At 40.1% G+C, this 57,671-nt stretch carries 52 protein-coding genes and 2 tRNA genes (1 of these 54 running past the window's edge); 40 read left to right on the forward strand and 14 right to left on the reverse strand.

Annotation, left to right across the window (positions count from 1 at the left end; all coding sequences use genetic code 11):
* Positions 1-48: 48 nt before the first annotated feature.
* The gene (locus BM398_RS08705) at positions 49-618 is read left to right on the forward strand and encodes a transposase (RefSeq protein WP_092336557.1); all 570 of its coding nucleotides are present in this window, start codon (positions 49-51) and stop codon (positions 616-618) included.
* A complete protein-coding gene (locus tag BM398_RS08710) occupies positions 582-1,436 on the forward strand; it encodes an IS3 family transposase (protein WP_304528538.1) in 855 nt (284 codons plus the stop codon). Before BM398_RS08705 ends, BM398_RS08710 begins: the two co-directional genes overlap by 37 nt.
* Positions 1,437-1,494: 58 nt before the next feature.
* Here BM398_RS08710 and BM398_RS08715 read toward each other — a convergent pair whose 3' ends face one another.
* From BM398_RS08715 to BM398_RS08725, 3 genes are all read right to left on the reverse strand, one after another.
* On the reverse strand, positions 1,495-2,205 hold the full coding sequence (locus BM398_RS08715; protein ID WP_092337341.1) for an ion transporter: 711 nt from the start codon (positions 2,203-2,205) through the stop codon (positions 1,495-1,497).
* A 22-nt stretch (positions 2,206-2,227) separates the two neighbouring features.
* Positions 2,228-2,881 carry a hypothetical protein gene (locus BM398_RS08720; RefSeq protein ID WP_092337342.1) on the reverse strand — a complete coding sequence of 218 codons (654 nt, stop codon included), beginning with the start codon at positions 2,879-2,881 and terminating at the stop codon, positions 2,228-2,230.
* 103 nt (positions 2,882-2,984) lie between these two features.
* Positions 2,985-3,482, reverse strand: a complete 498-nt coding sequence (locus BM398_RS08725) for a hypothetical protein (RefSeq protein ID WP_092337343.1) — start codon at positions 3,480-3,482, stop codon at positions 2,985-2,987.
* A gap of 312 nt (positions 3,483-3,794) precedes the next feature.
* Between BM398_RS08725 and BM398_RS08730 the strand changes: the two genes are divergently transcribed.
* From BM398_RS08730 to BM398_RS08740, 3 genes are all read left to right on the forward strand, one after another.
* The gene (locus tag BM398_RS08730; protein ID WP_034469015.1) at positions 3,795-4,349 is read left to right on the forward strand and encodes a flavin reductase family protein; all 555 of its coding nucleotides are present in this window, start codon (positions 3,795-3,797) and stop codon (positions 4,347-4,349) included.
* Positions 4,346-4,903, forward strand: a complete 558-nt coding sequence (locus BM398_RS08735) for a VanZ family protein (protein WP_034462180.1) — start codon at positions 4,346-4,348, stop codon at positions 4,901-4,903. The genes BM398_RS08730 and BM398_RS08735 overlap by 4 nt, the downstream gene beginning before the upstream one ends.
* A gap of 88 nt (positions 4,904-4,991) precedes the next feature.
* Positions 4,992-5,063 (forward strand) — tRNA-Trp (locus tag BM398_RS08740).
* A gap of 70 nt (positions 5,064-5,133) precedes the next feature.
* On the opposite strand, the gene BM398_RS08745 is transcribed toward BM398_RS08740, so the two are convergent.
* Positions 5,134-5,787: a TVP38/TMEM64 family protein gene (locus BM398_RS08745; RefSeq protein WP_139233800.1), complete on the reverse strand. Its 654-nt coding sequence runs from the start codon at positions 5,785-5,787 to the stop codon at positions 5,134-5,136.
* Positions 5,788-5,923: 136 nt separating this feature from the next.
* On the opposite strand from BM398_RS08745, the gene BM398_RS08750 reads away from it, so the two are divergent.
* From BM398_RS08750 to BM398_RS08780, 7 genes are all read left to right on the forward strand, one after another.
* The gene (locus BM398_RS08750) at positions 5,924-6,142 is read left to right on the forward strand and encodes a hypothetical protein (RefSeq protein WP_092337345.1); all 219 of its coding nucleotides are present in this window, start codon (positions 5,924-5,926) and stop codon (positions 6,140-6,142) included.
* 208 nt (positions 6,143-6,350) lie between these two features.
* Positions 6,351-6,860, forward strand: coding sequence for a translation initiation factor IF-3 (gene infC / locus BM398_RS08755; RefSeq protein ID WP_026656923.1), 510 nt, complete (start codon positions 6,351-6,353; stop codon positions 6,858-6,860).
* 66 nt (positions 6,861-6,926) lie between these two features.
* Positions 6,927-7,127, forward strand: a complete 201-nt coding sequence (rpmI, locus tag BM398_RS08760) for a 50S ribosomal protein L35 (RefSeq protein WP_013280183.1) — start codon at positions 6,927-6,929, stop codon at positions 7,125-7,127.
* A gap of 55 nt (positions 7,128-7,182) precedes the next feature.
* Entirely contained in the window at positions 7,183-7,539 is a 357-nt protein-coding gene (gene rplT / locus BM398_RS08765) for a 50S ribosomal protein L20 (protein ID WP_026656925.1), read from the forward strand.
* A 95-nt stretch (positions 7,540-7,634) separates the two neighbouring features.
* On the forward strand, positions 7,635-9,074 hold the full coding sequence (locus BM398_RS08770) for an aminoacyl-histidine dipeptidase (protein ID WP_092337346.1): 1,440 nt from the start codon (positions 7,635-7,637) through the stop codon (positions 9,072-9,074).
* Between the two features lie 15 nt (positions 9,075-9,089).
* Positions 9,090-9,650 carry a TetR/AcrR family transcriptional regulator gene (locus BM398_RS08775; protein WP_092337347.1) on the forward strand — a complete coding sequence of 187 codons (561 nt, stop codon included), beginning with the start codon at positions 9,090-9,092 and terminating at the stop codon, positions 9,648-9,650.
* Between the two features lie 134 nt (positions 9,651-9,784).
* Positions 9,785-10,102, forward strand: coding sequence for a DUF1858 domain-containing protein (locus BM398_RS08780; RefSeq protein WP_026656928.1), 318 nt, complete (start codon positions 9,785-9,787; stop codon positions 10,100-10,102).
* A gap of 109 nt (positions 10,103-10,211) precedes the next feature.
* Here BM398_RS08780 and BM398_RS08785 read toward each other — a convergent pair whose 3' ends face one another.
* Positions 10,212-12,149 (reverse strand): methyl-accepting chemotaxis protein, encoded by a 1,938-nt coding sequence (locus BM398_RS08785; RefSeq protein WP_092337348.1) that lies wholly within the window; start codon positions 12,147-12,149, stop codon positions 10,212-10,214.
* 75 nt (positions 12,150-12,224) lie between these two features.
* Positions 12,225-14,939 carry a translation factor GTPase family protein gene (locus BM398_RS08790; protein WP_092337349.1) on the reverse strand — a complete coding sequence of 905 codons (2,715 nt, stop codon included), beginning with the start codon at positions 14,937-14,939 and terminating at the stop codon, positions 12,225-12,227.
* Between the two features lie 160 nt (positions 14,940-15,099).
* Between BM398_RS08790 and BM398_RS08795 the strand changes: the two genes are divergently transcribed.
* The 4 genes from BM398_RS08795 (at position 15,100) to BM398_RS08810 (ending at position 18,007) form a co-directional block, all read left to right on the forward strand.
* Positions 15,100-15,636, forward strand: a complete 537-nt coding sequence (locus tag BM398_RS08795) for a DUF4870 domain-containing protein (protein ID WP_092337350.1) — start codon at positions 15,100-15,102, stop codon at positions 15,634-15,636.
* Positions 15,637-15,708: 72 nt separating this feature from the next.
* Positions 15,709-16,095, forward strand: coding sequence for a C-GCAxxG-C-C family protein (locus BM398_RS08800; protein WP_092337351.1), 387 nt, complete (start codon positions 15,709-15,711; stop codon positions 16,093-16,095).
* A gap of 3 nt (positions 16,096-16,098) precedes the next feature.
* The gene (locus tag BM398_RS08805; RefSeq protein ID WP_092337352.1) at positions 16,099-17,004 is read left to right on the forward strand and encodes a tRNA modification radical SAM protein MnmL/YtqA; all 906 of its coding nucleotides are present in this window, start codon (positions 16,099-16,101) and stop codon (positions 17,002-17,004) included.
* Positions 17,005-17,101: 97 nt separating this feature from the next.
* Complete coding sequence (locus BM398_RS08810; RefSeq protein ID WP_092337353.1) at positions 17,102-18,007, forward strand: ComEC/Rec2 family competence protein; 906 nt, start codon at positions 17,102-17,104, stop codon at positions 18,005-18,007.
* Positions 18,008-18,292: 285 nt separating this feature from the next.
* On the opposite strand, the gene BM398_RS08815 is transcribed toward BM398_RS08810, so the two are convergent.
* Both BM398_RS08815 and BM398_RS08820 read right to left on the reverse strand, forming a co-directional pair.
* A complete protein-coding gene (locus BM398_RS08815; RefSeq protein WP_026656935.1) occupies positions 18,293-18,604 on the reverse strand; it encodes a YbjQ family protein in 312 nt (103 codons plus the stop codon).
* Positions 18,585-19,226: a MerR family transcriptional regulator gene (locus tag BM398_RS08820; protein ID WP_092337354.1), complete on the reverse strand. Its 642-nt coding sequence runs from the start codon at positions 19,224-19,226 to the stop codon at positions 18,585-18,587. The genes BM398_RS08815 and BM398_RS08820 overlap by 20 nt, the downstream gene beginning before the upstream one ends.
* Positions 19,227-19,391: 165 nt before the next feature.
* Here BM398_RS08820 and BM398_RS08825 point away from each other — a divergent pair, with 165 nt between their 5' ends.
* The 5 genes from BM398_RS08825 to BM398_RS08845 all read left to right on the forward strand — a co-directional run bounded on the left by BM398_RS08825 (position 19,392) and on the right by BM398_RS08845 (position 25,087).
* Positions 19,392-20,726 carry a replication-associated recombination protein A gene (locus BM398_RS08825; protein ID WP_092337355.1) on the forward strand — a complete coding sequence of 445 codons (1,335 nt, stop codon included), beginning with the start codon at positions 19,392-19,394 and terminating at the stop codon, positions 20,724-20,726.
* Positions 20,726-22,555 carry a DUF5722 domain-containing protein gene (locus tag BM398_RS08830; protein WP_092337356.1) on the forward strand — a complete coding sequence of 610 codons (1,830 nt, stop codon included), beginning with the start codon at positions 20,726-20,728 and terminating at the stop codon, positions 22,553-22,555. Before BM398_RS08825 ends, BM398_RS08830 begins: the two co-directional genes overlap by 1 nt.
* A gap of 21 nt (positions 22,556-22,576) precedes the next feature.
* Positions 22,577-23,725, forward strand: coding sequence for an NAD(P)-dependent malic enzyme (locus tag BM398_RS08835; protein WP_092337357.1), 1,149 nt, complete (start codon positions 22,577-22,579; stop codon positions 23,723-23,725).
* Positions 23,726-23,804: 79 nt separating this feature from the next.
* Positions 23,805-24,323, forward strand: coding sequence for a DUF4364 family protein (locus tag BM398_RS08840; protein WP_092337358.1), 519 nt, complete (start codon positions 23,805-23,807; stop codon positions 24,321-24,323).
* Between the two features lie 691 nt (positions 24,324-25,014).
* Positions 25,015-25,087, forward strand: a tRNA-Thr gene (locus BM398_RS08845).
* Positions 25,088-25,234: 147 nt separating this feature from the next.
* Here BM398_RS08845 and BM398_RS08850 read toward each other — a convergent pair.
* Positions 25,235-26,185 (reverse strand): SH3 domain-containing protein, encoded by a 951-nt coding sequence (locus BM398_RS08850; RefSeq protein WP_175531892.1) that lies wholly within the window; start codon positions 26,183-26,185, stop codon positions 25,235-25,237.
* A gap of 188 nt (positions 26,186-26,373) precedes the next feature.
* Between BM398_RS08850 and glmS the strand changes: the two genes are divergently transcribed.
* The 14 genes from glmS to BM398_RS08920 all read left to right on the forward strand — a co-directional run bounded on the left by glmS (position 26,374) and on the right by BM398_RS08920 (position 43,662).
* On the forward strand, positions 26,374-28,197 hold the full coding sequence (gene glmS, locus BM398_RS08855; RefSeq protein ID WP_092337360.1) for a glutamine--fructose-6-phosphate transaminase (isomerizing): 1,824 nt from the start codon (positions 26,374-26,376) through the stop codon (positions 28,195-28,197).
* Between the two features lie 131 nt (positions 28,198-28,328).
* Complete coding sequence (locus BM398_RS08860) at positions 28,329-29,729, forward strand: MATE family efflux transporter (protein WP_092337361.1); 1,401 nt, start codon at positions 28,329-28,331, stop codon at positions 29,727-29,729.
* Positions 29,730-29,756: 27 nt separating this feature from the next.
* Positions 29,757-31,484, forward strand: a complete 1,728-nt coding sequence (locus BM398_RS08865) for an ABC transporter ATP-binding protein (protein WP_092337362.1) — start codon at positions 29,757-29,759, stop codon at positions 31,482-31,484.
* Between the two features lie 427 nt (positions 31,485-31,911).
* Entirely contained in the window at positions 31,912-32,634 is a 723-nt protein-coding gene (locus BM398_RS08870) for a LytR/AlgR family response regulator transcription factor (RefSeq protein ID WP_026667762.1), read from the forward strand.
* The gene (locus BM398_RS08875) at positions 32,631-33,932 is read left to right on the forward strand and encodes a sensor histidine kinase (RefSeq protein ID WP_092337363.1); all 1,302 of its coding nucleotides are present in this window, start codon (positions 32,631-32,633) and stop codon (positions 33,930-33,932) included. Before BM398_RS08870 ends, BM398_RS08875 begins: the two co-directional genes overlap by 4 nt.
* Positions 33,933-34,117: 185 nt before the next feature.
* Positions 34,118-36,343 (forward strand): peptidase domain-containing ABC transporter, encoded by a 2,226-nt coding sequence (locus tag BM398_RS08880; protein ID WP_092337364.1) that lies wholly within the window; start codon positions 34,118-34,120, stop codon positions 36,341-36,343.
* Positions 36,344-36,503: 160 nt separating this feature from the next.
* Entirely contained in the window at positions 36,504-36,911 is a 408-nt protein-coding gene (locus BM398_RS08885) for a hypothetical protein (RefSeq protein ID WP_092337365.1), read from the forward strand.
* Positions 36,912-37,044: 133 nt separating this feature from the next.
* Positions 37,045-37,791 carry a hypothetical protein gene (locus BM398_RS08890; RefSeq protein ID WP_139233801.1) on the forward strand — a complete coding sequence of 249 codons (747 nt, stop codon included), beginning with the start codon at positions 37,045-37,047 and terminating at the stop codon, positions 37,789-37,791.
* A 58-nt stretch (positions 37,792-37,849) separates the two neighbouring features.
* Entirely contained in the window at positions 37,850-38,326 is a 477-nt protein-coding gene (locus BM398_RS08895; protein ID WP_092337367.1) for a hypothetical protein, read from the forward strand.
* Positions 38,327-38,340: 14 nt separating this feature from the next.
* Positions 38,341-39,471 carry an HlyD family secretion protein gene (locus BM398_RS08900; RefSeq protein WP_092337368.1) on the forward strand — a complete coding sequence of 377 codons (1,131 nt, stop codon included), beginning with the start codon at positions 38,341-38,343 and terminating at the stop codon, positions 39,469-39,471.
* A 112-nt stretch (positions 39,472-39,583) separates the two neighbouring features.
* Positions 39,584-41,410 carry an Ig-like domain-containing protein gene (locus BM398_RS08905; RefSeq protein WP_175531893.1) on the forward strand — a complete coding sequence of 609 codons (1,827 nt, stop codon included), beginning with the start codon at positions 39,584-39,586 and terminating at the stop codon, positions 41,408-41,410.
* 127 nt (positions 41,411-41,537) lie between these two features.
* Positions 41,538-41,891, forward strand: coding sequence for a hypothetical protein (locus tag BM398_RS08910; RefSeq protein ID WP_092337370.1), 354 nt, complete (start codon positions 41,538-41,540; stop codon positions 41,889-41,891).
* Positions 41,892-42,045: 154 nt separating this feature from the next.
* Complete coding sequence (locus BM398_RS08915) at positions 42,046-42,684, forward strand: hypothetical protein (RefSeq protein WP_092337371.1); 639 nt, start codon at positions 42,046-42,048, stop codon at positions 42,682-42,684.
* Positions 42,685-42,984: 300 nt separating this feature from the next.
* A complete protein-coding gene (locus tag BM398_RS08920; protein ID WP_092337372.1) occupies positions 42,985-43,662 on the forward strand; it encodes a hypothetical protein in 678 nt (225 codons plus the stop codon).
* A gap of 93 nt (positions 43,663-43,755) precedes the next feature.
* On the opposite strand, the gene BM398_RS08925 is transcribed toward BM398_RS08920, so the two are convergent.
* From BM398_RS08925 to BM398_RS08945, 5 genes are all read right to left on the reverse strand, one after another.
* Positions 43,756-46,386 (reverse strand): ABC transporter permease, encoded by a 2,631-nt coding sequence (locus BM398_RS08925; RefSeq protein WP_092337373.1) that lies wholly within the window; start codon positions 46,384-46,386, stop codon positions 43,756-43,758.
* Complete coding sequence (locus tag BM398_RS08930) at positions 46,365-47,063, reverse strand: ABC transporter ATP-binding protein (RefSeq protein WP_026656964.1); 699 nt, start codon at positions 47,061-47,063, stop codon at positions 46,365-46,367. The genes BM398_RS08925 and BM398_RS08930 overlap by 22 nt, the downstream gene beginning before the upstream one ends.
* 55 nt (positions 47,064-47,118) lie before the next feature.
* Entirely contained in the window at positions 47,119-48,273 is a 1,155-nt protein-coding gene (locus BM398_RS08935; RefSeq protein WP_092337374.1) for a hypothetical protein, read from the reverse strand.
* Between the two features lie 284 nt (positions 48,274-48,557).
* Positions 48,558-49,457, reverse strand: coding sequence for a sensor histidine kinase (locus BM398_RS08940; RefSeq protein ID WP_092337375.1), 900 nt, complete (start codon positions 49,455-49,457; stop codon positions 48,558-48,560).
* Positions 49,450-50,127, reverse strand: a complete 678-nt coding sequence (locus tag BM398_RS08945) for a response regulator transcription factor (protein WP_092337376.1) — start codon at positions 50,125-50,127, stop codon at positions 49,450-49,452. The genes BM398_RS08940 and BM398_RS08945 overlap by 8 nt, the downstream gene beginning before the upstream one ends.
* A 665-nt stretch (positions 50,128-50,792) precedes the next feature.
* Here BM398_RS08945 and BM398_RS08950 point away from each other — a divergent pair.
* The 5 genes from BM398_RS08950 to BM398_RS08970 all read left to right on the forward strand — a co-directional run.
* Entirely contained in the window at positions 50,793-51,767 is a 975-nt protein-coding gene (locus BM398_RS08950; protein WP_092337377.1) for a hypothetical protein, read from the forward strand.
* A 307-nt stretch (positions 51,768-52,074) separates the two neighbouring features.
* Positions 52,075-53,340: an O-antigen ligase family protein gene (locus BM398_RS08955; RefSeq protein ID WP_092337378.1), complete on the forward strand. Its 1,266-nt coding sequence runs from the start codon at positions 52,075-52,077 to the stop codon at positions 53,338-53,340.
* A 74-nt stretch (positions 53,341-53,414) separates the two neighbouring features.
* Positions 53,415-54,683 (forward strand): 6-phosphofructokinase, encoded by a 1,269-nt coding sequence (locus tag BM398_RS08960; RefSeq protein WP_092337379.1) that lies wholly within the window; start codon positions 53,415-53,417, stop codon positions 54,681-54,683.
* A gap of 295 nt (positions 54,684-54,978) precedes the next feature.
* Positions 54,979-57,318 carry a hypothetical protein gene (locus BM398_RS08965; RefSeq protein ID WP_092337380.1) on the forward strand — a complete coding sequence of 780 codons (2,340 nt, stop codon included), beginning with the start codon at positions 54,979-54,981 and terminating at the stop codon, positions 57,316-57,318.
* A gap of 16 nt (positions 57,319-57,334) precedes the next feature.
* Positions 57,335-57,671: the 5' end (the start) of a glycogen/starch/alpha-glucan phosphorylase gene (locus BM398_RS08970; protein WP_092337381.1), read on the forward strand. It continues 1,982 nt past the right edge of the window; 337 of the gene's 2,319 nt are visible here — the first part of the coding sequence; its start codon is at positions 57,335-57,337; the stop codon falls past the right edge of the window.

Genomic DNA, 57,671 nt, shown 5'->3' on the forward strand with positions numbered 1-57,671 from the left:
TGATATGTACCCTCTTTACTGGACAAACCAGTAAGGAGGGTATTTTTTATGCGTTATGATTATGATTTTAAGAGAAAATGTGTTGATTTGTTTAGAACAGGTGTCTATCCCAATACTCCCGATGGAATTTCACAAGCCTGCTTCAGGAACAAAGTTCGCGAGTGGGCTAGAATTGAAGATGCTCTAGGGCCAGAGGCATTAAAACCTAGACATATTCAAAAGAAATGGTCGACAGAAGAAAAATATGAATTGGTATGCCAAGTTTTAGCTGGAAGTTCATATCTAGCAGTTGCTCTTTCTAATGGAGTTAAGGATTCAATATTAAGAAATTGGGTTCGCAAATATAAGATTTATGGTTACAATGGTCTTATCCCAAAACAGAAAGGGCGTAAATCAAAGAATTCCAACATGAAAAAAGTAGGAACAAGAAAGCCACCAAAACCTAATGAGTCTGAATATGAAGAACTAATCCGATTAAGAGCTGAAAATGCATACATGAAAGCTGAAATCGAAGTAATAAAAAAAGAGATCGCCTTGAGAGAAGAAAAGGAAGCTGCGCGACTCAAGGCGAAAAAGCAGCAATCATCAAGGAACTCCGAGAAAACGGATTCCAATTAAAATATCTCCTTAAGGCTATGAATATGGCCAAATCAACTTACTATTTTGAGATTAATAAGAAAGATGTTGTTGCTGAACGTAATCAAGAAATACTGAAAGAAATACAAAGTATTTTTGAGTCAAACAAGAACAGGTATGGGGTCAGACGAGTCCATCATGAATTGATAAACCGTGGATATAAGATAAATCATAAGCGAGTTCAGCGTCTTATGCATGAAGCTGGATTAGTTGGGAAACGACCAAAAGAAAAATATCATTCTTATAAGGGTGAAGTGGGAAAAATTGCTGATAACGTGATAGATAGAGATTTCAGTACAACTGCGCCTTTACAAAAATGGACAACGGATGTATCTCAGTTTAATTTTTCATGGGGTAAGTGTTATCTATCGCCAATTTTAGATATGAATACAAATGAAATCATTTCCTATGACTTATCTAAGAGCCCTAATCTTGAGCAGATATCCAGAATGTTAAATAGAGCATTTGATAAATTTCCTAATCTCAGCGGCCTTATATTCCATTCTGATCAAGGCTGGCAGTATCAACATATTTATTATAGAACTGCTTTACAAGAACATGGAATTATTCAATCCATGTCTCGAAAAGGTAACTGTTATGACAATTGTATTATGGAGACTTTTTTTGGTAGATTAAAAAACGAGATGTATTATGGTTTCGAAAAAGACTATTCTTCTTTTGAAGAATTCTCAAAAGCACTTGAAGAATATATAGATTACTACAATAACAAAAGAATTCAGGTCAAAACAAAATGGATGCCACCTGTGCAATACAGGATAGCATCCATGTGTTTGGCTTAGTTCATAAATATGTGTCCAGGATTCTGGGTACATATCATGGAGACTACATCCTCTATTTTTATCTGTTGTTTTCGAGTTCTTCTTGATATCCTGCAATAATTATTCCTGCGGGGAGTGCAACAATTGCAATTCCCAAGATTGCGGATATCATTGTGATTAATTTGCCGATAGGACTTGTAGCATATACATCACCGTAGCCAACGGTAGTTAGTGAAATGGTTGCCCAGTATATTGCATCGTACATGGTTGGGAATGTTTCGGGCTCTGCATTGAATATGACAAGGGCTGAAATGAGGATATAAGCAATAGCAAAGCCACAAACAACAATTAAGCTGTCTTTTTGCTTTTTAAACACATTTATAATCATGATTATGCTTTTTGAATATCTAAAGGCTTTGAAAATTCTGAGAACTTTAAATGTACGCATGAGTCTGAAAATTTTTAGAAGACGAAAACCCTTCTGTAAGACTGTTATAGAGGGGAGTATAGATAACAGATCAATGATTGCCATTGCAGAAAATGGATATAGTACAAAAGAAAGAAATCCCTTTTTTAGCTTTAAATCTGCGGTCGAAAGCCTGAGAATATAGTCGATAATGAAAATGGCGACAGTAACCATATCTATGACAGAGAATAGGTGTGATTCATTATGAGACCATAGCGGAATGATACTTACTATTATAGTGATCATCATAAAGAAATCATATGCTCTGCTAAGTTTATCATCTTCCTTGCCGATTTCGACAATTTGAAAAATGCGTTTTTTCATTGAAGGACTCCTCATTATGTATTTACATAGCGTTCCAGTTGATTCTAAAATGTTCATCCATGATAAATGCTATTACCATTCCAATACAAAAAACCGAGAATGAAACAAATGCGTATATTGCCACATGCTTGACATCCTTTTTCTTCGCTTCCCTAAGCATGACGATCATACAGAGTAGTGTGATTGCCTCAGATATCAACGCCGGAATATATAGTAAAAAGTTATTACCGGTCATTTGGCAAAGTAATTGTCCTGTTTCATATTCGTCTTCTATATGAGGTTTGCCTGTAAAGACAGGTGTAAGTAATACACATGTGCAAGGGATAAAACGTAATAAGCTGTTTACTGCCGCAAGTGCAGCTCCTATGTATTGAACGAGCTTGTTCTTATTCTTTTTAAAAAGCAATGTACCAAGCACGCATAAAAGCAACGTACACGGAACACCGAAATCTAACAAGACTGCCTGTGTAGTGGAATAGTATGATCTGAAATCACTATCCGACGGATATTTGTATATATCACCCACCTTATTGAAACCTGTACTACAAGGTATTCCTGCTATACTGTTAGCAATTCCATGACCGCATTCATGCAGGAAAATACTTACCAAGAAAACTGATAAACTCAAGCCAAACCATTTGATGTACTTCTTCGTAATAATCCCTTCTTTCCGCAAAAATTATCTCCGTTTCAGTTTTTCAATAAGAAAAGCAGCTATCATTATGATAACTGCTTTAGTGCCGTTTGGCTATTCAAAGATTACTATGCAATCTGTTTTATTAGTAAGTAGCTCCTTTAGCTTCGTTGCTCCACTCACCGAAAGTTCTGTTTGCGCCTTCGCCCTTATAAGCTCTTACCTTAATAAGGAAATCGAAATCATCCTGCGCTCCAACAGTATAGAAGTTATCTGTGGTCTCATAGGTTGAAGCATCTTCGGTGTATTCCTGCTCTTCACAGTACTTTGACTTTACAGAAACTTCGTATCCATCGGCTCCGTCAACGGAATTCCACTCAAAATATGCATCCTGTCCTTCAGGTCCGGCTTTCTTCACACCATCCTTTACTGTAGGTGCGGCAAGAGCAGAATCTTTTGCCTCATCCTTAGTTGAATCTTCAGCCTTTTCAGTAGCTGTTTCTGTATTGTCTACAGGTGCGTTGTCTTCAGCGCTTTCTACAACTTCGGGTGTTTCTGCTTCAGGCTCATCAGCCTCCAGGCTACACGCCATAATTGAAGCTGCCATAATTGAAGCAGCTAAAAGTGCATTGATTTTTTTCATACTATACTCCTTTCCTTCACAAAGCGTTTTTTGTGATTTACCCTGTTGTTCTTTGTTTATTTATTTTTAGCATTCTTGATGCTTTTTTTATTATATCAGTTCCGCAAAACAGTAACATTGCAATAGTTGCTAAAACTAGAATTAATATTTTAATTCTGTTGATGCCTATATATTTCGGCTTTTGTCTGTGAGATTCTCAATACAACTGTTACTTATCGCCTGCGATGTGGTATACTTTTAAAATATATTTAAGATAATGAGGTAAATTCATTGGAAAATAAAAACGGAAAAGAATTATGGAAACCTGGGAACATGCTGTATCCCATTCCTGCAGTTATGGTAAGTTGCCAAAGAGAAGGCGAGAAGCCCAATATCATTACTGTTGCATGGGCCGGAAATGTTTGCAGTTCACCTGCAATGTTATCCATATCTGTTCGTAAGGAGCGCTACTCCTATGATATTTTGAAGGAGACGGGCGAGTTTGTGGTTAATCTCACGAACAGAAAACTTGCTTACGCAACCGATTGGTGCGGAGTAAGATCGGGAAAAGACTATGACAAGTTCAAAGAAATGCATCTGACACCGTTAGAATCAAGATTCGTGTCAGCTCCCGGAATCGCAGAGAGCCCCGTAAATATTGAATGTAAGGTAAGAAACGTTCTGGAACTTGGAAGCCATGATATGTTTGTGGCTGAAGTGATGGGCGTTACCGTTGATGAGAAACTATTAGACAACAAAGGAAAATTTGACCTGCGCGCCGCAGATCTGATCTCTTATTCACACGGAGAGTATTTTACGCTTGGTGAAAAGATCGGAAAATTCGGATACAGCGTAGTGAAAAAGAAGACATCGAAAAGGAAAAAATGAAATATTTTTTATTATACATAAAAGAAACACTTAGATTCGTATTAAAACCAATGTCCTTTCTGCCTGCAATAATGATGATGTGCATTATCTTTATGCTTTCATCGCAGGAAGGTACGACCAGCAGCCAGTTAAGTTACAAAGTGGGTGTAAAGATCTTTACTGTTACAAACAAGGTGCTCGATAAAGGCTGGAGCGAAGAACGTATCGATCAGCTTTCCACAAAATATCAGTATTATGTAAGAAAGACAGCACACTTTACGGAATACTTCCTTTTGGGAGTATCTGTTGCTTTTCCGCTGTATGTATATGGCGTAAGAGGAATGAAGCTGATCTTTTTTGCAGGACTATTCTGTGTCGGATACGCAAGTCTTGATGAATTCCATCAGTCTTTTGTCCACGGTAGAGGACCGTCGCCAAAAGATGTAATGATAGACTCCAGCGGAGCGATTACGGGAATAATACTTACAAGAATTGTAGGATGGACGGGAAGAATGACTATTTTCAAACCATTGTCCAATCATAAAGATGAAGATCGCGGCAAAAAACGGAGATAAACTCTTTTATTTTTATTCTTTACAAGCCTAATTTGCTATGATATAATTTCATTCGTTGGTGCGACATGTGCCGACAAACCGTATAAATAGGGGAATCATACAATGGCTAGTATGCCGGTCTCCAAAACCGCTCATGGGGGTTCGAATCCCTCTTCCCCTGTTGCTAAAAGCGCTTAACTCATTGAGTTAAGCGTTTTTTTGTTGATTAGAGAATTCCATGATATATGAAACTAATTCTTTTTCTTAAGTAACATCAAAACAATGGCGTATACAAGCGTTGCAAAGGCTCCGCCCAAGATAAGCACCATATACTTATTGGACATAAGTTGCTCGCCGCCGTAAGTATACAGGAAAATATGCGGGAATCTTGCAATAAATGTGAGCGAAATCCACATAATAAGCGGTTCTTCCGAGTAATAGCCAAGCCAGGCATATGTATCCTTGGGAAGGGGCAGTAGCATGAATAAAATATGAATGATCTTTGGTTTTCCTTTTTTTATGATGTTTTCAACATGCACAAGCTTATCTTCAGGGAAAAGATATAGTAAAAAATCTCTTCCGAATTTCTTACCGATAAGAAAAGCGGCTGTGTTTCCGAGCGTTGCAAACGTATCGCACAGAAGAGCTCCTTTAAATCCGCCGAGAAGATAGCCTGAAGCCAGATAGAAAGGCAGTCCGGGAATGCAACTTGACATTGTCTGTATCAGGACAAAAAAGCCAAAAACTAACAGACCTGCGGTTCCTTTGCTTTGCACAAAAGCATCCAGAGCCTCGGGATCTTTGACAAATCCAATCATGGGTCTGCCGACGAATACATATAAAAGCAGCATGAATATCGCTATTAGGAATAAAGTAACAGTTGTCCTTACAGTTCCTTTTTTCATAAATACATTATACTATTTGTGAGCAGCGACAATAATTGTTTATATTGTTTTTATTTTTACTCCACAAATTAGAAACATTACTCCTGTACTATAGATATATCTACTATTTAAACCACAGAGGGGAGGTACAGGAATCATGGGTGGATTTGAAGCAGAGATCGCAGAATATGTTGGTAATTATACAAGACGTCGTGGTTATCCGCCGACAGTTGAAGAACTTATCAGTGTTTTTGGTCTGATAACCGTATTTTGTGCGATGTTTTATATATTGAATCTTTATAAGATCGGTATGATAAGAAACAGTCTGTTCTTTGGAACAAACGATCTGTTGCTTATTCCGGTAAAGACAAAATAATAATTGAAATAAAAAGTTGACAGAGACTTTTTACTATGATATATTACTTTAGTATTTGATAACAAAGCAGAGTATCCACTCTCACCCTGCGGCACAGCCAGCAGGCGTTAATATCTTTTCAAAAATAATACCTTTAGGTTTTTATTGTGACTAGACAAAGTGGATACATTGCGTATTCACTTTTTTTTATTTTGCGGAGGATAAAGCCATTAGCGAGTTATTTATCAATGAACAGATTAGAGCTAAGGAAGTTCGTGTAATCGGAGTTGAGGGCGAACAGCTCGGTGTTATGTCAATTCAGGATGCCAGAAAGACAGCCGATGATGCAGGTGTTGATCTTGTTATGATCGCTCCAAACGCCAAACCACCTGTTTGCAGAGTTGTTGATTATGGTAAGTTTAAGTATGAACAGCTTCGCAAAGAAAAAGAGGCAAGAAAGAAGCAGAAGACAGTTGAGATCAAGGAGATCAGACTTTCTCCCAATATCGACAAGAACGATCTTAACACAAAGGTCAATGCGGCTAAGAAATTCCTTGAAAAAGGAAATCGTGTAAAGGTAACACTTCGTTTCCGTGGTCGTGAGATGGCTCACATGGGCGCAAGCGTACACATTCTTACAGATTTCGCCGAGGCGCTCAGCGATATCGCTGTTATCGAGAAGCAGCCTAAGGTTGAGGGACGTAGCATGGCAATGTTCCTTACAGAGAAGAAAAACTAAGGTTTTTACCAGTATTTTTGGTTGAACACTATAGAATAAACTTAAGATTCACAGGAGGATTTAGTTATGCAGCAAAAGATGAAAACAAAGAGAGCTGCTGCCAAGAGATTTAAGGTAACTGGCACAGGCAAGCTTATGAGAAACAAAGCGTATAAGCGCCACATCTTGACAAAGAAGTCCACAAAGAGAAAGAGAAACTTGAGACATGCAGGACTTGTTGATGCTACAAATGTAAAGGCAATGAAGAGCATTCTTCCTTACGCTTAAGCAGAGCACGAACAGTTTTAAAATGTTTTTGAAAAATTTTAGGAGGATATTTTAAATGGCAAGAGTTAAAGGCGCATTGAATGCCAAGAAAAAGCACAATAGAGTATTAAAACTTGCAAAAGGATACAGAGGAGCAAGATCAAAGCAGTATAGAGTTGCAAAGCAGTCAGTTATGAGAGCACTTACTTCTGCATTCGCAGGACGTAAGCAGAAGAAGAGAGATATGAGATCTCTTTGGATTACACGTATCAATGCTGCAGCTAGAATCAACGGTCTTTCATACAGCAACATGATGCACGGTCTTAAGCTTGCAGGCGTTGACATCAACAGAAAGATGCTTGCAGATCTCGCAGTTAACGATCCTGAAGGATTCAAGACACTTGCAGAGCTTGCAAAGACAAAGATTGCATAAGTTAAAACATGAGTTGATAAAACAATATTGTTGCGATAGAATAAAGAAGTCTCGACAGAGACTTCTTTTTTTAGTGCAATTCGGAGGTAACACAAATGTCAGTATTAGAGAACTTAGAACCCAAAGAGGTTTTTCATTTTTTTGAGGAGATATGTAAGATTCCGCACGGTTCCAGAAATTTGGAGCAGATAAGTGCTTTCCTTGTAAATTTTGCAAAGGAGAGGAATCTTGAAGTTGTATCTGACGATGCGCTTAATGTCATCATCAAGGCGCCTGCTTCTAAGGGATATGAAGATAGAGAAACGATTATTCTTCAGGGCCACATGGATATGGTTGCTGTAAAAGAAGATGACTGTGATATAGATATGGCAAAAGACAGCCTTAGGGTGAAGACTGATGGAGAATATATCTGGGCAGAGGGTACAAGCCTTGGAGGAGATGACGGAATAGCAGTTGCGTATATTCTTGCGCTCCTTGATTCTAAAGATATACCGCATCCTCCGCTTGAAATTATCATCACAACCAATGAGGAGATAGGAATGCTTGGTGCATCTGCGCTTGATCTGTCTTCACTCAAAGGTAAGAAGATGATCAATATAGACAACGAGATTGAAGGCGAATTTATTACAAGCTGCGCAGGCGGTGCAACATTTATTTCTGAACTCACAGTAAAGAGAGAGAGCGTTTCCGGTGTTGAATGCAAGATAGAAGTGTTTGGTCTTAAGGGCGGACACTCAGGAGAGATGATCAAGTATGAGCGAGGAAATGCCAATATCATATGCGCAAGGACTATGCTTGAGGCAATGGATGTTGCAGAACTTCATGTAAAGGACTTCTGCGGCGGAATGGCCGATAATGCGATTCCTTTTGCGTCAGCTGCAAATATTGTTGTTCCTGAAGGCGATATTGCCAAGATAAAAGAAAGTGTTGAAAAGACGCTTGCAGATGTCAAAGGTGAGCTTGATATCAAGGATCCGGACGTAGCGATAACATTTACTGAGGTCGGTAAGACAACCACAGAATGCATTGATAAAAAGGATGCAGAGAGATTCCTTAAGATGATCATTACATTACCAAACGGCCCTCTTGCAATGAGCGCCGCTGTAGAAGGGCTTGTAGAGACTTCTGTTAATCTTGGTATTGTGGAAACAAGCGGTGATAAGGCAAAGACTGTTCAGCTGCTTAGAAGTAGTGTTGAATCATCCAAGGCATTCCTTGTAAAGAAGCTTAAAACTGTAGCGGAAGCTTTTGGCGGCGAGACATCTATGGAAGGTATCTATCCCGGATGGAAGTATGTATGTGATTCTCAGCTCAGAGACCATATGGTTGACGTTTATAAGAAAATGTATGGAAAAGAGCCTGTTCTTCATGCAATTCATGCAGGACTTGAGTGTGGTATCATCAGCAATAAGATAAAAGATCTTGATTGCATATCGATCGGCCCCGATATGGCAGATATTCATTCCACAAAGGAAAGACTGTCTGTTAAGTCTGCAAAGAACGTGTGGGAGTACTTAAAGGCTGTACTCGCATAAGCGGGGGATGATCACATGGATGATTTAAAGGAAAGAATCATTGACGAGACAATAATGCGCTTTAACAAGGTAGGGCTTAAGTTTACTCTCGATGAACTTGTAGATGGAATGCATATAAGCAAGAAGACGGTCTATAAGCAATTTGGCAATAAGGCCGATCTTTTAAAGGCTGTAATTGATTACGTGTTCGAAGGAATCAGGGAAAAAGAAATTGAGATAATCGACGATGATTCCATCGATCTTGTGCAAAAGATCAGGCTTTCAATAGTATGTCTTCCTGATAAGTACAAAGACATCGATTTCAGAAAGGTTTATCAGCTTAAGACCAAATATCCTGACGTTTACGAGTATTTGATCTATAGGATAGAGAATAGCTGGGATAACGTCGACAGGCTTCTTATCAAGGCTATGGAAAAGAAATTGATCAAGGATATGCCCCTTACTTTCGTCAGACTTATATTTATAGGATCTATTAAACAGCTTATTGCGTCCAGGGAGATGCTTAAGGTGGGACTTAGTTTCAGCGAGATCATGGAAACATCGATAGACGTTATAATGGCCGGAATTCTTATATAAGTATAAAGAGTTCAAAATGATACTTGCTATAAATGAATGTGTGCGCTAAAATGATTTTGCACAATTTATTGAATTATTATCAGCTTTATTAAGTAGGGCGTTTAACGAGATATTGTGTTTGGAACGGAGAATATATGAGTAAGTTAAAAGATCTGTTCTTTGGTAGCGATGAAGAACGTAGCAATAGTGAAAGTGAGGAGATTAAATTGGCAAACGAAGAAGTAAAGAACGAGTCAGGTGCAGAGGCACTTGTTACAGCAGATATGCTTGTCGGAGATCTTTTGGTTAAGCATCCGCTCGCATCACAGTTTTTGATGGAGTGCGGAATGGGATGTATCTATTGTCCCGCATCACAGATGGAGACACTTGCTGAGGCATGTGCAGTACATGGTATTGACGGTGAGGAGATTGTAGATGCGCTCAATGATTATCTTATTGAGCATAACGCATAAGATATTAGCGTAACATCCGTGTGAGCAGAATATGTAAAAAAATAAGGATAAAAACTTTCGGCATATCACCGATAAGTTTTTATCCTTTTTATTTTATTAAAGCGGAAGATTAAAGATCGTCAATATTGTCGAAATCTACAATCTTCATGTCATCATCGTCGGAAGCTTTGACAGGTTTACGTTCCGCTTTGGGCGCTTCTGTTTTGGTAGCTTTTTTTGCTTTTGCTTCCTTCTTGGAAGACGCTTCAGCAGCATTTGTCTTATCTGCAGGAACCTGAATCTTGAAGTACTTAACATTGGCTGTAAGCTCTTCAGCGATCTGTTGGAGGTCTTTTGCCTGATTTACAACAGATTCCATATTGGTGTCAAGTTCCATGAGAGATGCGCTTGTTTCCTGAGTGGAAGCGGCGTTCTCTTCGGAGATACTTGAAAGGGACTCGATAGAGTTAAGGATGTTCTCCTTATCGGAGTTCATTGTCTCTACGAGAGTAGCAATCTGCTTGTTTCCTTCCTCGGTTTCCTGAAGGAGTCTCAGCATTTCATCAAAGGAAATACTCATCTCTTCAAGGGCTGTAGCTTCATTTGTTGTAGCGGCCTTGATGCTCTCTGTAAGTTCTTTGTTAGTGTTTGAGTAGTCGGTGATTGTTGAGAGCATGTTGGTAATCTCACCTGCAAGAGCGTTTGTATCGCCTGCAAGGTTCTTGATATTATCGGCAACGACTGCAAATCCTTTTCCTGCTTCGCCGGCTCTTGCTGCCTCAATTGAAGCATTGAGTGCAAGGAGGTTTGTCTGGCTTGCGATTGAAATGATGGATTCTGCGGCTGTCGAGATCTGTTCAACTACATTTGCAGTTTCGTTAACTGACTCTGCAACACGTCCGGCCATTTCGTCTGTCTTCTGGTCCTGAATCTTAATCTGTTCAAGCTGTTCTTTTACTTTGACAGATTCATTGTAAACAAGGCGACCTTTTTCAAGGTTGGAGTTTGCTGAATCAAGCACGCTGTCAACAGAAGAACCGATGTTGATCGTGATGGTAGAAGTGCTCTGAACATCTTCAGCCATAGCTGTTGCTCCCGATGCAAGATCGTTTACTGCGGAGCTGATATCGGTTGTGGTTTTCTGCGAGCTTGTGATTGAATCTTTTGCAATCTCAGCTTTGCTGTTTACGGTATCGGCATGAGTAATGACTTTAAGGAGTGCGTGTCTGAGTTCGTGTCTCATTCCCTCGAGGGAAGCAGCAATATTGTTAAAGTCTTTTATAATGCTGTTGGGTCTTATCTTGGTAACAAAGTCTCCGGTAGCAACGTTCTTAACCGCAAGAGAGATGCACTTAAGGTTGTTTACGATGTTAAGGAGCATGATGATAGTAAAGATAAAGAGTGCAGCTGCGATCGCACCGAATATTGTTGAGCTTACGATGATGCTTCTGTTTATTGAAGCGTTATTCATCTCTTTTTCATCATTGGCCCATTTCTCGGCAATCTGAGTCATCTCTGTGAGATATCCTCTGGCAACCGCGTAGTCATCCGTGAGCTTCTTGATCTCGCCGGATCCTGCATTGTACTCATCTGAGCCGGATCCGATTGTCTGTCTGTAATCTTCCTGCCATTCTGCGAGAGCGGCAACAAATGAATCATGAGTTGCTGTAAAAGTTGCTCCGGAATCTGAAGTTATAGTGTTATACAAATATGAATTGGTCTGGGCGAGCCCGTTTGCGTTTTCAACTCTGCTTGATGTCTGGTCGATGCAGTTCTGAGTGTTTTCCATATATCCTGTAAGGACACTCATATTTGCATACTTAAATTCTGAAAGGTAGCGACTGATTGAAAGCATTGCCTCGTTCAAGTCTTTGTCTGCATTTACAAGCTCAAAATTTATTGTATATAGCATGTCATAATAAATCTTCTCGTCGGTCTTCTCAATGTTCTTCATCTGCACATTACTGAAAATGATGCTACCGATCAACGCAATTATAAGCGGGATAGTGACCATTAACAGCACAGCAGCCATGCTGGCGTGGAACTTAGGTGTTCGTTTTTCCTTCATAGAAACAATTACCTCCGTGTCAGTCTATTATACAAATATATCGGCAATTTCGTTAAAAAAGTTTATACTTTTTTCCTAATCTTTATGCTTTTTTTCCAAAATCTTATCCAGTATAGATCGACGTGTCACCTCAATTTCTTCCCAGAATTCCGATGCAGACATCCTTATCGCACCGGCACTGAATACTATGATTTGTTCGATTGCGTCTGAAGTGGCAACAGTCACCCTGTATTTCTTACTGAATTCATGAGCAGCCTTTTCAATGTACTGATCGGCTGTCTCAGCTTCTTTTGTGTATATCACTGTAAGGTTATTTAGTTTTTCAATGTGCTCTTTTCCTCCGGGTACCTTATAGGCGTCAAATATAAGCAGGACTTCTTCACGCCTGTATCCTTGGAAATTGGACAGCGTATCTATGAGTGAGTCTCTCGCGGCCTTGAGATCGTGTTTTGCAAGATCTTTTAATTCTTTTGATGCGTGGATCACGTTGTAGCCATCGACCAGAAGATAGTGCTTTGATGCTTCGATTGCTGCCTTTTCTGCTGCGGTGGCGTTTCTGTGCTTATCGCGTTTTTCTTGTTCGATATCAAGGTCTCTGTTATTTTCGGTTATTATGCTGTCTGCTGAAGCAAGTACGGATCGGTCCTCAGTGTAGCGAGGCTTTATGGTTCCGTAGGTTCTTTCAAATATGGACTTTAGTTCGTCTTCAGCGGCGAAATAGTCTTTTTGTTTTTCTGCAAAAGAGCGTGTATCTTCAGCGCTTCTGCGCGTATTCATCTTCTTCAGGGCTTCAGGGTCGATGCCGTTTGTAAGATCTGTTACTGTATCGCTTTTTGCTAAGTCGGGTTTTTTTGCATCCAAATGCATATAACCCGGAACTTCTTCCCATGAGATCAAGGTTGCCGCACCATGCATACAAAATACGGAAGAAGAGGGATTGTCCGGATCAAGGTCGGGATCGTAACCTGATGAAGCAATAACTTCTTCTGCGTTGTGGCATGGGCCGTAGCCGCTAAGCGTGGTGAAGATATGTCCTTCGCCTTTCGTATATGCAGATAGTTCCTGCGCGTAATTACCGAGACATGCTGCGGGGACAGTTCCCGTAAGAATTGATTTGCCGTCTTCAATATCGGGCAGTCCCACGGTTCCGTTCATCATCTGTATGTCCGTGAGAGCCCTTCCTACAGTTTCTTGCGGAAGTTCCATTCTGTAATCGAGTATCGGTTCTAAAAGAACTGAATCTGCCTGCATCAGTCCCTGTCTTATTGCACGATAGGTGGCCTGTCTGAAATCACCGCCCTCTGTGTGCTTTTCGTGAGCCTTTCCTGCTATGAGCGTGATTTTCATGTCGGTTATTTCAGAGCCTGTAAGGACTCCGCGATGCTTCTTTTCACCAAGGTGCGTAAGGACCAGTCTCTGCCAGTTGAGTGCAAGGTCATCGGTCGGACAGTCTGACGAAAAGACAAGACCGCTTCCCGGTTCTCCGGGTTCAAGGAGAAGATGCACTTCGGCGTAGTGGCGAAGCGGCTCAAAATGTCCGACGCCTTCAACGGTATTTGCTATCGTTTCCTTATATACGGTGTGTCCGGGGCCAAACTCCGCGTCGATGTCAAATCGGGTTTTTAGCATGTGGCGAAGGATCTCTTTTTGTACTTCACCCATTATCTGAATCTCAATCTGGCCTGTTTCTTCAAGAGAAGTCACCTGAAGCATAGGTTCTTCCTCTTCGAGAACTTTAAGCTGCTTAAAGACGGGAACGGGATTCACATCTTCGGGAAGAAGGAGAGTGCAGGATAAAATGGGTTGCAGGATTTCTGAGACATTACTGCCTTCCAAAATGCCAAGTCCTTCGCCGGCTCTTGTCCCTGTAAGGCCTGTTACGACGCATATCATTCCGGCATAGGCACTTTTTGTAGGCTCAAACTTTTCGCCCGAATAAAGTCGTATCTGATCGACTTTTTCGCCGCGAATACTGTCTCTGACGTTCAGGACGCCGCTTGTGATCTTGATGTGAGTCAAACGGTTTCCTGAATTATCTCTGCTTATCTTATATATCCTGGCTCCGAATTCTTTTGGCGTACCGTCAGGGTTTTCAGCTTCGCAGGTCATACTCGGAGCTGCCTTGCAGATAAGGTCAAGGAGCTGTTGTACGCCGTCCGCTTTAAGGGCTGAGCCAAAGAGAATCGGGAAGCACTTCCTTTTATGAATGAGATTGTTAATGTTTTCCTGAGTTATCTTTTTACCATCAAGGAAACTTGATAAAAGCTCTTCGTCACACATGGCGAGTTCTTCAAGGAACTCATCTTCAGGCACATTCTTGTCAAAAGAGATGCATGAGGATGAAAGAGTTTCCCTGATCTCAGATGTCACCGCATCTACATCGGTTCCGGGTTGGTCCATTTTGTTTACGAAGATCACAGTCGGGACACGGTAATGCTCAAGGAGCTTAAAAAGCATCCTGGCCTGTGAAGTTACGCCGTCCGGTGCGCTTATTATGAGCGTAGCAATGTCAAGAACCTGAAGAGTTCTCTCCATTTCCGGAGAAAAATCTGCGTGGCCCGGAGTGTCAAGCAGATTAAAGCGTATGTCATTGTAATCAAAAATGGCTTGTTTGGAAAAGATTGTAATTCCGCGTGATCTTTCGAGTTCGTATGTATCAAGAAAAGTATCTTTATGATCGACTCTTCCCGGCTTTTTTATCCGGCCGGCAAGATACAAGAGACTCTCAGAAAGGGTAGTCTTACCCGCGTCAACATGGGCAAGTATGCCAAGGGTCACGTTTCTTTTCATATATCACATCCTTAATTGTTTCTTATGTTAATGTTACTATTTTTTGTTCAAGATAAGCAATGGATTACATTATTAAATTGTGTGCAACTTGCAAATGTTTTTCACAGAATGTACAATAATTTGAAAGTAAATAGCAGTTTTGGGGTAGGAGGTAATTGCAATGAAAATTTGTCCAAATTGTGGGAAAGAGTTAGCAGATGACGTAAAATTCTGCGAGAAATGTGGCTGCTCTTTAGAGTCATATAACCAGAATCAGGGAGTTGATCCGAATGCTTTTCAGGATGGCGTTGCACCACAGATGCAGCCGGGATTTAATCCGAACGGGCAGAGCTTTAACCAGTTTGCTCCTCAGTATACAGCATTTGATCCAAAGGATCACACTTCTGATTATGATAAAAGGGATATTGCAGATAACAAGATATTCGCAGCCCTTGCATATACAGGTTTTATGGGCATGATCATAGCTCTTTTAGTGAATAATTCACCGTTTGCAAGATTCCATGCAAGAAACGCCGCTATGATCGAAGTTGCAAATCTTATTGCAGCAGTTATCTTCATCGTTCCGTTTATCGGATGGATCGCAGCACCTATTATGCTGATCGTACTTTTTATAGTAAGGATCGTGGCATTTGTGAGAGTGCTCAAAGGAAAGGCTATGGAGCTTCCGATAGTATCCGATATAGGTTTTCTTGCATAATTTGAATCGGTAAAAAATCAGACGAGCAGGTGTTTTTTGATAAGGCACCTGCTCGTAGTGGTAGGAGAGAAAATGGATAAAAGAGAATTGGCAGTTCAGTACAAACACAGCGGATGCAATTGCTGTCAGGCTGTTCTTAAAGCGTATAAGGATGAACTTAAGGTTCCGGAGGAGCTTCTTATGAAGATGGGCTCGGGATTCGGAACGGGAATGGGATGCCTTGAAGCCACATGCGGTGCTCTTTGCGCGGCAACAATGGTTGCGGGGCTTAAAAATGATGCTACAACTCCGACTGTAATGATGTCCAAAAAGATGCTTGCAAGCTTTAAGGAAAAGTCCGGAGCCACTATCTGCAAAGAACTCAAGGGAGTGGAGACCGGAAAGGTACTGTGCGACTGCGATGATTGTGTAAGACACGCGGTTGAGTGCATAGAGGAAACAAAGGAGCAGATGTGCTAAGCCATGCCTCGAAAGCTTTCAACTTATTTAAAAGAAACATACGGTGAAAAGATATACAGACTTTCTCTTTCATCAGGCTGTACCTGTCCTAACAGGGACGGCTCAATAATCACTCCTGACGGAAAAAAGCTGACAAAGGGATGTACTTTTTGTTCTGAGCAGGGCTCTGGTGAGTTTGCGGCAAAGATCGCACCGATCGCTGTCCAGATAGAAGATGCCAAGGCAAGGATAAGGCAAAAGACTGATGCAAAGAGCTTTATAGCGTATTTTCAGTCTTATACGAATACATACGGAGATATTGGGCGTCTCTCAAAGCTTTATAACGAGACTGTTGACAGGGATGATATTAAGATCCTTTCTCTTGGAACAAGACCCGACTGTCTCGGAGATGATGTAATGGAGATGCTTGTAGCCCTTAACCGAAAGAAGCCTGTGTGGGTGGAGCTTGGACTTCAGACAATCCACGAGGAGACCGCGCGAAAGGTTGACAGGGGATATGAGCTTAAAGTCTTTGAAGATGCGTACAAGAGGCTTAAAGAAGCCGGCATAACGGTCATAGTGCATGCTATTCTGGGACTTCCGGGTGAAACAAAAGACGATATGCTTTCGACGGTTAAGTATCTTGCGGAGCTTGACCCCGTACTTGACGGCATCAAGATTCAGAACCTTCAGATATTGAAGGGAACTTCGGTATATGATGATTATATGCGCGAGCCGTTTCCTGTGATGTCAATGGAGGAGTATACGGATCTTGTGCGTGATTGTATAGCTCTTTTGCCCAAAGAAACCGTAGTACACAGAATGACGGGAGACGGGCCGAGGCGCCTTCTTGAGGCACCGTTGTGGAGCCTTGATAAAAAGAGAGTTCTCAATATGCTGAACAAAAAGTGTATTGAGATTATTTCTTAAGCATGATGAAATTTAGGTTTATTTAAGGTACGGGATATAAACTTTAAAATGGCATTTTTTGTGGACAATATAAATGTGAAAGGTTAAAGGGGGACATATGAAAAAAAGACTGGTAGCGGCTTTAACTTTGATGGCAACAATTTTTGCAACTTCTTCCTGCAATAATAATTCCAAGGTTTTTCAGCCGGGCGATGATACGGCTGAGGAAGTTTATGCGGACGAAGCGAGCAAAAATCTTACACCCGATCCCGATTCAGAGATCACTATCACTGCGTTTAAGTGCGGAAAGGCTGATGCTTTTCTTTTAAGAACGGCGAATCACACTGTTGTAATAGACACGGCGACAGATAAAAAGGGCGATAATTTCCTTGAACTTATCGATGAGCAGGGGATAGATACCATAGATGAGATGATAATCACTCACTTCGATCAGGATCATGTCGGCGGAGCTGATCAGATAATAAAAGCCAAGAATATAGGAAAAATTTACACAACATATCTTTCAAAGGATTCCGATGATATAACTGAATATTACAAGGCACTCAAGGAAAAAGGGTACAAAGATCTTATTGTAAAAGATGTTATTTCTTTTAAAGAAGACGGAGTTGTGTACACTATCTATCCGCCTGAATCAATGAATTATAAGAGCAGCGTCAGCAATAATTCATCCCTTGCAATCAAGGTGCAGTGCGCCGATAAGACTATGCTGTTCACCGGAGATGCAGAAGAGGAGCGTATCAACGAACTCATCTCAATCGACGGCCTTGAATGTGATGTCCTCAAAATGCCGCATCACGGCCGCTTTAAAAAGAATCTTGATGAATTTATAAAGCGCGTCACTCCTAAGTACGCAATCATCACAGCAAGTAAGAAGGAACATGAGGATGCTGAGACGATTAATGTTTTGGAAGCTGAAGGTGTGGAAACCTATATCACCAGAGGCGGAGACATAACAATTAAGATGAACGCCGACGGCGTAACAATAGAGCAGAGCAGTGAGTGAGGGCATTATATAGCGCTTGGGGCGTGCGGGCATAGGCTCTGTAGTGCGTAGTTCTCGGACGAGCAATTTTTTTATTGAATAGGAAATTCCTATTCAATAAAAAAACGCTCCGCTATGGATGCGACCGATGCGCAGAAGAATTTTGCAAGCTAAAGCTTGCACGCATCGACGCGCAAAGAGTTGCAAAGCAACTCTTTGTTTTTGTTATGATAATCACTGCGCAGCCGAACACAAGCATTACAGAGCCTATGCCCGCACGCCCCAAACGCTATATAAGGCCCGGATTTACTTTATTTTCACGGCAGTTCCGTATGCAACGATCTCTGCTGCACCCTGCATGACTGCGGATGAGCCGTAGCGAACACCTACGATTGCATCGGCGCCAAGACTCATAGCCTCATCAACCATACGCTTTGTGGCAATTTGCCTTGCTTCCGTGAGCATCTCAGTGTATCCCTTGATCTCACCTCCGACAAGTGTCTTCATGCCGGCCATAAAATCTCTTCCCAAATTCTTAGACTGCACAACAGTTCCTTTTACAAGGCCGAGAGCCTCAATTTCTGCTCCGGGAATGGTATCAATACTTACTAGCTTCATCTTCTTCTCCTCCTTCGATTTCCTTAAGTCTTTGCCTTAAAGCAAGAATACAACCAACTATTACAGCAATGCCTACAAACATGATCACAATGAACAGAGGCATCGGAGTTCCGTCGCTTACACTTACTGTAAGGAAGAAGATTATGTAAGCGACCATCATAGCAAGGAATACTGCAGCTGCCAATAAAGCTCCCATTTTCTTTTTCTTGACATCTGTTTTGGAAACGTTCATGAACTTTCCACCCCTTTCTTCGATCTTATGCATTTCTTCGAGATATTCTTCTGCTTTGAAATCAGAATAATCAGGATTCTTGTCTTTTACGGAATCACACAGTTCAATTGCACTTTCTAAGGATGTAATCTCGCTTTTTAAGTTACTGCTCTGTTTTTCAAGACACATGCTAAGTGAAAGTTCTTTTTCCTGAACTCTTCGAATGTCCTCCAGAGGAACGGAGAGCTTTCTGAGGAATTTGATCTTCATAAGCTCATCAACATCCTTAAGAGAATATTCTCTGTATCCGTTTTCGGGATCCCTCTCCGGAGAAAGAAGACCTTGGTCTTCATAAAAACGGATATTCTTTTTGGTGATACCAACAAGTTCTTCTACCTGACTAATCTTCATTGATGTCTCTCCAATCGCATTGAATTCTCTGCTGATATAAGGAAAATACACCTTCCATAAGGTGGAAGGTCAATACCTTTTGTGATTTTTTATAAAATCTATTATACAATGCAGCGAAAGCGTACCTTTATTTTTTTTACCAAAAATAGTAAAATCTAAAATGTTATGGATTTATTTGACTATATGCGTGAAAACAATATGGATAAAGAATCTCCGCTTGCCGCAAGAATGCGCCCGAGGACCTTGGATGAGGTGGTGGGACAGCAGCATATCATTGCAAAAGACAAGCTTCTTTATCGTGCAATTCAGGCAGATAAGCTAAGTTCCATAATATTGTACGGACCACCCGGAACAGGAAAGACCACGCTTGCTAAGGTTATAGCCGGTACGACTAAGGCTGAGTTTACTCAGATAAATGCTACCATAGCGGGCAAAAAAGATATGGAAGAGGTCGTTAACAAGGCTAAGGATAACCTTGGAATGTACGGCAAGAAGACCATTCTTTTTATAGACGAGATTCACAGGTTTAATAAGGGGCAGCAGGACTACCTCCTTCCGTTTGTTGAGGACGGGACTGTGATACTTATCGGTGCAACGACGGAGAATCCCTATTTTGAGGTAAACGGGGCTCTTATATCAAGATCGGTCGTTTTCGAACTCAAACCGCTTACGGCTGATAATATAAAAGTGCTTCTAAACCGCGCCGTTACCGATAAAGAGAGAGGAATGGGCGGTTATAACGCCGTTCTTGAAGATGATGCTGCAGATTTTCTTGCAGATTTTTCCGACGGAGATGCAAGGCATGCGTTAAATGCCATTGAACTTGGCGTTATGACAACGGAGCGCAGCAGTGACGGTCTGATACATATAACAAAAGAAGTGGCAGAGGAGTGTATTCAGCGTAAAGTTGCCAGATATGACAAGGACGGCGACAATCACTACGACACTATATCTGCTTTTATAAAGAGTATGCGAGGCTCGGATCCGGACGCTGCGGTTTACTATCTTGCAAGAATGCTGGATGCCGGAGAAGACCCTAAATTCATAGTAAGGCGAATGATGGTTTGTGCTTCCGAAGATGTAGGAAACGCAGATCCGCAAGCTTTACAGGTGGCGGTTGCAGCTTCACTTGCAGTTGAGAGACTTGGCATGCCGGAAGCGCGTATAACGCTGGCTCAGGCGGCAAGCTACATCGCTACGGCGCCTAAGAGTAATGCGGCATATCTTGCTATTGAGAATGCACAGCATACGATCAGGGAAACGGGAAATCTTCCGATTCCGCCGCATCTTCAGGATGCACACTACAAATCGGCCGCAAAGCTTGGGCACGGCCTTGGATACAAATATGCCCACGATTACCCGGACCATTACGTTGAGCAGCAGTATCTGCCGTATGAGCTTAATGGCAAGGAATTCTATAACCCGACAGGAAACGGATACGAACTTAAGATAAAGGATCATATGAAGAAACTAAAAAATAGAAATAAAAAGGGAGACTGATGAAAAAAAGAAAGCGCAGAATGCGAACCGGTAAAGGAAGTACAAGAAACCAAAGAATCCGGCGAAACAGAAGACTGCTTGCCTTAACAGGAATAGTTACAGCCGTTGCGCTTGTTTTTGTTACTGTATTAGTTGTAACTTTGCTTAAAAAAGTATATAACGGAGATTTCGATTCTGAACCGGACTCTTTTCTTGAGACTATTGAAGTAGCACATGATACTACCAATAACGGAAAGCACGAGTATTTAAATCAGGATATTATAAATTTCATAACGGGATCGGGTATGACGGTTACGGAAGCCCTTATGCAGAGACCGGAAACAATTGAACTTACGCCCGAGAACACTGCCGAATTTGCCAGCATCAACAACTGCGCTATCGTGGATGATGACAAAATCCAGATAGAAGCTACTTCTGCGGGGATACCGGCAAGTGATGACAAATACTATTATATTTTTGAACAGGCAACATATGAGGACGGCCTTGCAGAAGGCGCAGAGCCTATTGACAGGATATATAAGGGCGAAGAAGCACAGTTTAAGCTTAATCTGAAAAAAGATACTGCGGATTCAAGGCTTTTTTCCAAGTTTACACTTGCTGTCAGAAAAGACGGCGGCTTTGTCGGCATAAGCCATCCCAAGTACATAACAAATCCCGGAGCTTGCGCAAGACATAGCTACGGCGGGATGGAGCACAAGTCGATAAAGGGAATTCTTCCGCATCCGCTGAAACTTTCCGAACTTCCGGATCTTGGAGTGAATTATTGTTCTTACAATATTCCTCTTTCGCATATACTTACGACTTCCGGTGGGATTGAGTATGATTATGGCGGTAAGGTCTATCATTTTAACTCGCAGATAATGAATGATTATGATAATCTGTTCCAGAAGCTCAATGGAATGGGGATAGACATAGCTGCTATCATATTAAATGATGCCAGCCCTTCAACATATCCCGAGATTACTCATCCGGATGCCCGAAGCGGCTCAACTGCACCGTATTACATGTTTAACGCTGCAGATGAAGGCGGTGTAAAAGCACTTGCCGCTATCGGAAGTTTTTTGGCGGGAAGATATTCGGGAACCGGCCATGGCAATGTAAGTATGTGGATTATTGCCAATGAGGTCAACGCCAGAAAAGAATATAATTATATGGCAAAGACCGATGTAAATACATATACAGCGGCATTTACAAGAGCATTCAGAGTCTTTTACAATGCCATAATGAGCGAAAATTCAAGCGCTAAGGTATACATTCCGATTGACCAGCGCTGGACATATAATACGGAAAAGACAGGTGATTATGACGCAAAAGACGTTATAGATATATTTGCGTCGTCCATATCAAATTACGGAAATATAGACTGGGGACTTGCGGCTCATCCGTATTCTTTCCCCAACGGAAATACAGCGTTCTGGAATGCATCCAAGTACGTAAATCACACGGAAACAACACCTACGATAACAATGGATAACATCGAGGTGCTTACTAATTATATGCAGAAAGATTCCATGAGGGATACTTCGGGAAATGTTCGCTCCATAATTTTGAGTGAGCTGGGATATTCGTCCACGTCCGGAGAAGATGTTCAGGCAGCGGCATTTGCCTATGCTTATACAAAAATGGAAAAAAATGGCCATATTGACGCACTCATGCTGTCCAGGCAGGTTGATGCGCAGGAGGAGATATCGGCACTGGGGCTTGCGCTCGGCCTTGAAAATACGGGCGGAGGACACAAGAAGCTATATGATGTCTTCAAATACATTGATACGGACAAACGAAACGAAGTCGTGTCGTTTGCTTACAGTATAGTTGGAAAAGAGTTTTGACAAGAGAGGAGTAGTACTATTATGACTAACGCTGAGAAGGCACTTAAAATGCACGAGGAATGGCAGGGAAAGCTTGAGACACTTTCAAAAGCTGAGGTGAAATCAAAAGAGGACCTTGCTATTGCATATACACCCGGAGTTGCAGAACCATGTAAGCTTATAGCTGAAGATAAAGAGCTTGCTTATAAGTACACTATCAAGTCCAATACCATCGCCGTAGTTTCTGACGGTAGCGCGGTTCTTGGCCTTGGAAACATCGGACCCTACGCAGCAATGCCGGTTATGGAGGGAAAAGCAGTTCTTTTCAAGGAGTTTGGAGGCGTAAACGCAGTGCCTATCTGCCTTGATACTCAGGACACAGAAGAGATAATCAAAGCTGTTACATATCTTGCACCGGGATTTGGCGGAATTAACCTTGAGGACATTTCTGCTCCCAGATGCTTTGAGATAGAAGAGAGATTAAAAGAGACACTTGATATCCCCGTATTCCACGATGATCAGCACGGAACAGCCATCGTTGTTCTTGCAGGTGTTATCAACGGACTTAAGGTTGTAGGAAAGAAAAAGGAAGACTGCAAGGTAGTAGTAAACGGTGCGGGAAGTGCCGGAATAGCTATCACAAAGCTTCTTCTTCGCTATGGATTCAAGAAGGTTATCATGTGCGATAAGTCCGGAATTCTTAGCAAGACATCACCCGATCTTAACTGGATGCAGGAGAAGATGATGGATGTGACCAACCCCGATCAGGAGAACGGAACACTTGCCGATGCACTTAAGGGTGCAGACGTATTTGTCGGTGTTTCAGCTCCCGGAATCGTTACAAAAGAGATGGCGCAGGGAATGAACAAAGATGCGATCATGTTCGCTATGGCAAATCCTGTTCCCGAGATTATGCCCGATGTTGCAAAGGAAGCAGGAGTAAGGGTTATCGGAACGGGAAGAAGTGATTTCCCCAACCAGGTAAACAACGTTCTTGTTTTCCCCGGAATCTTCCGCGGTGCGCTTGAAGGAAGAGCAAAGCAGATCACAGAGGAGATGAAACTTGCGGCTGCAACTGCACTTGCAGGACTTATCCCTGATGAAGAGCTTAATGATGAGAATATCCTTCCTGCAGCTTTTGATGAGAGAGTAGCAGATGTTATTTCAGCAGCTGTAAAAGCTCACATTTGAGTAGTGTAGTGCTTTGCCGGCAACTGCCGGAGAGGCACGCCGGCTCGTTTACTATAGTACTTAAGATGGAGGCATTACTGTGAGCTCACGGTATCTTACTTTATACAAAATGATCGTTCTGTACATGCTAAAGCGCTGCGAGGTACCTCTTAGCAAGTCGCAGATCTATGACTTTATATTGGAAAAAGAATATACGACGTTCCTGACTCTTCAGGAAGTATTTGCGGAGCTTGTTTCATCGGAGCTTATCGTAGAAAAAACTATGGCAAACAGGACGTTTCTGGAGATAACAGCCGAAGGTGAAGAGACGCTCAAGTTTTTTGGCAACAGAATTAATCCGTCTATCAGGCAGCAGGCCGATGAATTTCTCACAGCTAACAGCCTGAAACTCAGAAATGAAGCCTCCATACTTAGTGACTACAGGAAAACAGGCGACAATGAGTACACTGCTCAGCTTGTAGCTATGGAGAACGGAAAGTGTATCCTTAACATCTCAATTCCCGTTCCCACCGAAGAGATTGCACAGTCAATCTGCGACAAGTGGCAAAAAAAGAACGAAGAGATCTACCACTACCTTATCGAAGAACTGATGATGTGAATACTGACGGTATCACCATATGGCTGTAAGGTGGATTTTCTTACCAATTAAATATGTTGATATTCAAGGCAATAAAAAATGAACTTTTCATTCTTCGCTCCAAAACTCGCCCATAAATGGGCTCAAACAGTTGGAGCGAGAACAGAATGAAAGGTTCATTTTTTATCACTCTTGAATATTGCAACATCTGTAAATGTTGCGAAAATCCACCTTATAGCTATATGGTGACGCAGACAGTCCATTGTTGCTGCGATTGAAAAATGCGAATCGCTTTTTTCTGCTCATATCTGCGGGAATAAAGAAAAAAGCAGAGGTCAAAAAGCTATTTTTACTGACTATATTGTAAGATATAGTAATATGGGCAGATATCAGATGGAAGAGTGAGCTGACTAAAACTTAGAAAAACAGTTTATGGTCAGTTGATTTGGAAGAAGTGTAGAGAAAAATAAGAGGAATTAAGGATTTTCTTACTGACTATTATGAGAAAAGTATAAATATGAGCAGGGGCGGGCAGAAAAAATACACTGCTTATAATTGAGATAAAATATAAGTGAGCAGACATGTATAAGAAAAAGGTACTGCCTATTTTCAAGATAATTCACGCATGAGCAGGAGATATACTCTTTCACTATATTCTGATTGACACCGTTATTTAGGATTGCTATAATAAACATCGTGCTTTAGGGCATGCGCTGTTGTAGCACAGTCGGTAGTGCGTCGCATTGGTAGTGCGGAGGTCACGGGTTCGATTCCCGTCAGCAGCTTAGAGAAAGTCGCTTTTGGCGGCTTTTTTTGTTTAGGTAGATTTATTCATAGACAGCCCAGCTACAATTTCAGACCTGATGCCCTTGGGGCTGGGCGTTAATTGGGGACAAAAAGGGCTGCCACACAAAAGTGCGACAGCCTAAAAATTAAGCGTCAATTACTGACATATAGTAAGAGTAAAGACTCTTGTATGTTGAGTTGTTGTAATGAAGCCCGTCACCGGTTGAGAAACCGTTCTGCTTTAAGTAAGAGTAACCGTCTATCCAAGTGACTCTCGGGTCAAGCTGTGACTTGAGCTTTGCGTTGAATTTTTCTATCTGCTCGTTAGAAACTGTCTTGCAGTTCTTTACGGGAGTTACTGCTGCGTAGTAAACCTTGATTCCGGCAGCTTCCCATGAATCGATGTTGCTGTTTACAAGTTTGATATATTTCGATGCGTTTGCAAGATCGTTTACACCAAAGTTGATTACCATTACGGTTCCGTTTCCGGCGTAATTGGGAATCTGGGGAAGAGCAGTGTTCTTGAACCAGCTGTAACCTTCTCCGACCTTGGCAACATATGCCTTATCTGTTGAACCTACAGCAGTTTTAAGCTGAACTGTTCTTGAGTCTCCTACAAAAAGAAAAGGCACGCCGGGGATTCCGGTAGATACATAATCCTTGCTGACATATCCTATTCCGTCTTTGTATGCTATCTCATACCAACCGCTGCCTGTTTCGCCTGTTACTGTGATCTGTGCGCCCCATGAGAGCTTACCGATCTTATCACACTGAATTCCCGCTCCGTTTCTTACGTTTACGGTAGCTGATGCGAACATGTTCGCAGGAACTTCATAGTGTACAACCACATTAGGGTCGATAGGTTCTACTGAGGAAGATGCTGCAGCTGAACTTTCGTCTGCTATAGCTGAGCTTCCTTCGATGGAAGCAATTTCAGGCTGAACCGAAACGTCTTCCGTTGAAGCGATAATTGCTTCCGTTGCCGAGACCTTGATCTCGTCCGTTGCAAATGCTGCGCCGCATACAGCTAATGATGCGACCATAAGTGCACCGGATACCAGTATTAAGTTTTTGTTTTTTAGATTTTTTAATTTCATATCTTCACCACTCATAATTCTATGAAATTTTACATGAGGTTTAACAAGATGTCAAATTTGACTAAAAAGCAACAAACTTTTATAATAAAGCATTAGTTGGTTTTGCGCTTGAAACAGGCGCTTTTGGTATGATATAAACATACTATATTATATAGGAAAATTTATATATATAGTTGATTGGAGAGGTTATGTGCGGAATTATTGGATATATCGGAAAAAAGAGCACAAAAGACATTTTATTGGACTCACTTGAACTTTTGGAATATAGAGGATATGACAGTGCGGGAATAGCTCTTTTCCCTGACGGAGCGAAGGGACCTACTGTAAATAAGGTTGCGGGAAGAGTTTCTAAATTAAGAGAAGTATGTGTTGGTCTTACAGATGAGGCGTGCGCAGGAATCGGACATACACGTTGGGCTACACACGGTGGCGTCAGCGATGAGAATGCCCATCCTCATCAGAATGGAAGAGTGACACTTGTACATAATGGAATTATTGAGAATTATAAGGAACTTGTAAAAGAGTACGATCTTAAGGGCAAGCTTATCTCAGAGACAGATACTGAGGTTGCTGCCGCAGTTTTGAATTGCCTGTATGACGGAGATCCTGAAAAGGCTTTAAGAGATCTCGTTTCACAGCTTAAGGGAACATTTGCTTTTGCGGTTATTTTTGCTGATCAGCCCGGTAAAATATATGCGATCAGAAACGTAAGTCCTATCGTAGTTGCAATGACTGAGCATGGCGCAATGCTTGCTTCTGATGTTGCGGCTCTTGGCGTACATGCAAAGGAATACGCATTCCTTCCCGAGTATCAGGTTGCATGTCTTTCAGCTAAGGGAATAGTGGTTCATGACGAGAAGAGACATGAGATTCCTCTTCAGCTCATGACTATTGACTGGGATACAAGTCGCGGTGGTAAGGGCGGCTATGCTTTCTATATGGAAAAAGAGATCCATGAACAGCCCGACGCCGTAAAGGATACTTACACACCTCACATCGTAAATGGTAACACTTCATTTGAAGCAGAAGGCATTCCGAATTCTCTTTTCAGAGATAATCAGAATATAGTGGTTATTGCCTGCGGAACAGCTATGCATGCGGGACTTATAGGTCAGCAGCTCTTCCATACACTTGCCAATATCCACACTGATGTAGCGGTGGCTTCTGAGTTTACATACACTAATCCCGTTATTAAGCCCGGAACTCTTGTTATCGCGGTTTCACAGTCAGGTGAGACGGTAGATACTATCGAGGCTATTAAGTATGCGAGAAAGAAAGGTGCAAAGGTACTGTCCATTGTAAACGTAAAAGGTTCAACAATTTCAGATATCAGTGATTACTGCATTTATACACATGCAGGCCCTGAGATTGCTGTTGCAAGTACCAAGGCTTTCACCAGCCAGCTTACTGTTTTCTATCTTCTTGCAATCCATGCGGCAAGACTTAACGGACTTGTTTCAGAGGGAGAGAGCAGCAAGTTTTTGAAGGAACTTCAGAGAGTACCTGAAGTTATCGGTCAGATTTTGGAGAAAAAAGAATTTGTAAAGAAGATGACAAGTAAGTTCCTCCTTTCAGAGAACGCATTCATGATCGGAAGAGGACTTGATTACTCACTTCTTCTTGAAGGTTCGCTGAAACTTAAAGAAATATCATATGTTCATTCGGAAGCATACGCATCCGGTGAGCTTAAACACGGAACAATTGCTCTTATTACGGACGGGATACCTGTAGTTGCGCTTGTTACACAGAGTGCAATCGCATCTAAGGAATACTCCAATATCAGAGAGGTTCAGTCTCGTGGAGCCAGCATGATCCTTATTACCAGAGAATCTCTTTATAAGGACATGAATATCCCCGAGGATGATACATTTATCCTTCCTGAGATGGATGATATGTTCATGCCGTTCCCTGCAGCCGTTGTTATGCAGCTCATAGCTTATTACACATCATATACAAAGGGATTTGATGTTGATAAGCCAAGGAACCTTGCTAAGGTTGTTACGGTTGAGTAATTGATATATACCATGTTTTTTGAATCTAGAGAGTTTTGGCGATTTATACACTAAACTTGTATTATAATTGCCAGAACTCTTTTATTTGACGGAAATTTTTGTTCTTATTGAGTGGACGAGGTTGAATTATTATGAACGGAATATTTAAGGAGAAAAGAAGCTTATTTGGAGAAGCCTCTTTTTATAAAAATGCATTAAAGATCGCGGTACCCATCATGCTCCAGCAGCTTATCCAGAACATGGTATCGCTTATCGACAACTTCATGGTATCGGGACTTGGAGACGTGTCCATGTCCGGAGTTAACGTTGCAGGCCAGATACTGTTTATTTTCATGGTGTTTCTTAATACCATCTGCATGTCGGGAGGAATATTCCTCACACAGTTCTTCGGGGCAAAAGACAAGGCAGGAATGCAGCAGGCATTCATCTTTAAAGTTTTTATGGGACTTTCTGCGTTTATACCTTATTTTCTGGTGTGCAGAGTCTTCCCCAGGCAGTTCCTGTCGCTTATGCTTTTAGGAAATACGCAGGCGCCTTTTATTCTTGATGAGGCGGTAAAGTACATCCACATCATGTTCTGGATGGGACTTCCTATGACTTTTTCTGTCTGTATAGCGACATCTTTGAGAGACATGGGAAGAGTAAAGGCACCGCTTATTGTAACTATAATCGCTACGCTGACCAATACTACGTTTAACTACCTTCTTATCTACGGGAACTTCGGTTTCCCGGCACTTGGCGTAAGAGGAGCGGCTGTTGCGACCGTTATAGCAAGAACACTGGAATTTGTTATCTTCGCAGGCATATATATCAAGGTGAAGCCTGATTTTGCTATCGCATTAAAGAGCGGCATTAAAGTTGATTTCCGTCTCTTTGGCGAGATATTGAGAAAAGGAGCGCTTATGCTCTTCTGTGAGATGACATGGGTGCTTTCTGAGACTGTAAATACAGCTATTTTTAACAGCAGAGGCGGAGCGGAAGTAGTATCGGGAATGGCAGCGGGCTTTGCCATCGCAAATCTCTTCTTCGTTGCATTTGGCGGTATCTATTCGGCTACAAGCGTGATAATGGGTAAGACACTTGGAGAAGGCAAACTTGAAGAAGCACGTAAGCAAAAGAGCTGGCTCTTGTCGGGGGCATTTGCCTTTGGATGCGTAATGACGCTGGTGGGCTTTGTGACTACGCTTATAGTACCTGTCGTATACGGAAGATTGAGCGACGGCGCGATAGACATATGCAGAAGAATGGTTATTGTTCTGTCAGTGTTCATGCCTATATGGGTATACATCAACGCTCAGCAGGCGGTTGCAAGATCCGGAGGCGATACCAAGATGGGCGCATACGGAGATGCGGTAATAACTTTGGTCGTACTTCTTCCTATGATCCTTATCCTTGGTAAATACACTGATATAGGCCCTATAGAGCTCTTTATATGTGTAAAGCTTGTTGATTTTATCAAGATCACTATTTTCCATTTCTGGTTAAAGAAAGAGAACTGGCTCAACAACCTTGCGGTAGGGCATGCTGAGTAAATTACGTTAAAAGAGGAATTAGACATCATGGATCTTATCAAGAAATTTATACCTTATTACAAACCCTATATCGGAGTGTTCTTGTTCGACCTGTTCTGCGCAACGGTGCTGTCTGTGATAGATCTCGTTTTCCCGCAGTTCATAAGAATACTCAGAGAGACACTGTTTCTTGAAGAACCTGAGATTATAATGAAAAGAATCTGGATTATCGGACTTTTGTTGCTTGTCTTGTACTTTATCAGATTCCTGTGCAGGTGGTACGTGACCTACTGGGGACACATGATGGGCGCTAAGATGGAGTCCGGCATGCGAAAAGAGCTCTTTGAAAGGTTTGAAGCATTCTCTTTTTCATATTATGACACACACAATACGGGCGAGATGATGAGTAAGCTGGTATCGGACCTCTTTGATATATCCGAGCTTGCGCACCACGGTCCCGAGAATATATTTATCTCTTTTGTGAAAATAGTCGGTTCCTTTATTCTTCTGATGCGTATAAACGTGCCAATGACGCTGTGCCTTGTGTCTGTTGTGCTTGTCATGGCGGTATTTTCTGTAAGCCGTAACAGGAAGATGAGAGCGACGTTTTCCGATAATAGGAAGAAGGTTGCGGGAATTAACTCATCCCTTCAGGATACGCTCGGCGGTATCAAGGTCGTGAAGTCCTTTACGGGAGAGGAGATTGAGGAAAAGAAATTTGATAAAAGTAACCTCGCTTTCCTTGAATCAAAGAAGGACAATTACAAGCAGATGGCGCTTTTCCATTCGGGAAATAACTTCTTCGAGGGACTATTGTTTGTGACTGTTATCGTGGCAGGAGGCGTATTTATTGCCAAAGGGCAGATGACGGTTGAAGATATGGCTATTTATGCGCTATACATCAACATATTTATCAATCCGGTCAATGTGCTTGTTGAATTTACGGAACAGCTTCAGAAAGGCCTTGCGGGCTTTGGAAGATTCTGCGAGGTCATGGAGACGGAGCCTGAGATTGTTGATAAGGATGGGGCAAAAGAGCTTACACACGTTGAGGGCGTTATCGATTATGAGGACGTTTCTTTTGCTTACGGCGAGGAAGAAAGCGTCCTTGACCACATCAGTCTACATGTTGAAAAAGGCAAGAATATAGCTATTGTAGGTCCGTCGGGCGGCGGAAAGACAACGCTTTGTTCACTCCTTCCAAGATTCTATGATGTTACGGGCGGAAGTGTTAAAATAGACGGAGTTGACATTCGTGACGTAACTCAGAGATCTCTTAGATCATTTATCGGAATTGTGCAACAGGACGTGTATCTCTTTAACGGTACGGTTCGCGAGAATATCGCTTACGGAAAGCCTGATGCCACAATGGATGAGATAAGAGAAGCTGCTGAAAAAGCAGACCTGACGGGCTTTATAAACACTCTGTCAGATGGATTTGACACACTTGTCGGTGAAAGGGGAGCAAGACTGTCAGGTGGCCAGAAACAGCGAATTGCCATCGCAAGAGTGTTCCTTAAGAACCCTCCGATCCTTATTCTCGATGAGGCGACGAGCGCACTCGATAACGAGAGCGAGAGATATGTTCAGGACAGCCTTGAAAAACTCTCGGTCGGAAGAACAACCATCACGATTGCACACAGACTTTCTACAATCCTTGGTGCAGACGAAATCATCGTCCTTGGAAGCAACGGCATAGAAGAACGCGGAACCCACAAGGAACTTTTAAGGACAGGCGGATTGTACGAGAAGTATTACAGAATGCAGTTTGAGTAGATTGAATAAATAATCAATGTAGTGGTCATTCGTTTGAGGGATGTCACTTGAAAAACAGACTTTGGCGATTTATAAGCATTTTTAAGCGTATAAATCGCCAAAGTTTTATTATTTTGACCGCTTTTGGCGACTTATAGATGGGAAATGACTATTAAGGATTGCCGCTTCCGAAAATAAGTTCAAGTATATCATATTGATACATGAATACATTCCTCCTTTTGTTTTGAGATGACAGATTGCATTATATTACAATTCGATTAGCAGAGAGTATATCATTGAGTAAACTGCGGCTATCTTGAGTGTATGGAAATGCGATTATGGATAAATGATTTTAAAACCATAATAAAGCAAAAGTGTTATATAGGAATTTTTATGATATAATCTTTTAAAAATGTAGCTATTTACTTGATTATAGGGGGCATATGTAATGGATATAGGTACATTCAATATTGCAATATGTGATGATGATAGAGAGTTGCACAACGAAATAATCGGGTTATGCAACTCATTTTTTATTGATAAAAAAGTAAATTATAAGGTTTACTCATATTATTCGGGAGAAGAGATTATAAAGGAGACTGACAGGCATATTGATCTCGTTTTTTTGGATATAGAGATGGGTGGAATCGACGGATTGTCTGTAATGGAAAGACTTGAAAAGATGCCTAATGTTTTAAATATAGTATTTGTATCCAGTCATCATGAATTTGCCGGAGATGCATATGGATATAAGACATTGGGGTTTATCCAAAAGCCGATAAAGGAAACTGATTTCAATGCAAGGATTCAAAAGGTTTATAAGAGAGTGATATCTGATGCATTGGTAGTTTTTTCGGATAATTGTGGCGACTATCATATTCGCAAATCGGATATTATATATCTTAAAGCGGATTCGAATTATTGTGATATACATACTATACAAAAGACAATAGTTACTTCTTATACATTGAAAAAGTGCGAAAATATCCTCGGAGGGATGCCGTTTCTTCGCGTGCATAGATCATATCTTATTAATGTAAATAAAATATCTAATTTATCCGGCGCTTATATTAACTTGATAACAAAAGAAAGCATACCGATTGGGAAAAGTTATAAAGACACTGCTTTAAGAAGTTATAGACAATATTTGTATGAGGGGATGAGTGTATGAAGGATCTTTTATGGGCCGCAGAATATAGTTTGTTGGATTTATTGAAATATTTTTCTTTTTTTCTTATTGCATTTAATTTTCCAATTTACAAGAAGAAAATATCTGTTCCTATCTATTTTGCTTTTTCGATGTTATGTTGTCTTTTATATTTTGAAATCCGTGGAGGAGATAGATGGCTTAGTGGTATTCCGAATCTTTGCTCCATTTTTTTTGTGGTGTTAATAGAGAAAGGAAAAAGGGTTAAGGGGATTATATACATGGCGGTATCCTGGATAATTATGGATTTACTATCAACATTATCTAAAATGCTCTTTTATGCCATGTTTGAAGATGATTGTTATTTATACGGAGCACTTGTCGGAAGACCTCTTTGGGATAAGGTATTGGTTTTAATTGCTCCTATGATATATCATTTTTTGATGAATATTATTATAAAAAAGAAGGTAGACTATTATCTTTCAACTTCACAACTAGGAGTGATTTTTTCAAGTTTTATTGGAGGGCTTTTTATAATTCCTGCATTGGGGAAAATGGTGAGAAGAAATGAGTATGATCCAAAGGCTTACGTTATTATATCTTTTGCTATGCTGGGACTATTGTTTCTATTTATTGCTGTTATGGTATGGCAAAGCTTTGTTGTAAATAGAAATAATAAGATGAAGCAAGACGAAATCAAGTATCAATATATGCTTAAAGCTCAATCAGATTATTTTGACGGTTTAAAGAATGATCAAGAAAAAGTGCGAAGATTTAGGCATGATGTTCGTGCACATATTACAGCACTACAAAAATATCTTGACGAAGGCAATACTGAAAAAATGCAGGAGTATCTGGCTTGTATGCAAAAACAAGTTGATATCGACCAAACTAAAAAGTATACGTGCAATATGGCTGCTGATGCAGTGATTAATGATCAAACAAAATTGATGAAGGATAAAAATATAAAGTTCCAATACGAGGGGTGCCCTAAAATTAGAGAGGAAATAAGCGATTATGATCTCTGCACAATTTTTTACAATCTTCTTAAAAATGCTGTAGAAGGTTGCGAAAAAGTAGAAAATGATGGAAGAAGTATAGATGTCAAGGTTGTAAATAGTGGAGAGCAACTTCTGATTAAGGTGGAAAATGATACGGTAATGAAAGATAAAGTCATTGATGGCGATGTGCTTACCACAAAGAAAGACATTAAGAATCACGGCTTTGGCATTAAGAGTGTAAGAACTGTGGTTAATAAGTACAATGGATTTTATAGTAACAAAATTGAAAATGGAAAATTCATAGCTTTTATAGCTTTATGAATGATTTTGTGAAAGCTTCGGTAGTAAATATACCGGAGTTTTTTTGTTTGCTCAAAATACCCTGCGTTCACTCAAGATGTATTGAGAGAGAAGAAATATACAATTATCATTAATTATTGTGGAAGTCCAAATGAAAAAGAAACATGGAATAAATTATAAAAAAATTCAAAGGATAGAATTGTGGAATGAGATATACATTTGTAAATCAGCATGATTATACGGATTGTGCTGCGGCTTGCATGGCGATGGTATGTTTGCATTATAAAAAAGAGACGACCATTACAAGGCTTCGCGATATGATGGGAACTGATCTCAAAGGAACAAATCTTGTCGGATTATCAAAATGTGCGGAAAAACTGGGGTTCATGACGCAAGCTGTAAAGGTTGACAAAGAAGGCTTTCTAAGTGAATTTACGTTACCGTGCATTGCAAATATTATTACTAAAGAAGGTTTATCACATTTTGTGGTTATCTTTAAAAAAGATAAGAAGCATATAATTGTGGGCGATCCTGCAAGGGACTTAGAGCGTATTGAGATTGATACCTTCTACGAAAAGTTCACAGGAACGTTGCTACTATTAAAACCTAACAGTGAATTTGAGTCCGGGAAGGTAAAAGGCGTCAATATATTTGAACGGTATATCAAGCTTATGCTTCCTCAAAAGAAGATATTTATATATGCCTTTTTGGCATCTGCGCTTACAACACTTTTAGGTATAGTATCATCATTGTTTAATAATGTTATATATGATGAGATTCTAACCTACCAGCAGAAAGATGCGCTAAAGATCATGTTGGTTGTTTTTCTTGGAATATCTTTTACGTCGACTGCACTTGGATTTATAAGACAGTGGATACTATTGCATCTATCTATAAAGATAGACATACCTCTCATGTTGGGGTATTTTGAACACATATATAAGCTTCCGATGAAATTCTTTTCTACAAGAAAAACGGGAGATATAACGACGCGATTTTCTGATGCGTTTACTATAAAAAATATTTTTACCGGAATAGCGTTATCGCTGATCATGGATATATCAATGGCACTTATGTCCGGTGTCATCCTGTTCCGAATGAATTCGCAACTTTTTTCCATAATTTTATTTATGACAGTTGTTAGTATTATATTGGTTTTTATTTTTAAGCAGCCCTACAAGAAGATTAATGAAGAGCAAATGCAACAGGCATCGGTTCTTAATTCAGAGATTATCGAGGGACTTCGTGCTGTAGAAACAATAAAGGGGAATGCGAATGAGGATACCGAACTTGAGAGCATAGAAAAGGAGTATATAAAGTCTCTTAGGATTGGCTACAAAGAATCCATGCTTTCAAATGTGCAGGGGACAATTTCAAGCATTATATCGGGAATGGGAAATATTGTTCTATTGTATGTTGGAATCAGCTCAGTAATTAATAACGAACTTACACTTGGAAGCTATATGGCGTTTATGACTCTCTCAGGATATTTCATGAATCCTATAAGTAATCTAGTGGGACTTCAGTTGCAGATTCAGGAAGCCAATATCTCTATGAAGAGACTGTCGGAAATTATGGATTACGAGAGAGAAGAAAAAGAAGATGAACAGCAAGAAATAACAAGTGTAGACGGAGATATTGAAATAAAAAATCTTACGTTCAGGTATGGTAATAGAAAACCGGCTTTGGACAATATCAGCTTTACGATTCCTAAAGGACAGAAGGTTGCATTGGTTGGGGCAAGCGGTAGCGGGAAGTCGACTATAGCTAAGCTGTTACTGCGCTATTATGAACCTGAGAACGGTGAAATAACAATAGATGGTGCTGATATCAGAGAATATTCAAATTCATCGCTTAGGAAGGTTATTTCCTATGTTCCGCAGAATATTGAGCTATTCTCAAAAAGCATATATGACAATATCCGTGTCAGCAGAATGAACGCAACTCTTGAAGAGGTGAAAGAAGCTGCTAAAAAGGCGGATGCTCATGAATTTATAAAAAAACTTCCGATGCAATATCATACATATCTTGAAGAAGCGGGAAACGGACTCAGCGGAGGTGAAAAGCAGAGAATTGCATTAGCCAGAGCGTTCCTTAAGGATAATAAGTTTTATATCATGGACGAATCTACAAGTAACCTGGATTTTGCCACTGAAAACATTATCTTTGACATGATCTATAACAAGTTCAGGAAAAAGACAATGCTTATCATAGCTCACAGACTGGCTACAGTTAAGAATTGCGACAAGATAATTGTTATGGATAAAGGGCAGATAATCGAACAGGGAAGCCATGAAGAATTATTAAAACTAAGGGGGAAATACTGGAAGCTTTGGGAGATGCAACAGGGCAACTTTAGTGTAAACAGCGAAGAAAATGTTATTGACGAAGCAGATGTGGATGAGAATTTGGATGAACTTGTTTATACGTGATTTTATATAGTGGGGGATATCAACATACATTTAGTATCATCTTCACAGTGAAGTAAATAGGCCTAAGTTATGCTGAGTGTGTGTTTTGATATATGACAGGTGAATTCAGTCGCGAATGAATGAGCCAAAACAAAAGAGAGAAAAATGGAGGATAAAAAGAATGGGAAACTGTTTATGTGCAGCAATTGATATGCCGCTTAGCTATTCTTTGATGGATGAAGAAGAGATGACTTATGTAGAGGGTGGAGAGACAATAGATTATAATTTCTCTTTAGCTACAAAAGTTGGAGCTTCGGTATATGCAGCTTCATACAGAGCTAATAAGGGATGGAATAACATTTCAACATATGACTTGGCGGCAGAAATATATTTTCATGCATACCTTTACTATTATGGAGTAAATGCTGTTGCAAACCTTCTTTCAGGTGTTGGTGGAAAAATAGGGGAAGTGGCTAGCAGTATTGCTAATTCTTTAGGAGATGGTATTAATGTCGAGAATAAACGCGATACGAAGACAGTAGCCGGAATTGAAAGATGGGTAATATATGATGCGTTTTATCTGATTTAATGCTTTTATTGTGTGTAATTACTTTCTGGCATAGTAATATTTTGCTATGCCAGAAAGAATAATTATAAGTGATAAGGGAGAATAAAAAATATGATACATAGGCAATAAAAAATGAGAAAGGAAAATGCGTAATATGGGTGATAAAGAGAAAAATAATGTGAATGTAGAAGAGAGCGTTATTGGACATATGATTGAAAAAAAAACAAATAATAAGGGAACCAGATATTTAGTCTTTGCATTGGCATTGCTTGGGGTGCTATATATTATAAAGCTGATTGCTTCTTTTTTTATTATAGGGATTAGTGCTATTGGTGGATCACAAGATAATATTTCAGATATAGATAATTATGATAAGGCGAAGATTATTGAAAATAATTATGCTGATATGAATTCTTTATTTTTGATATTTCCAGATGATACTAGAGATATCAAAAAAGGAGAATATAGCTTAGATACAAAAACAGATGCGATAACTACACGTGGGCATATCATCTTAGATGCATATTATGATGAAGATAAATATTTGTCAGAAGTGAATCGTATTTCTGAGATTAGTTATGACTTAAAGGACGTTTGGGAAGGAGAAGAAGAACACAAGGTTCAGAAAATCAGGTATGATGAAACTATGTATAATTATCCTGCATATATAGCATGTGATGGATATCGTGGTGGCTATGAATATGCGTTGATTGATAATGATAATAATAGGATTATTTATGTTCATTTTAGTTATCCGAATTTAGAAGAAATGAAGAATTATAGTGATTACCTTAAGGTTGATAAAGAAAGTTATAAGCAATTAGAAAAATCTTCGAAAGAAAACTTTACTATATATGCTTATAAGTTTCATGAAAACTCTACCACGGAGTGTAGTTATTAGTTTTTAGATGGCTCAAATGCTTCTATTGTGGGAGATTTAAATAAGTGAAGGAGCAAGCATGAACACTATAAAAGTAGAAGAAAACAAAACCCTAAAACTACAAAATGTCTTATCTTGTAAAATGGATCTTTCAAAGATAAATACAGGAACTTTTGATAATGAGATCAACAAGATGAATGTTTTTATCTCTACACACGGTGCAAAACAGATTGGTCCTTTAATCCAGTATTCAAATGTAGAGATGAATCAGAATGGAGCGGCTGATATTAATTTGCAATTCATGCTTCAGAGTGACAATTTTATAAATAATGTACAGTCACCTTACAGGATGGATTCAATGCTTCGAGTAAAGAATTGTCTTTTTGCCAGATATACAGGTAAAGAGAATACGCTTAAGTTTGCCTATGATAAGCTCGGAGTGTATGCTTTTGAAAATGAAATTGAATTAGAAGGCGGAAGTTATACTGTATTTGTAAACAGAGATGACGAAGTGATTAGCGCGGATATTTTTATGCCGACAAAGACAGAAGAATAAGGCTTGATATTCATATGAAAAATAAAATAAAAACAATTGATGAACTCAGAGATTCACGGATAATGTATGATAAGGAGCCACCGGCCTTTGGATATGCGATTATTATTCTAATTGCGCTTATATGTACGGCTGCAGTCATATGGAGTATGCGTACCCCGAAGACATATGTTATACAGGCTTCAGGCACGGTGACAAGTGAAAAGTCAAATTATGTCATGTGCACATATACCGGAGAGATAACGGATTGTACTTTATCAGAAGGTATGCTTGTAAAGGATGGCGATGAGCTTTTTAAGGTAAAAAGCACCGATTATAATATTCAGGCGCAGCAACTGGAACTAAGCAAAGAATCTTATCAAGATAAGATAGAGAAAAATCAATTGCTGGTAAAATCTATAAAGGATGATACGAATTATTTTAGCGACAGTGATCCTGATGATGTGCTTTTTTACAGCGCTTTTGAGTCGTATAAGTCACAAGTAAAGCAAAACACAATGGATACAAGTGTTTATGAAAAATATGATTATTCAGATGAACAGATAGAAGCTGAGCTTGAAAAGAATGAAGGTAAGATCTCTCAGATTTATTATGATACGATTTCATCTGCTGAGAAAACAATTTCTGAAGCAAAACAACAGATAGAAGCAATAGATGCGCAGATTTCTGCAATAGGCTCCGGACAAAGTGAGTACACTGTCAAGGCAAATGCTACAGGAAGAATTCATCTGCTTGCAGATTATAAGGATGGAATGGTAGTTCAAACAACGCAAACAGTTGCAAGCATTACTCCTGCAAATACGGCCAGCATTTTGGAAGCATTTGTATCTACATCAGATATGGCAAGGATGCATGTGGGAGATGAGGTACAGATTGTAATTGATGGTCTTGCACAGAATGTATATGGAACAATAAGCGGAGTTGTTAAACAGATTGATAGCAACGTATCAAGTAGAGAAGGTAAAGAAGGTAGTGTAAATCAGGTGTTTAAGATTCTTGTCGAAATGGATAGTGACTATGTGGTCAGCAGAAGTGGGGATAAGGTGGATGTTGTTAATGGAATGACAGGGATATGCAGAGTGACCTATGATAAAGTGACATATTTCAATTATGCATTAGAAAAACTAGGGGTGAAAATCAGAAAATAAGATGAAAAGACAACTTTGTAAGTATTGTATGACTATTGTAGTTACAGGTATTTTTCTTAGTATTATGTTTAATGTTTGTACACCGTTAGTATATGCAGTAGAAGAGACGGAGTTGATAAAAGAGGATGAGAATAATTCACAAGAAAATAGAGTGGAGGATGAAATAGAAGAATCAACAGATAATGTTGAAAAAGTGACAGAGCCAGCGAATCAATATCCTGAGCAAAAAGATGTCCTTACAGAGAAAAAGAAGCAAGAAACAGCAATAGAACCGGTGAAAGAAAATCAGAACGAGGAAAAGAAAGCGCAAGAGCGACCGGAAAAAGTAGTTAAGAAAGATGAGCCCCAAACTCAGGTAAAAGTAACAGAGATTGATTTGGGAAATTATAATACCCAGATGTTCGTTGGCGAGAAACAACTTCTGATGGTTGGGATATTACCCTTAAATGCATCGGATCAACCGGTTGAGTATAGCTCTGATAATCAGTCGGTAGCTTCAGTAAATGGATTCGGTAGGATAATTGCTATTTCAGAGGGAACAGCAACAATTACTGCGACTTGTGGAGATATAAGTAGTTCATTCCGGTTGACGGTAAAGAATGTTGAAAAAGAAGAAGTTGCTGAAGCTGAGGTAAGGGAAATTGATCTTGGTGAATATAAAACAGAAATGACTGAAGGCGAAAAGCAATTATTATCGGTTAGCATTTTGCCTGCAGGTGCAATGGGAAGAAAAATTTCTTACAGTTCAAGTGACCAGGCGGTTGCTTCAGTAAACGGATTTGGTAGGATTCATGCTTTATCGGAAGGTGTTACAACTATTACAGTAAAATGCGGAGAAAAAGAGAATTCTTTTCAATTGACAGTAAAGAAGAAAAAATCTGTCACCATTGAAATTTCGGATTATGAAGAAAAGCTAAAGGTTGGCGATGTGATGAGGATATCTGCAAAAGTCTATCCGATTGATACCGTTGGAGCGGAGATTGAATATGAATCTTCTGATGAGGCGATTGCGACTGTTAATTCATCCGGAGAAGTGAAAGGAATTTCTAAAGGACAAGTAACTATAAAGGTGTCTGCATGCGGAGTTACTGAAAATGTAAAGCTGGACGTTGTTGTTGCAACAAAAAAGATTGAGCTGGAAAACGATTATTATATATTAAAACCGGGACAGAGCGGAAAAATAAAAGCTACAGTTTTTCCGGCTGATGCAGCGCAAGAACTAACTTTTAAGGCCTCGGATTCATCAATTGTAAGTGTCTCTGATGATGGAACTATTAAGGCAAAAAAGATAGGAAATACATCTGTGATAGTATCTAATGGAGATGTCTCTATTTCTGCAACTATAATTGTCAACACATCAGGGAAACAAGCTTCGGAGGAAAACATAATTGATTCCGATTGTGCAGAGAGCAATGCGTTTGCGGATATAAGATACAGTAAAATTATAAAACAGTCTGAGTGTTCTAAAATTACCGGTGAACTTCTCAGATATATATATGAAAATGAAAAAAGCATATGTGTATTGGGAAACGGATATACTATCAGAATCGATGGAGATAAGATTCTTAATTATGAAAATGAGCTGTCTACAAGCATTGTAATGAATTCCAATAAATACGGTGACTGTGAGTTTTTGGTAAACGATGGAAATAATCTTTGCGGAGAAATAGTTATCTCATTTGATTCTGAAATGGTTGATAAGTATAGCTTAAATGAAAAGAAACTTTTTCTTTATAATGAAGCAAAGAATAAATATGAGAAAATCTATTTTGACAGTTTAGATAGTATTTCTATTACAAAAGCCGGTAAATACATGTTTTCGGATGGAAAGAAACGAACAAAGAATAATTATTTAGCCATGGGATTTGGCGGAACAAGCTTCATTTTTGTCTTGTTGGGAATTTATGTTGGTGTGAAGAAGCAATATTGGTTTTGGTAGATGTTTTAAAAACATGTATTTTTCTGAACTGATATGTATATTATTACGGTGATAATAGATCTATTCACATAGAAGGTATATGGTTGCAAACATGTACTCTAAAAATTAATTTAAGGAGGAGTTGTAAATGAATTACAATGGAATACTTGAATTACCTATTAGTTGTGCGTCAATGTCCGAAGATGAAATGACATTTACTAATGGAGGAATAAACATTGGTATGTCAAGGGGATATCTTGACAAGAATATCTGCAATGAGCAGGCTAAGGGCATCATTAGAACTTATGGATGGACAAATGTAACTGCTCAGCAACTTGCAAAAGAAATTTATGGACATGCATATGTGTATTATAATTTTTCATGGTTGTCAAACGTTCCAGGATTGAACAAAAAAGTATATGATCATGCAGCTGATGGTGTTGACTTGGTAAATGGAGTTGATGATCATCAGGCTGTTTGGGAGTTCCTTTGGAACTTTTGAAAATAATTGTTGATTTCTGCGATTATGTGGAATGATTTTTTCTGATTGTAAATTGTAGTTAGTAGAATATTTGGTAAGTTGAATTGACAATGTCAATTCAGCTTACCTGCATATTATATGAATTATTTTTAATAATGAGATTGGAGAATTGCTGATGACAAATAAGAATACTACTAAAGGAAATAAAAAGATAAGAATTGTTATTATTTGTATAATTGCAGTTCTTGTATTGGCTGGTTGTGGTTATGCTGGTATTGTTGCGTTTATTTCCTATAAACAGGAAAGTACTGTTATGATTTCTAAAGACGTTTCTGAGTATGAATTATATAAGAGTGGTCCGAGTGCGGTTGATCACTTTAATGACAATCTTAATGAAGGAATCTGGCCTGATAGAATCAACAGCTCATATAATGTCAAAGACTTTTTTATGATGTATTACTGTCCGTTTGATCCCAATTATCTGGGGTATATGAATATAGAATTTACTGATGAGGATTTCAAAAAAGAAGTTGAGAGATTATCGTTAATTTCTTCAGATGATTATATAGGTGTATATAATGCGGAAGGTTTTAACGATTACGATGTCCTTGCGATAAAAGCTGATAATAATGGTTTTGTGTATGCGATTTCAAAAGAGGCTAACAATATTGTATATGTAGAAATAAAATTCCCAGGATATGCTATGGATATTAATTATGAAAAATATATTCCTCTTGAATATTTGCCAAATAATATTCAGATTAAAAAAGGAAATCCCACACAAAAGAAGTATATGGATAGTTATGAGAAGTGATGATAACGTGTTGAACATAAGGTGGAATTTTTAATTTGCAGAATACGAGTAATGCTGAGGAACTATAAATGAAAATAAAAACCGCAAGGGATTCACAATTGTATCCAATTGCGGTTTTTTATTCTTCACACAAGATATCCTACGTTTACTCATATAAATTTCATGAAGGTTCTACCACAGAATGTAACTATCAGCTTTGAGATAACCAAAAGGCTTCTGCTTTGGGAGATTGACACATAGACAGCATTGGCAATTGCGACCAAATTATGATTGCAATAGTGATGGGGAGGATAGGTGTATATGTCCGAGAATAAAGTAAAAAAAGATGTACAAAGTGGAAAAATAAACCTTTCAAGGAAAAGAATACTAAAAAGTACTTTAGTTGCTTTATTTGTTGGAGTGATAATATATTTTGTTGTTCTTCCTATGATCCCTATTTTTATCTTTTGGGTACAGTTTAAATTTGCCAAGCCTGAAGTTAATACTGATATTACGAAATATGAGGAATACATCGGGCAAAATGCAAAGGAAAGATTTATTAGCAAGTATAGCGTGGATGAGGCGATTTTTCCCAAAAATATAACCTCGGATATGAATACCCTCGAATACCAGATGACGTATTACAATCCATGGGAAGAACAGTTTTTGTCATATCTGACGGTTCGATATTCTGAAGATGAGTACAAATTGGAAAAAGAGCGGCTTCAGGAACAGGGAATTGATGAATATAAAGGATTTTATTGTGCGGAGAATGAGCCGGATAATTATGATCTTCTTGCCTTGGAGGCGGATTCTAATGGCGGATTTGTTTATGCTTTGACTCCGGAAGCACAGGATAATACGGTTACATATGTTGAGATAATATTTGCTCCGTACTTTCTTGATCTGAATGTGGAAGATTATATTCCGAAGAAGTACCTTTTAGAAGGTTTGGATGTGTCTGAAAATAATGAGTATCGTAAAGCTCATATAAACTGAAAAATGAGGGTAAAAGATGTGTAAGCATGATAAACCCGCAATGGGATTCACAATCGAATCTTATTGCGGGTATTGTTTTAGTTCTCAATCACTTTACGCATTTGCAAGTCGCAGTCTTTCAATTACCGTTTCTTTCATTGCACGCTTGTACACGATATAAGGAATGAGGATCATAACAAGTATCAGGAACGGAAGGACAACAACAATCGGAAGGAGCGTGAACTTATAGGTAAAGAAAAACAGGCCATTCTCCAGGGGCTTTATCATTAGTATAGAGATGATGCTGCTTAGTATCGCGCCAAAGAGTAGTGATAAAGCACCGTAGATTACTCCTTCGATACATAAGCTCTTTTTCTGAATGTTCTTGGTCATTCCGACTGCTTCGAGCATGGCAAGTTCGAGTCTTCTGGAGATTACGGAAGTGACGATGGTATTGATGAAGTTAAGTATTCCTATTAGAGCAAGGATTGTTGTAAGAAGTCCGCCGACCATCTTGAACATTTCTGTCATGGATGAAAACTCTTTTCTAAATACAGATCTTGAGGTATAGGTGAGCGATGGCTCAATGTTCCTTGTATAATCTGCAAACCAACTCTCTATTGCGGGTTCGGCATCGTCTGTTGTATCTATCAGAGTTCTCATGGGAGCTCTTTCTCCAAGGAAATCATGGAATTCATCCGTAGGGAGAACATAATTTACGTCCATGTCGGTATAAGCCTGAATTCTTACGGCAAAAGGAATGTTTATTGTTGCCATTACTTCATATTCTCTGATGTCTCCGTTTGCATTGTTTACGGCAATTGTTTCACCCGGGAGAAAATAGCTTACGAAATTACTCTCATTACCATCGTAATCATATTCGTTTACCAAAATATATTTTCCTGTCTTAAATTTCTCAGCATCAAAATTTCCGTGAAGAATCTTAAGAGTGCTTAATGCATAATCATCCATTCCATATATGTTGGCTATAGTATAAGTATCATCGTTTGTTTGCTCTCCGGATTCATCATAATATATAGCGGAAAGATGCCGTGCAGAATTTTCATATGCTTTTTCATTATCAAGCAGTCTTTCTTTGAAACGTGCATAATCACGGTCATTTAAGTCCTGGATGGAAGGTTCTGCATAAACGTTTCCAAGCTCCGAAATGCCTGCAAGTTTTTTTGCCTCATCAAGGAAAGATGGTGTAATTCCGTCATAGACGTGATTTGAAACAGCAAGGTTATCGGTAGTTGCATCGGCAACAGAAAAGTCGGTCATTAAAAAATTGGCTATATATTTATTCTCATCAAATCCAATCAGCAGGGTGTACACGGTGCTGAGCACAGTCATTGAAAGAGCCAGAGAGAGCACCACGAAAAAGCACTTTTTCTTTTCCTTAAATACATTTCTGAAAGCAAAGCGTGTAGCAGTGAAAGCAGCCGATTGCTTGCGACGCTTCCCGCGGAAACTGTTATTTTCCGTGTAGTGAAGCGCTTCTATGGGAGATACTCCCGAAGCCAGCTTTGTTGCTTTTCTGACCGAGATGCGAACGGTGACATAGGAAAAGAGCGCAGAGAATAAAAGAATCCATATATTTATAACGGCTTTGGAATCTATGGATTCGGAAATGGCCATCTCATCCATAAACATCGGAAGCAGGAGGCTTCCGGCTATTATTCCGCCTGTGATTCCTATGATGATTCCGGGAACTGAATGATATAATGCCTGCCGGTTTACGATTCTTTTAAGCTGCTTACTGCTTGTCCCGACTGTTTTTAGCAGTCCGTAGGAGCGGATATCCGTGTAAACATTGATGCGGTAGATGTTGTTTATGATAAGGTATCCGGACAGGAATATGGTAAACAGCATCAGTACTACGAATGCGATAGTGCCGAAATCTGCGGATGAACCGACACTTCCCCAGTTAATACCGTATTGAGTATCTTCGGGTAGCCCGTTTCTTTCGATTGCTTTTTCAATCTGGTATTTGAAAAAGAGAGGGAAGAAGAAATCCACTTCTGCATCGATTCTTCCGAAGCAATCATTAAAGCTCATGGATGCGGCGTTATCATAGTAGGATGATGTGGGAGTCGGAGAAAACTTCTCCTGAAACTCTTTTGATACCACGATTATCTGTGCCATTGCGACCGGATCTCCCGTGTGTATTCCGACTATGACGAAATCTTTGGTCTGTTCTTTGTCTTTTCCTGAGAGCTTGAGAGAAAGCTTTTTTCCCAAGAGGCTCTCATAGTCTTCCTTGGAATCGGCTTTCATGCCAAAAGCCTGTAAGATCAGACTGCTTACGGATATTTCGTTTTCCTTTTCGGGAAGTCTTCCTACTTCGGGATAGCAGAAGCTTTTTTTGGCACTTGCCTCGTCGTGGTAATCCGCTTGCGCAAATATTTTATTTAGCTCGTCATTTACTGCGGTTCCCACATGTATTGATCCGGTTACGTTTTTGAGTCTTTTGTCGGAAGCAAGACGGTTGTATTCTTCTTCGTTGAGATACTTTACGCCTGCGTTACATGACGTGCCAATCCGTCTGTTGGTATCATCTTGGAATTTGGCGATAAGGCTTCCGCTTATGGTGAAAAGAGCTGAAAACATAAATGTACACAGCGCAATGGAAAGAACTACCACAAGGCTCTTTCCGGGATTTGCCATTACGGTTTTGGCGGCGATACTGCGGATTACTTTTTTGTTATTGACCATAGGTCCGTTTATGCGTTTTTCTTTTGCCATGTCAGCACCTCTTTGTTTGCGATAAGTCCGTCTTCAATCCTGATAATCCTGTCCGCTGTCTGTGCAATTTCTTCGTTGTGGGTGATAACAATGATAGTCTGTGCAAAGCGCTCACCCATAACCTTTAGAAGCCCCATAACGTCCTGACTTGTCTTGGAGTCGAGATTGCCTGTGGGCTCATCTGCCAAGATGACTTGTGGCGCGGATGAGAGCGCTCTTGCGATTGCAACACGTTGCTGCTGGCCGCCGGAAAGCTGATTTGGATAGGAATCTCTTTTGTCCGAAAGTCCGAGAGTGTCGATGATGGTGTCCACAAACTCTTTATCGGGCGTGTTTCCGTCGAGTTCTATGGGAAGCACGATGTTCTCGTAGACTGAGAGAACAGGGACGAGGTTAAAAGACTGAAATACAAAGCCGATCTTTCTTCTTCTGAAAATTGTGAGTTCTTCGTCTTTTAATGTAAAAATATCTTTTCCGTCAATCGAGACCGTTCCCGAAGTAGGGCGGTCCAGACCTCCGAGCATATGCAAAAGAGTAGATTTGCCACTTCCGGATGTTCCGACGATTGCGATAAATTCTCCTTTCTCGACGGAGAGGTTTACACCCTTTAAGGCTTCAACCGCCGTATCGCCGGTTCCGTAGGTTTTCTTTAAATCTGTAACGCGTAGGATTTCCATTTTTTTCTCCTTATATGTGATTTGGAAACAAAAACATGTTAATGCTAATTGTGAGTTATTTTCTGTTTGTGTAGATAAAATAACCGCTTGCAATCAGGGCGATTGATAGCACTATGTACAGGATTGGAGCAAATTGCAGCGCCGTAAGGTAATGACCGCTTACTCCGATCAGCCTATATTCGCACAGCGCCGATCCTGAGGTCATGTACATGGGCGATAGCAGGCAAAAAAGCTGTGAGAGCATTCGACTGCTGTAAGGGATGCGATTCGAGCTTATGTAAACTATAAGAAAACTTCCGAATACGCCGCTCATTACTGCTACGGGGCTTTTTAGGATTTCCGATAAAAAACATGTGACTGCGGTCATGAGCAGACAGGTTGCTGTGATCATAATAAGCTGCGCACGGATAAATTGTCCTATTGTCATAGAGTACGAGGTAAGTGGCATAAAGAGCTGTATAGGGATGCTCCATGTGTCTTTTCCCCATAGAAAAATGCTTGTTAGTACCGAAATAGCCTCTATAACAATATTTAGGAAAAGAGTGCAGATAAAGGCGGCTGTGACCTTAGCCAGGTAGGTGGCGCTCCAGCCTCCGACAGTACATTTGATGAGCGAATCTGTTTTGTCTTTTATCTCTCCTGAAAAAATCTGACTAAGTAGCAAAGTAGTCGCAAAGAGCATTATAAGCGGGAGAGAGATTAAAGTGGAAATGAGACCGTTTATTTCTTCGGTGTAATGCCAGATGATCGGCGTACTTAATTTTTTTTCCTGTACCTGCCAGTATTCTTTTTCGCTTTCTGTCAGTTTCATTGAGTTCATTGATTCGCTGATGGAACTGTCTCTTTTTTGATAAACGGATTCGACATTGTAGTCGGTGAGTTTGGAATTGTCATCAATGATTTGCTTTAGCCAGGATGATGGCTTCATGTAAGTACAATTTAACTCGTTCCAACATTCATACGGCATGCCAAGTTTATATGCGGCTTCTGCCGTCTCTGCGATCAGTGCATCGTCGATGGGCCTTTCGTCGATTGAACGTTGCAGATTGCTTGTTCGTATTTCAAAATCATCAAGTTGATTTATCTGTGATATCCCTTGTATGACCGAATATGCTGCAATGAAAATTAATAAGATAAGTGTGACGCGAGCGGTCAGAATTTTTTTTAGTTCGAAAAAAAGAAGTGTGCCAAACTGCCTGTTTCTCCCCATTGTATGTGGCCTCCCTCATAATGTAGTGCTGCTGTTATCAAGTAATAAACCGGTGACAGCAGTAACTTATAATGAATGATTATTACATAAAAATCTTTCCGGAATCTTTCTGATGGAGGGGAGATTCTTACAGTTTTGACATAATCAAAGACTTTCCTGTCTGTTTTCAGCAGATGAGATTTTTAGACAGGGAAAATAGCGGTTTTATCCCTGTCTGTTTTCAGATGAAGTAACAGACGGTATTTCGGCGACACAGGGCAGCGGATGATTGTTTATTTAGATTATTACCGTGGCAGGAATACTGAGAATGTCGATCCTTCGCCTGGAGTGGAGGATAGCTTGATGTAGCCGCCTTCGCCGGAAATTATCTCGCGGGCGAGGTGAAGTCCGATTCCTACGCCTTCTTTTTGCTTTACGTCGCTTCCGCGATAGAAACGCTTGAATATCTTGGCGTGTTCTTCTTCGGAAATGCCGATGCCGGTGTCTGAGATATCTACGCGCACGAACATTTCGTAGGGGATGACATTTATTTTGATGCCGCCTTTTTCTGTGTATTTTATGGCGTTGTCAACGATATTGGCGAGGGCTTCGTGTGTCCATTTTTCATCGAGGGCTGCGCTTGCGGAAGTTTCTGAAAGTTCCAGTTTTAGATTCTTGGCTGCGGCTTTTTCTTTAAACTGATGAAGAATTTCGTTAAGCATAGGTGCCAGAGGCGTCTCTTGTGGCTCCAGTGCAAGTATTCTGTTTTCGAGTCTTGAAAGCTTGACGAGACTGTCTATGAGGAATCTTAGTTTCTCAGCCTGAGCATGGATTGCTTCGGCATTTGCCCGGTCAACGCCGGAAAGCTCGCTGTTTTCCAAGAGCTCACTGTATAATATGAGATTTGAGATAGGAGTCTTGGTCTGGTGAGAGATATCTGAGATCAGTGACTTTATCTTGTCACGCTCATTTTTTATGTTTTTTGCGGAGATAGAAGAGGAACTTAAAAAAGCTGCAAGCTCCGATTCAAGCTTGGAGAGCCTTCCTTCATCGAAAGTTTCTGTAGAGAATTCTCCGTTCATTGCCATATGAAGCATTTTTTCTATAGAATCAAGTATTCTCTTGGAGCGAAGTCTTTCGGTGACTGCGATAATGCAGGCTGCGAGAATCAAAAAGATGCCGATCGTAAGAATTATATTATCCATTCTGTTTCACCCAACTGTAGCCGATTCCGTATATTGTTTTGATCTTATCCTGTGCAGAGAGCTTGTCTCTGAGCCTTTTTACCGTGACGGAGAGTGCGTTTTCATCGACGTATTCCGCATCGCCTGTCCAGAGTCTGTCTATCAGAGTATCTCTTTTAACGGTCATGCCTGCGTTGTCGGTGAGGATTCGCAGGAGTCGCTGCTCTGTTTTGGAAAGCTCCACGGTTTGTCCGTTATTTGAAAAAATCATGTTTTTATAATCAAAAACATAAGGTGTTTCTGCATATTTTTCGGTGTCTTTTCCTGTATTAGCCTTTCGAAGCTGCGTATTTACTCTCGCGCGGAGTACGGCAAGGGAGAATGGCTTTGTTATGTAATCGTCCGCACCCTGTTCGAGGCCTGACACAATGTCTTTGTCCGTGTCATTTGCGGTAAGCATGATTACGGGAATGTTCGTAGTGCTGTCCTTGATCTCTTTTAACAGATCAAGTCCGTTCCCGTCCGGAAGATTTATATCAAGAATTGCAAGAGTAACCATGCCAAGTGCCAGTTGCTCTTTTGCTTCGCTGATGCATTCACATGAAACAAGCTGCCTGCCTGCATCCTTCAATGCCTGGCAAAGGCCATTGTTAAGCGTAGAATCGTCTTCGACTATCAGAATCTGTTCCAAAATGTGCTCTCCTTATGATGTATAAGTTGTAGTGGTAATGCATTTGACAGGCAGAGGGGGCAGCTGTCTTTTGATTTATTTACGAATAAGTGAATAAAAGATTGAATGCTAACTAAACTTAGAAATATGTTGTTTTTATTCAAGTATAAGATTAGCACATCTATGTCGTGCATTTCTATGCCATTCACTAAGGAAACTTGCAATTTGCTAAGACGGTGTTTCATATGAATAAGATCAGATGCTTTTTTTGAGACATGCATATGTTCATCAACTTTTATGTAGATGGTTACTATAAGGGGGAGATTTCGGAATAGAGCGGATTTAAAATTTCACTTTACGTATTTCGGAATAGAGCGGATTTTAGGAAAAACGCACTGCCTATAATAAAAATATACTATATGTGAGCAGATGACGGCGGAGATAGTGATACGATGACATGAAAAACGCACTGGCTATTATTGAACAAATTCCAATATAAGCAGAACAAGCAAGATAAAACCTTCAAAAATCATAAACATTCTCTGAACAAATCATAAACTTTCAATCATCCATCTTAAATCATTCTAAAGAATCTATCCAAAGAATTGAAAAAAGTTTTAATGAGAGTAGCATCTAAAATACAAGCATTTCTATTTTGATTTTCGTAAATTAAGGAGGAATATAAAATGGAATTTAGAAAGCTTATGAAGTACGTTGTAGTTGCAGGTTTGATGGGTACTATCTTTATGACACCGGTTACTGAGGCGATAGCTGCAGTTTCTGGCGAAGAGAAAAAAGATGATGGACCGACTGAAGAAGAACGTGCTGAGGAGGCAAGACAGAAGAAAGTTCAGGAAGAAGTTGAGAATATGATTAAGGAGGCAACGGCTCCCGCAAATAAAACTGTTGCAGGCGTTAAGTCAGCAGTTGACGGTTACTATTTTGCAAAGAAAGTTCAGGGTGTGGCACTTACACCTTCTACTCCCGGAACAGGATCTTTTGTAAAGGTTGCAGATACTGATGCAACAAAGAGTTCAGCAGCAGTTGCGGTTGCAAACAATGTTGCAGCTTCATTTAGCGGAACTGTTGGTCCTTGTATAAATGTTTATTACGGAAAGATGGCCGGTGGCAAGTTTACAAGCAGTACAGAGGGAACGGCAGGTACGATCAGTATCGGAATTCCTGCAGAATTCCAGACAGCAGGCATGGATTATTCTATAGTTGCCGTTTATGCAGGCGGAGCATACAAGGTATTTAATAATACCAGCACTACTGCAAGTGTGGTTACTGCCAATGTTGAGCAGGCTGCATCTTCAAACGTAATGTACGCGGTTGTAAAGAGCCCTGCAGGAACTGCTCCTGTACAGACTGCTAACAACGCTGCTGAAAATGCAACAAACAATAAGACAGACAGAACTGCAAATAACAGCGCAGATAAGGATAAGAAGAAATCTGAGAGCGCTTCTGCAGGTTCATCAACAGGTGCTTCAGATAAGACAACTGAGAAGGCATCTGAGAGTGCATCAACAGGTGCATCAGATAAGACATCAAACAAGACTTCTGATACAGCATCAGACAGCGCATCAACAGGAGCATCTGATAAGACTTCCAAGACATCAGAGAAGGCTTCTGACAGTGCATCAACAGAGTCTTCAAGATAAATTGGGACTTTGCAGTATGTCTTTTTCCCGAATATCACATGGGAAAAGATTTTGCGATATGTGGATAGCAACAGATGCGCAAATTTTTATTTTTCGTAGTTTATATACTGTTGAACGTTAATAAATGGTTGTAAACCACGGATAGTTGTGTAATATTATATACTAGCTAAAATGTTAGGTCTCGCCTCATAACATGAAGCGGGACCTATTTACGTTCAACAGAAGGGGTCGTTGAATATATAGCAAACGGGAAGCGGCATATTCCGTTTTTTATGATGGGGAAAAATATGAGTAATTGGGGTTGATTATGAAAAAATATAAGAACTACGTCGCACTTTTTTACGTGCTCTCGGTGTTTTTTGTAATACCGATCTACAACAAGGGTACCTACGAAAATATAAGTGTACACAAGACAGATGCTTATTTATTTTTGTGCGGGATTACTCTTATTCTTTATGTCATTACATCTGTAATAGATGACTTGCAAAAGATAAATGACGAAAGTTTACGAAAAAGGACATTTTCGAAGGTTGATGTTGCAATGGCTATCTTTGGAGGAGTGGTCCTGATATCAACATTGTTGTCGGATTCTATAAAAGAATCTGTCTACGGTGTGCCCGGATTTGGCATGGGTGCACTTACCATAATCCTTATGATCTTGTCGTTTTTCTTTATTTCCAGATACTATTTTTATAACACATGGGTGGTGCATGTTATCGTTGCTTCATCTGTGCTTCCGACAATTCTGGCAATTTTGAACAAAACGGGTTTCGATCCGCTTTCTATGTTTTCAAGCAGTGAAGATGCGCAGAACAGCCTGTATGTTTCGACATTTGGAAACTACGGCTGGTACAGCGAGTATATGGCGATTATCGTTCCGATAGCTGTATACATGCTCTTTACGACAAAAGATAAGATTGAAAGAATTCTTTACGGAGCATATGTTGCACTTGTTGTTTTTGCGATTATTTCTTGCGGAACCACTATGATGCTGGTATCAGCTCTTATTGCCGTTTTGTTTGCATTTAAAAGAAAATTTTTACCGGATCGCAAGATAATTGATGCAAAGCTCGCACCTTGGATTGTGGCAGGTGTAATGCTGGTTTATTTGGTGTGCGTTCTATTTATCAGCAGAAACGGAGATCTTGCAAACGGAAGAGGATATATATGGAAGCTTTCTTTTGACCTGTACGGAAGTCTTCCTTTTGATAAGAAGATTATAGGTGTCGGTCCCAACAGATATATGTATGCGCTTAATGATTATCTTGCTGCCAAGCCTGAAGCCGCAGCTGAGTTTACTTCGCGCTTTAACGGCCTTGCACTTACTTCCGCGCACAGTGAGTATCTCGACTATCTTGTTTGTACGGGATTCCATGGGCTTTTGGCATACTTATATCTGATTTTCCGCGTAGTAGAGCGCTTTTTAGAGACCGGACTTGGTAAAAAAGATAGAGAAATAGCTTTCATAGCTGCTGTTTCATACATGGCATATTCTTTTGCGAATTTTTCAATGGTGTGTGCAACACCTATGTTCTTTATATTGCTTGCAATGGTAGCTAAAGAAAGACGATAAAAAGTCAAGACTTGTTCTTTTTACGGTTCTGAGGCTATCATTAATGATAACTATATTAATGTTGGGAGGGAACCATGAATAACGTCATAATCGGACAATCCGGCGGGCCTACGGCAGCGATCAACGCTTCTGTTGCAGGGGCTTACGTCAGGGCAAAAGAACTTGGAGCACAAAAAGTTTTTGGAATGTTACACGGTATCGAGGGACTCGTAAATGGCAACATTATCGATCTAGACAAGTATCTGTCGGATCCGACCAATGTTGAACTTCTTAAGAGAACACCTGCTTCTGTACTTGGCACATGCAGATACAAGTTATCAGATGCTTCAAAAGACGATACGGATTACAAGAAGATCTTTGATGTTCTTGAAAAGAACAATATTGATAAATTGTTCTATGTTGGTGGAAATGATTCAATGGATACTATAATGCAGCTGTCTGATTATGCCAAAGATCACGGCAAAACCCAGCGCTTTATAGGTATTCCAAAGACAATAGACAACGATCTTCCCGTTACCGACCATTGTCCGGGATTCGGATCGGCAGCTAAGTATATCGCAACAAGTGTAAAAGAGCTTATTCGCGATAACCAGGCAGCAGATACAAGAAATCCTGCTACCGTGATCGTTGAGATAATGGGAAGAAATGCCGGATGGCTTGCTGCATCGGCAGCTCTTTCAAAAGCAGATGACTGTACGGGACCGGATGCGATATATCTTCCCGAAAAGCCTTTTGATATGGATGCTTTCATGAAGCATATGAAAGAACTTTCTGATAAGAAGAAACCCATTCTTATCGCGATTTCAGAAGGAATCAAGCTCGCTGACGGAACCTATGTATGTGAGCTTGGCGGAGATGTAGCAACTGATGCTTTCGGACATAAGCAGATGAGTGCTGCGTGCAAAGTTCTTTCTGATAAACTTTCTTCAGAACTGGGACTCAGAACGAGAACCGTTGAGCTTAGCACACTTCAGAGAGCGGCTTCACATATGGCATCACTTACCGATGTAAGAGAAGCTTATCAGTGCGGTTTTGAAGCTGTTAACGCGGCAAATGCGGGCGAGACCGGTAAGATGATCATCATGAAGAGAATGGTGTATCAGACAGGCGGAACCGATAACAACTGGAGCAGTGAATGTCCTTACATGTGCTCTTACGGAACATACGACATTCATTCTATAGCAAATTACGAGAAGATGGTTCCCGATGAGTGGATCACTCCCGACGGATGCGGCCTTACAGAGCAGTTTGAGAAATATGCCCGTCCGCTTATCTTTGGCGAAGTAACTCCTATTATGGCAGGAGGACTTCCGAGACATCTTGTTATAAAAGAAGCTTTATAAACATGAATAATTGAATACCGAGGGCCGAAAAAGCCCATAAAACAAGACATTAACGTTTTAACATTGATTTCTATGGCGGTTCATGTTAGAATGTTAATGTTTTGTTGTTGTACTATTAATATCCGTGTAATATGCTGGTATGGGGAAGATTTTACACAAAATGTTTCTAATAATGAATACGCGATAAGCAAGAATTTATAGAAAATTTACTGTAAAATCTAACAGAAATAAATGATAATATATTTAAACGGGGTAAAATATCGTTTGATATATGACGCTCGAAAGGAGACGAGACATGGACGGCATGAGAAATAAGGACTATTTGAATGAACAGGATATGTCAACTGTTTTTGTTGACGGCCTTCTTGCAAACAACATGGAGGATGAAGATGATTTTGAACCGGAGACGTTCTCATCATCACAGAGGGATTCAGAAATAAAGAATAATAAAGAAGCTTCCAAAGGAGGGACTCAAATGAAATCAGACAGAGCAGAGAACCGCTCGGAGGGGGCAGAAATTGTAAATATAAGTAAAGCAATGCCAAATATGTCAGGTGGTGATTATATGAGAGATTCGTCTTTGAAAAAATCGAACACAACATTTGATACACCCGTAGAGGATGTCAACTTATCCGATATTGATGCCATGATGGCAGCAATAAAAGCAGAGATGCCTGAAAATGTATTTGATATTCCTATCGATAGCAAAGATGTAGAAGTAGAGGAAGAGAATAAAACTGAAGAAATTCCTGATTATATAGGTGAGTTTCTTGCAAAGGAAAAAGAAATGGCCACTCAGAATGCAGCTAAGGAAGAAAAGCCCAAGGATACGGTTAAGTTCTCTGATGAAATAAATAATTCCGCAAGGAATAATGTTAAGAGCGAGAGGGCTGACATTCCTGTTAAGCCTTCGGTTCAGCGTATGGAAGAGCCTGCGCTTGATGAAGATATAATAGATGAGGATGATTTCGATTTTGATGAGAATCCAAGCTATGATGATGAGATTAAGATCGAAGAGTTCGACAGATCGGCAGCAAAGCCTTCAGAGCCCAGAGTAGGAAGAAGATTTGATGATGAGATAAGAGTCGAAGAGTTCGACAGAACATCTTCCGAGAAGTCTTCCGGAGTAAGAATCGACAGAAGATTCGACGATCAGATTAAGATGGAAGAGTTTGGAAAGACAACAGATCCTTCCGCTACAAGAATTGACAGAAGATTTGACGACCAGATACAGGTTGAAGAATTTGATTATACGGTTAAGCCTTCACCGGCAAGGCCTGACAGAGTATATGAGGACGCTATAAAAGCTGAAGAGTCTGATTATACCGTTAAGCCTTTTGCTGAGAAGAAGACTGAGAAATTCAGCGATTCTCTCAAGAACGATGATTTTGGATTTGATGTTAAGCCTGCCGATTCAGGTGCCGGCAGAAGATTCAGTGATGAGATAAAGGTAGATGATTCAAATCGTGAGCCCAGAGCTTACACAACACGTGCAAGAGCAAATATGGATGCAATGAGAGCTGAGGGAGAAGACCTTGGATTTGATTCCGATTATCCGATCAAGGTTTCTGCTGCTCATACAGATTCACTTGGCATGGATACATTGGGCTCAGAGATGCGTAGCGATTCATTTGAGCCTCTTTCTGTAAGTAGCGACGCAGACGGAAGAGATGCATTCAGATCGGACAGACGCGATGATAAGTTTGAATCAGATAGATTTGGTTCAGACAGACGCGATAACAAGTTTGGATCGGACGGATTTGGATCAGACAGACGTGAGGATAGATTTAGTTCAGACAGACGCGACGACAAGTTTGGTTCGGACAAGTTTGGATCAGACAGACGCGAAGATAAGTTTGGCTCTGACAGATATGAAGATAAGTTCAGCTCAGACAGATTCGGTGCAGACAGACGTGAAGATAAGTTTAGTTCTGAGATGCGTGATGATGTATTTAAGTCTGAGAATCGCAGAGATGCGTTTGAGTCTCTTTCTGTAAGCAGCGAGCCTGTAGACAGAGATGCTGATAAAGTTAGAAAGTTTAGTGATACATATAAGGCTTCACCTGAGAAGACAGATACATTGGATATGGATGCAATGATCTCGGCAGCTGCTGAAGAAGACAGACTTGCATTTGACGATGTTCCTGTATTTAAAGAGGAGAAGAGCATAAAGAGCGAGCCCGTAGCCGAGCCTGTAATTGCTCCCGTGGCTAAGCCCGTAATTACTCCTGTAGCTAAGGCTTCTGAAGATAAGCTTGATTCTATTCTTGATAAAGAGGTTGATGCTCTTACAGCATCTTCTGAGGAGGAAGAGGTTTCACCTGCAATCATGAGCTTTGACGATGCCATTGACGGAATCACAAAGGATATGCAGAACTTCCTTGACAGTGAAGATTATGATTATACATATGTATGGGCAGGAACAACAGAAACAATCATCATGAAGACTGTCCAGGGCAAAGCGGTTGCTCTTGTTTACGAAGACGAGGAGTTTGCGTCATTCGAAGATGATTATACAAGAGATAACAGATCCGGTTATATTGCCATCGTAAACTCTTTTGTAAAAGAGACAATCAAGGGCGGAAGCGGTATCAGAATTAAGAGACACAAGGGTACAAAGGCTATCGACCGCTGATAAGGAGAAAAACAATATGTCCAAGCATACCAATATGCAACGAGATGTACTGATTCTTAATCTTGAGGAACAGCTTGAAGGGATTGCAAAAGATCAGTTCGGCAAGACGTTGAAAGAGTGCACAGATCGTGAAGCTTATTATGTGCTTTTAGAGATGACAAGTCGCCTGATGGACGTAACGGAACTTTGTAACGGCGAGAAAAAAATATATTATATTTCAATGGAATTTCTTATTGGAAAGCTTCTTTCCAATAATATGATCAATTTGCGCGTTTATGACAGGATAAAAGACATAATGGTCAAAAACGGCAAAGATCTTGCCAAAATAGAAGAGTACGAACCTGAGCCGTCTC

This window comes from Butyrivibrio sp. M55, assembly GCF_900116865.1.
Taxonomy (GTDB): Bacteria; Bacillota; Clostridia; order Lachnospirales; family Lachnospiraceae; genus Butyrivibrio.

Bases quoted from the DNA above. Each gene is read 5' to 3' on its own strand.
- rpmI (WP_013280183.1), top strand. From the start codon at position 6,927: ATGCAGCAAAAGATGAAAACAAAGAGAGCTGCTGCCAAGAGATTTAAG.
- BM398_RS08835 (WP_092337357.1), top strand. From the start codon at position 22,577: ATGACTAACGCTGAGAAGGCACTTAAAATGCACGAGGAATGGCAGGGA.
- BM398_RS08815 (WP_026656935.1), bottom strand. From the start codon at position 18,604: ATGAAGCTAGTAAGTATTGATACCATTCCCGGAGCAGAAATTGAGGCT.
- BM398_RS08925 (WP_092337373.1), bottom strand. From the start codon at position 46,386: ATGGCAAAAGAAAAACGCATAAACGGACCTATGGTCAATAACAAAAAA.
- BM398_RS08910 (WP_092337370.1), top strand. From the start codon at position 41,538: ATGAATTACAATGGAATACTTGAATTACCTATTAGTTGTGCGTCAATG.
- BM398_RS08785 (WP_092337348.1), bottom strand. From the start codon at position 12,149: ATGAAGGAAAAACGAACACCTAAGTTCCACGCCAGCATGGCTGCTGTG.
- BM398_RS08725 (WP_092337343.1), bottom strand. From the start codon at position 3,482: ATGAAAAAAATCAATGCACTTTTAGCTGCTTCAATTATGGCAGCTTCA.
- BM398_RS08810 (WP_092337353.1), top strand. From the start codon at position 17,102: ATGAAAAAAAGACTGGTAGCGGCTTTAACTTTGATGGCAACAATTTTT.
- BM398_RS08935 (WP_092337374.1), bottom strand. From the start codon at position 48,273: ATGGGGAGAAACAGGCAGTTTGGCACACTTCTTTTTTTCGAACTAAAA.
- BM398_RS08850 (WP_175531892.1), bottom strand. From the start codon at position 26,185: ATGAAATTAAAAAATCTAAAAAACAAAAACTTAATACTGGTATCCGGT.
- BM398_RS08860 (WP_092337361.1), top strand. From the start codon at position 28,329: ATGAACGGAATATTTAAGGAGAAAAGAAGCTTATTTGGAGAAGCCTCT.
- BM398_RS08950 (WP_092337377.1), top strand. From the start codon at position 50,793: ATGGAATTTAGAAAGCTTATGAAGTACGTTGTAGTTGCAGGTTTGATG.
- BM398_RS08930 (WP_026656964.1), bottom strand. From the start codon at position 47,063: ATGGAAATCCTACGCGTTACAGATTTAAAGAAAACCTACGGAACCGGC.
- BM398_RS08885 (WP_092337365.1), top strand. From the start codon at position 36,504: ATGGGAAACTGTTTATGTGCAGCAATTGATATGCCGCTTAGCTATTCT.
- BM398_RS08745 (WP_139233800.1), bottom strand. From the start codon at position 5,787: ATGAAAAAAGGAACTGTAAGGACAACTGTTACTTTATTCCTAATAGCG.
- BM398_RS08800 (WP_092337351.1), top strand. From the start codon at position 15,709: ATGGATAAAAGAGAATTGGCAGTTCAGTACAAACACAGCGGATGCAAT.
- BM398_RS08895 (WP_092337367.1), top strand. From the start codon at position 37,850: ATGAACACTATAAAAGTAGAAGAAAACAAAACCCTAAAACTACAAAAT.
- BM398_RS08715 (WP_092337341.1), bottom strand. From the start codon at position 2,205: ATGAAAAAACGCATTTTTCAAATTGTCGAAATCGGCAAGGAAGATGAT.
- BM398_RS08965 (WP_092337380.1), top strand. From the start codon at position 54,979: ATGGACGGCATGAGAAATAAGGACTATTTGAATGAACAGGATATGTCA.
- BM398_RS08960 (WP_092337379.1), top strand. From the start codon at position 53,415: ATGAATAACGTCATAATCGGACAATCCGGCGGGCCTACGGCAGCGATC.
- BM398_RS08750 (WP_092337345.1), top strand. From the start codon at position 5,924: ATGGGTGGATTTGAAGCAGAGATCGCAGAATATGTTGGTAATTATACA.
- BM398_RS08920 (WP_092337372.1), top strand. From the start codon at position 42,985: ATGTCCGAGAATAAAGTAAAAAAAGATGTACAAAGTGGAAAAATAAAC.
- BM398_RS08940 (WP_092337375.1), bottom strand. From the start codon at position 49,457: ATGGATAATATAATTCTTACGATCGGCATCTTTTTGATTCTCGCAGCC.
- BM398_RS08880 (WP_092337364.1), top strand. From the start codon at position 34,118: ATGAGATATACATTTGTAAATCAGCATGATTATACGGATTGTGCTGCG.
- BM398_RS08890 (WP_139233801.1), top strand. From the start codon at position 37,045: ATGGGTGATAAAGAGAAAAATAATGTGAATGTAGAAGAGAGCGTTATT.
- glmS (WP_092337360.1), top strand. From the start codon at position 26,374: ATGTGCGGAATTATTGGATATATCGGAAAAAAGAGCACAAAAGACATT.
- BM398_RS08915 (WP_092337371.1), top strand. From the start codon at position 42,046: ATGACAAATAAGAATACTACTAAAGGAAATAAAAAGATAAGAATTGTT.
- rplT (WP_026656925.1), top strand. From the start codon at position 7,183: ATGGCAAGAGTTAAAGGCGCATTGAATGCCAAGAAAAAGCACAATAGA.
- BM398_RS08775 (WP_092337347.1), top strand. From the start codon at position 9,090: ATGGATGATTTAAAGGAAAGAATCATTGACGAGACAATAATGCGCTTT.
- BM398_RS08735 (WP_034462180.1), top strand. From the start codon at position 4,346: ATGAAATATTTTTTATTATACATAAAAGAAACACTTAGATTCGTATTA.
- BM398_RS08770 (WP_092337346.1), top strand. From the start codon at position 7,635: ATGTCAGTATTAGAGAACTTAGAACCCAAAGAGGTTTTTCATTTTTTT.
- BM398_RS08795 (WP_092337350.1), top strand. From the start codon at position 15,100: ATGAAAATTTGTCCAAATTGTGGGAAAGAGTTAGCAGATGACGTAAAA.
- BM398_RS08820 (WP_092337354.1), bottom strand. From the start codon at position 19,226: ATGAAGATTAGTCAGGTAGAAGAACTTGTTGGTATCACCAAAAAGAAT.
- BM398_RS08730 (WP_034469015.1), top strand. From the start codon at position 3,795: ATGCTGTATCCCATTCCTGCAGTTATGGTAAGTTGCCAAAGAGAAGGC.
- BM398_RS08900 (WP_092337368.1), top strand. From the start codon at position 38,341: ATGAAAAATAAAATAAAAACAATTGATGAACTCAGAGATTCACGGATA.
- BM398_RS08825 (WP_092337355.1), top strand. From the start codon at position 19,392: ATGGATTTATTTGACTATATGCGTGAAAACAATATGGATAAAGAATCT.
- BM398_RS08790 (WP_092337349.1), bottom strand. From the start codon at position 14,939: ATGAAAAGAAACGTGACCCTTGGCATACTTGCCCATGTTGACGCGGGT.
- BM398_RS08870 (WP_026667762.1), top strand. From the start codon at position 31,912: ATGGATATAGGTACATTCAATATTGCAATATGTGATGATGATAGAGAG.
- BM398_RS08875 (WP_092337363.1), top strand. From the start codon at position 32,631: ATGAAGGATCTTTTATGGGCCGCAGAATATAGTTTGTTGGATTTATTG.
- BM398_RS08805 (WP_092337352.1), top strand. From the start codon at position 16,099: ATGCCTCGAAAGCTTTCAACTTATTTAAAAGAAACATACGGTGAAAAG.
- BM398_RS08780 (WP_026656928.1), top strand. From the start codon at position 9,785: ATGAGTAAGTTAAAAGATCTGTTCTTTGGTAGCGATGAAGAACGTAGC.
- BM398_RS08865 (WP_092337362.1), top strand. From the start codon at position 29,757: ATGGATCTTATCAAGAAATTTATACCTTATTACAAACCCTATATCGGA.
- BM398_RS08955 (WP_092337378.1), top strand. From the start codon at position 52,075: ATGAAAAAATATAAGAACTACGTCGCACTTTTTTACGTGCTCTCGGTG.
- BM398_RS08705 (WP_092336557.1), top strand. From the start codon at position 49: ATGCGTTATGATTATGATTTTAAGAGAAAATGTGTTGATTTGTTTAGA.
- BM398_RS08830 (WP_092337356.1), top strand. From the start codon at position 20,726: ATGAAAAAAAGAAAGCGCAGAATGCGAACCGGTAAAGGAAGTACAAGA.